The following is a 57671-nucleotide window of genomic DNA, read 5'->3' on the forward strand; positions in this document are numbered from 1 at the left end:
CCGGCAGCGGATGCGTACTTTACGCACGAACCGGCGTGAGCACAAGGGCTTTTTCAAGAGATTGTCATCACGCTGTCACGGAGCGTCACACTCCCTCTTCTCCCTATCCTTGCCCTCTATCCTTGCCTTGATGCCGAGGCACGCTCCACCAGGCCAAGAATCGACTGATAACTGAGCCCTGAGTGCTCACTCAGCCCTATCTCACAGGTGCGCGAGTTGGAGACACCATAGTCACAGTCGGCGACCACGTCCTTCAGCCCTTTCAGCGCCGAAGCATTGAGCTCCGGTGTCGCGAAGCCCTTGTCTCCCGCGAAACCACAGCAGGTGATCTCTTCCGGCACGACGATCTCGGTCGCACACTGGCGCGCCAGTGCCACGAAACGCTCCGCCAAGCCCATGCGAACACTGGAGCAGGTGACATGCACCGCGACTCTTGCCTTGAGCGGTGTGATCGAGAGGTGTGGCAATAGATAGTCGAGCACCAGCTGCACCGGCTCGACCAGCGTCAGCGATACCTCGAGATGTTCACGTGCGTAGGCCTGTGCCTGGGCGAGACACGGGCTGGTATCACAGAAGATCGGCAGACGCCCGCCATCGCTCGCTTCCACCAGCGCGGCTGCCAACTCGGCGGCCTTGGTATCCCCAGCCTCGAACTGGCCCTTGGACTGGAAGGCCATGCCGCAGCACAGAGCATCCACTCCCTTGGGCAGAACGACTTCGAATCCCGCCTTGTCCATCAGGGCCAGCGCCATCTCGGTGGCGCTGCGCGGATCGATGTCGTCAGTGGCGACCCCGAAGACACGCGTAGCACAGGACGGAAAATAGACGACATGCCCATTGGGCGTCTCGTTGCGCCCCAATGGCTGCGCCAGAAGTTTGAGATAGGGACGCGGAGCGGCGGCCGGCATGCTGGGGGTCCATTGCTGCACCCTGTCGCCGGAGACCTTGCGGGCGGCCTGAGTCAGCCGTCGCATGTTGCGCGTACCGACCACACCATGCAGCCCATCTGCCAAGCGCAAGACACCGCGCATGCCACTGGTGACATGGGTGAAGTGCTCGCCGGCCCAGTGCGCCACCTTCATCTTGCCCGGATGATCGGCACCGGCGTTCTCCTCGTGGCGCAGACCGCGGATCAGATCCCCGGTATTGATGCCGACCGGACACTGGGTCGCACACAGACCATCTCCCGCGCAGGTCTCCATGCCTTGATAGGCGTAATTCTTCTTGAGCGCCGCCAGCTGAGCGCGCTGCTCTTCCGTCGGTATATCGAGGGCGGCGAGTCGTGCGATCTCACGCCGGATGACGATGCGCTGACGTGGAGTGAGGCTGAGATTCTTCGACGGACAGACCGACTCGCAGAATCCGCACTCGATGCAGCGATCCACCAGCGGGTCTGCTGCCGGGAGAGGCTTGAGGTTCTCCAGATGCAGACGGGAATTGCGCGTCAGGATGACTTCCGGATTGAGCAGATTGTCCGGGTCGAAAGCCTCCTTGATACGCCACATCAGGGCGTAGGCCTCCTTGCCCCACTCAAGCTCTACATAAGGTGCCATGTTGCGACCGGTGCCATGCTCGGCCTTGAGCGAACCACCGTACTCCTGCCCCACCAGCCGTGCGACGTCATCCATCAATGCCTGATAGCGCTCCACCTCGCCTTCACGCTCGAAGCCCTGCGGGAAGACGAAATGCAGGTTGCCTTCCAGCGCGTGGCCGAACAGGATCGCCTGGGAGTAGCCATGACGCTGGAAGACCTCCGTCAGCGCCCCGACCCCTTCCGCCAGCCGCTCGATGGGGAAGGCGACATCCTCGATGATCACGGTGGTCCCCAGGTCACGCACCGCACCGACCGCCGGAAACAGCCCCTTGCGGATCTTCCAGTACAACGCATAGCGCTGCGCATCCTGGGTGAAGGCCCACGCTTCACAGGTCTCGATGCCTTCCAGCACGCGGGCGACCTCCGCCATGCGTGCCTCCAGCTCCTGCTGATGCGCGCCGCGCACATCCACCAGCAGCGCGACCGCCGCTTCCGGCAGGGTGCGCAGCACCTCCGGCATGCCCGGCGCGTCCTCGACGGAGCGCAGCGCCGCGCGATCCATCAGCTCCACCGCCGCCACCGGCGCCGTCTTGAGCAGCATGGTGGCGCGACAGGCCGCATCGATGTTCGGGTAGTAGACCAGCGCCGCCGCCTTGTGTGACTCCTCGATCACCGTGCGATAGGTGATCGAGGCGATGAAGCCCAGCGTGCCTTCCGAGCCGATCATCAGATGCTTGAGGATCTCGAGACCATCGGCATAGTCGACCAGCGCATTGAGGCTGTAGCCGGTCGTGTTCTTGAGGCGGTACTTGTGGCGGATGCGCTCCGCCAGTTCAGGGTCCGCCCGCACATCGCAGGCCATCCTTTCCAACGCTGCCAGCAGGCCAGCGTGGCTTGCACGGAAGGCCTGTACGCTCTTCGGCACCGCCGTATCCAGGCAGGTGCCATCGGCGAGAATGACGCGAATGTCCTCCACGGTGCGATAACTGTTGTGTGCCGTGCCGCAGCACATGCCGGAGGCGTTGTTGGCCGCGATGCCACCGATCATGCAGCTGTTGATGGAGGCCGGGTCCGGGCCGATCTTGCGCCCGAAGGGGGCCAGCAATTGATTGGCACGCGCGCCGATCACCCCCGGCTGCAGGCGGATACGACTGCCCTGTTCCAGCACCTGCGCCCCACGCCACTCACCGCCCAGCTGGATGAGCACCGAATCCGTCAGCGCCTGACCGGACAGCGACGTCCCGGCCGCCCGGAAGGTTACCGGCAGCTTGCGCGCTCGGCACTCGCGCAGCACATGCCCCAGCTCCTGCTCGTCATGCACGCGCACCACCAGCTGCGGCACCAGGCGATAGAAGCTGGCATCCGTGCCGTAGGCCAGCGTCCGCAACGCGTCATGAATCAAGCGCTCAGCGGGAAGGTGCAATGCCAGCGCCTCGCGCAATGCCAGATAGGCAGCTGCACGCTCAGTCGCCGATGGGGTCTCGCTCAAGGCATCTCGTGCAATGGCGTCAGGAGCAGTCATGGCCAATCTCTTTTTGAAAAAACGGTGTGGATGTCAGTCAGGGCAGCATCACGAAAAGGCTCTGTCACTTGAGCAATGGGTCACTCAGGCCAAGCAAGTGGAACGCCAGCAAGCCAAGCACGCCAGAAGCCAATAGATAGTAAGCCGTCGGAATCGCCGTCATGCGCAGGGTGCGCCCCTCACGCCCCAGCAGGCCGACGGTCGCCGAGGCCGCCACCACATTGTGGATGGCGATCATGTTGCCGGCCGCCGCCCCGACCGCCTGCAGCGCCACCATCAGCGCTCCCGAGAGCCCGAGCTGGGCAGCGACATTGAACTGGAACTGCGACAGCATCATGTTCGAGACCGTGTTGGAGCCGGCGATGAAGGCCCCCAGCGCGCCAATGCCGGACGCGAACAGCGGATACGCCTGACCGAGACTGTCGGCCACCACGTTCGCCATCACCACCGGCATCGAGGCCAGGTCGTTCAGATTGACGCCGGAGTTGATCAGGATGCGCACCATGGGAATGGTGAACACCAGCACGAATCCGGCCCCGACCAGCGTGCGCCAGGATTCACTGGCCGCCGCCACCAGCTGACGCGTCTGCATGCGATGCAGCATCAGGGTGATCAGTGCCACGAAGACCATGATGCCGCCCGGCAGGTAGAGCGGTTGTATCGACCCCGACACACCGCTGGCCCCCAGCAGGTCCGTGGCACTGAACTGCACGCTGACCAGCCACGCCTTGACGTCGCCCGACACGCGCGAGGCGACCAGCATCAGCGCGATCAGGCCATAGGGCAGCCATGCCAGCCACAGTGGTAGCGGGCGTCTGCCGGCGGCGGCCATCTCGACCTCATCACGCTCCAGCGTCAGGTCGCCCAGCCAATGCCTGGGCCATTCAGCCTCGGGCGGAAAATCCCAGCTGTCCTTCGGCAGCAGAAAACCGACACGCGCCGCCGGCACCACGATGATCAGGCCGACCAGGGCACCGATCAGTGACGGGAATTCCGGGCCGAGGAAGACTCCCGCCGCCACGTAGGGCAGCGTGAAGCACAGCCCGGCGAACAGCGCGAACGGTGCGATCGACAGCCCTTCACTCCAGCGTTTCTTCGCGCCGAAGAAGCGCGTCATCATCACGGTCATGAACAGCGGCATCAGCAGGCCGACGATGCCATGCACGATGGCGACTTCCGAGGTGATCAGCTGCAGGAAGGCCTCCCAGCTGGAATGATTCGCCAGCAGCTGCTCGCTGAGGCTGGCCTTGTCGAGGCCTGCGTTCACGCCGATCACGATCGGCGTGCCCACCGCACCGAACGATACCGGCGTCGACTGGATCATCATGCCCACCATCACCGCCCCCAGCGCCGGGAAGCCGATGGCGACCAGCAGCGGCGCCGCGATGGCCGCAGGCGTCCCGAAGCCGGAAGCGCCCTCGATGAAGCTGCCGAACAGCCAGGCGATGATGATCGCCTGTACGCGACGATCCGGGCTGATGGTGGTGAAGGCACCGCGGATCACCGCGATCGCCCCGGAATGCTTGAGGGTGTTGAGCAGGAAGATGGCGCCGAAGATGATCCACAGCACCGAGACGGTGACCATCAGTCCCTGCAGCGTGGAGGCCAGAATGCGCGTCAGCGACATCTGCCACACGAAATAGCCGATGGCAGCGGTGACGAGGAAGACCAATGGCATGGCGCGGCGCGCGGGCCATTGCAGGCCGACGAGCAGGATGCCCGCCAGCAGAATGGGGGCAAAGGCCAGCAAGGCCAGGAGGGGCTCGGACATGACGGAAACTCCGCAGGCGAATTGTTGTGATTGTTGTCGGGCACAGCAGTGAAGCACTCGGGGTTGGCGCACCCTCTGGTCAGGTCTTCACATGAATTGGTCATACCAATTTACCTTGCTGCACCTCGGCATAATCTAGGCGTCGCCCTCATGGCGGTCAAACATCATGAGCTGCCTGATATCTAGACATTGGTCAAAGCACCATCGCCCTTTAAAATTGGTATTACCAATTGTTGGCAATCCCAATCAGCCACGCGAGGCGTGGTTGTCATACATATTGGTAAGACCAATGTCGGCTGTAGCGCGAAGTCGCCACACGCCACACTGATCCTCGGTCGCGCCTCTTCTGCATGCCGCACATCGGCTTGCAGCACTCGGCGCCACCTTTCACTCCTGCCGCAAGGACACTTCCATGCGTTACGCCCCCGTCCGCCAACCCCGTATCGCCGATGTGCTCACCGAACGCCTCGAGAGCATGATTCTCGAGGGCAGTCTGAAGCCCGGTGAGCGGCTTCCTCCGGAGCGCACCCTCGCCGAGCAGTTCGAGGTCTCGCGACCGTCCGTACGGGAAGCCATCCAGAAGCTGGCGGCGCGCGGGCTTTTGACCTCACGTCAGGGTGGCGGCACCTACGTGTCCGAAGAGTTGGCGCGCGCCTGGTCCGACCCGCTCAGTGCGCTGCTGGGTCGGCACTCCGAGTTCAATCTCGACCTGCTGGAGTTTCGCGACGCCCTGGAAGGCATCAGCGCCTATTACGCTGCCATGCGCTCCACCCCGGCCGACAAGGAGATGCTGCGTCAATGCTTCGAGACGCTGGAGAAGAGTTTCGAGGGACGTGATCCGGAACTGGAAGCCGGCGCGGATGCCGCCTTCCACCTCGCCATCGCCGAGGCCGCACACAACGTGGTGCTGCTGCACTCGATGCGCAGCCTGTTCCAGTTGCTGGAGAAGAGCATCGTGGCCAACCTGCGCCACCTGTTCGAGAAGCCCGAATCGCGTCCGCGCCTGATCCAGCAGCACCGCACCCTGTTCGAGGCGATCATGGAAGGACGCGCCGAGGACGCCCGCAACGCGGCCCACGAGCACCTGGTGTTCGTCGAGGATTCACTGCTGGAGCTGGAGCGCGCCGAAACCCGTGCACAGCGTGCCCTGCGCCGTGCCCAGGCCATGCCGGAGCGCTGAGGGTGCAACGCTGATGGATCAGTGAGGGTGGCCGTTCCCCCCCTTCCCCTTGAGCCCTTGCCCAGGAAGGCCTGCCGATGAAGGACACGCGTCTGCCTCACCACTGGCGTCTGCTGCTGGCGATCGTGCTACCGATCGGTCTGATGCTGTGCGTCTGGCAGGCGGTGGCCGTCGCGCGCAGCCAGTCACTCGAGCGCCTGACCCATGAAGCAGACAACGAGTTGCGCCTGACCGCCGCCAGCCTGCGTGGTCAACTGAGCCAGCATGCCTACCTGCCACGGCTGGTCGCCGAGAACGATCAGCTGCGCGCTTTCCTTGATGCCCCCGATGACCCCAGCGCCGAGATGGCACTCAATCAACGGCTGGATCGCATGCGCGCGCTCGCGAAGGTGTCCGACCTCTACCTGGTCAACGACGTCGGCACCACCATCGCCGCCAGCAACTGGCGCTCGGCATCCACCTTCATCGGCCAGAACTATCGCTTCCGCCCCTACTGGAAGGACGCCATCGATGGCGGCGAAGCACGCTTCTACGGGCTGGGGACCAGTTCCGGCGAGCGTGGCTACTTCTTCAGCGCCAGCGTGGTGAGTCCCCGCGGGCGGCGCGGCGTGGTGGTGGCCAAGGTGCAGATCGCCGCGCTGGAAGCGGCATGGCTGGATCAGAATGCCGACATCATGGTCACCGACCCGCACGGCGTGATCTTCATCGCCAGTCAGCCCGACCGGGTACTGCGCACGCTGGACCCCCTCAGTGACGAGACCCGCAACCGGCTGCTCGACACCCAGCGCTATGCCAATCAACGCCTGCGCCCCCTGCGGCTCTATCACCGTGAAGCCTTGTCCGATCTGTCGACGCCCGAGCCGCCCTTGCGTCTCGACGCCGTCACCACGGTCGAGCTGCTGCAACTGACGCCGGGCGATCTCTGGCAGCACGCCTGGTTGAGCCTGTCACGCCCGCTGCCGGACATCGGCTGGCGCCTGCATGTGCTCAAGCCACTGGCCCCGCTGCGCGGCAGCATCTGGCAAGCCGCCGGACTGGCCGCCGGTGGCTACGTACTGCTGTGCCTGCTGGCGGGGCTGGGCTGGCAACGGCTGCGCATCCTGCGCGAGCGGCGTCTGTTCGCCGAACGTGAACGACAGTCGCTCGCCGCCAGTCAGCAACGGGTGCGGGGCATCATCGACCGCACTCAGGCGGGGCTGTGCATCCTCGATGAACGTGCTCACCTGGTGTACCTCAATCCTACCGCCGTGGCGCTGTTCGGTTCGCCCTTGAGCGCCGATGCCTCACGGGACGACAGCCCCTGGCAGCCCAGCGCACGCGAAGGGCGTGACCTGCGCGAACTGTTCCTGCCGGCCGAGCGTGCGCTGCTGGACCACCTGACCCGCCCCCGCCCGATCGGGCCGCTGGAAGTGCATGGCCTGCGCAGCGGAGTGGCCGTGCCGCTGGAGCTGTCCTGCGCTCCGCTACCGAGCCCCAATGGCCCGCGCTGGCTGGTGACGGTCTTCGATGTCAGCGAGCGGCGCGCCCAGGCCGAGGCTCTCGCCCAGGCACGCGATGCCTTCGAGCAACGCGTGGTCGAGCGCACCCGTGACCTCGCTGCCAGCAATGCGCGCCTGAGCGCGGAAGTCGAGGAGCGTACCCGCGCCGAGCGTGAGCTGCGCGCGACCCGCGATGAACTGATCCAGACCGCCAAGCTGGCAGTGCTTGGCGAGCTGGCCGCCGGCATCAACCACGAGCTCAACCAGCCACTGGCCGCCATCCGCGCCTATGCCGAGAATGCCAGCGCCTTCCTCGCCCGTGCCCAGACACCTCAGGTCGAGAGCAACCTGCGCCAGATCACCGAGCTGACCCAGCGCATGGGCGAGATCAGCGCCCAGCTGCGCCAGTTCTCGCGCAAGAGTGGTGACCGCCTGGAAGCGGTCGACCTCGCCACCAGTCTCGACTATGCCCTGCGCCTGCTGCAGCCACGCCGTGATGCCCAGGCAGTCGACATCACGCGTGAGCAGAGCACCGCCCTGCCCAGGGTGCGCGCCGAACCGGTACGCCTCGAGCAGGTACTGGTCAATCTGCTCAGTAATGCACTGGATGCGCTGGCCGACAGGCCGTCAGCGCCAGCCTGCCTCCAGCTGAACCTGCATGAACGAGCCGGCAGTGAAGGCACGCAAGTGGTGCTGGAAGTGCATGACAACGGCCCGGGGCTTGCGCCAGCCCAGCTGACGCGGGTCTTCGAACCCTTCTATACCCAGCGCGCCGATGGCAAGGGACTGGGACTGGGGCTGTCGATCAGCGCGCGTATCGTGGCGGATCTCGGCGGCACCCTCGAGGCGCATCCCTCACCGCTGGGGGGCGCACTGTTCCGGCTGACGCTGCCGGCGTCGGGCACGCCATCACAGCCCCTTTCCCCATCCGCCGCCGCCAATTCACAGGAGCCGTCATGAGTGATGTCACGAATGCTGACATGCAGGTGCTGGTCGTGGATGACGAACCACATCTACGCGACAGCCTGAGCCAGAGCCTGATGCTGGCCGATTACCTCACCCGGCCGCTGGCCAGTGCCGAGGAAGCGCTTGAGATCCTGAACACCGAAGCCCCCTTCGAAGGCGTGGTGATCACCGACATCCGCATGCCGGGCATGGATGGTCTGAGCCTGCTGCGCGCTGCCCGTGAGCTGGATGACGAGCTGCCGGTGATCGTGATGACAGGGCATGGCGATGTCGATACCGCCGTCTCCGCCATGCAGGGCGGCGCCTGGGACTTCATCGAGAAACCCTTCGATCGTGAGCGGCTGCTGGACGGGGTGCGGCGTGCGGTGGCCGCCAGACGTCTGGCGCTGGAGAACCGCTCACTGCGCGAGCAGCTGGATACCCAGCGCAACAGCGCCGGGCCGCGCCTGGTCGGCAGCAGCGAGGTGATTCAGCGCCTGGATGCCCAGGTCTCACGGCTGGCGGCGGTGGATGCCGATACCCTGCTGTACGGCGAGACCGGAGCCGGCAAGGATCGCGTGGCCCGCTGTCTGCACGAGCGCAGTCTCCGTGCCAGCAAGCCCTTCGTGGCACTCAATTGTGGCGGCATGCCGGAAACGTTGATCGAGTCGGAGCTGTTCGGCCACGAAAAGGGGGCCTTTACCGGCGCCAGCGAGCGCCGGATCGGCAAGCTGGAACACGCCGACGGCGGCACCCTGTTTCTCGATGAGATCGAGTCCATGCCGATGTCGTTGCAGATCAAGCTGTTGCGTGTCCTTCAGGAGCGCAGTATCGAGCGACTGGGCAGCAATACACCGCGCCCCATCGACATCCGCGTCATCGCGGCCACCAAGCGTGACCTGCGTGAAGCGGCCAGCGCCGGCGACTTCCGTGAAGACCTCTACTACCGCCTGAATGTCGTCACGCTCTATCTGCCGCCACTGCGTGAGCATCGCGAGGATATCCTGCAGCTGTTCCGACACTTCGCCATTCTGGCCAGCGAGCGCACCAGTCTGGAGGTTCCGCCGCTGGATTCGCGTACGCTGCAGGCGCTGCTCGACCATGACTGGCCAGGCAATGTGCGTGAGCTGAGAAACTGTGCGGAGCGTCATGTGCTGCTGGGGGGACTGGAGGGCAATATCGGCGACAGCATGGCGGAGGGGCAGCCGCCGGGAGGGTCCGCCGAACAACGCAGCCTGCAGGCGGAGATGTCACTGGAAGAGAGCGTCAGCCAGGCAACCGAAGGGCAGGCACTGCCGACACGCATGGAGGCCTTCGAGGCCGCGCTCATCCGTGACGCGCTGGCCGCGTGCCGCGGACAGGTCGTGATGGCCTGCGAACGACTGGGACTGCCGCGCAAGACACTTTACGACAAGCTCAAGAAGCATGGCCTGAGTGCCGAACCCTACCGGCGCTGAAGCGCATGGCGGGCTGCGGGAGAGGTAGCCATCGTGTCAGACACCGGCCATCAGGCGAGACAGGCTGGCGCCGAAGACGGACAGCGGTCCCTGCAGGTGCATGATGTCCACCAGCACCGCCAGCGGCGGTAGCCAGGGAGTCATCGCGGCAATCACCGCCACCATCGCCAGCGAGTTGCCCGGCTCGCGGTAATCGAACAGCTTGAAGGCAGTGCCGAAACTCTTCTTGAGACGCGCTCCGACCATGTCGACGCTGTACATCTCATCCAGCAACAGATGGATCATGGCGCCGAACAACAGGGCGGCGCCCTGCCACCAGGCCTGCTCCTCACTCTGACCGAGCAGATGCAGACTGGCGGCCGTCACGCCCAGCGAGCACAGCAATGAGGCCAGCAGGGAATGCCAGATGCCGCGATGGACGGTGAAACGCTTGAAGATGGCGCTGGCCACATAGCGCACGCCCAGATAGGTCGCGCCGCCCGCCATCATCAGCGGCCCCGCCAGCAGGCGGTCCTGCAGCAGCAGCACGCAGGCCATGGTCGCCAGCACCGCAAACAGCGTGAACAGGATACGGATGGCGCGCGAGTTGTCGGAGTCGATGTCCGGCAGGATGCCACCGAAGGTCGTCAGGCTCGCCAGCGGCACACCCTCCGCCAGCGACCACAGGCCGCCTTGCCAGCCGGCCGCCGCCACGATACCGCCGGCAAAGGCTGCCACGGTGATATGGGTACGAAAATTGGCCATGAGATACGGGTCGCGAGCCCTCGACGATGTCACTGGACCAGTCACCACACGCTGGCACTGGATATATGTCCAGATTATGACGCAAGCATTTCATGAAAAACAATGGCTTGTCCGGGTTTGTGAGTGCAGATGCTGCCTCCACCGTCAACGCTCGGGAAATGCAGCCCCCGAAACGCGCACTCCCCCGCCAGCCAGGGCTGACGGGGGAGTGCTCTTTGCTGCGCTCGGGGAACTCCTTGAAGGAGGTTCAGCCGGCGTAATCCTCAGCCAGATGCTGATCCTTCAGCTTGACGTAGTTCACCGCCGAATAGGTGAAGAACTCACGCTCGCTGTCCTTGATGGGACGCAGCGCACGCGCGGGATTGCCCGCATACACATGCCCGCCTTCGAGACGCTTGCCAGGCGGCACCAGTGCGCCCGCCGCGATGATGACCTCATCCTCCACCACCACACCGTCCATCACGATGGCTCCCATGCCGACCAGCACGCGGTCATGGATGGTGCAGCCGTGCAGCACGGCCTTGTGGCCGATGGTGACGTCGTCACCGATTTCCAGCGGATGGCCGCCCGGATTGAAGTCGCTGGCGTGAGTGATGTGCAGCACTGCCCCGTCCTGCACGCTGGTACGCGCGCCGATACGGATACGGTGCATGTCGCCGCGGATCACGGCCAGTGGCCATACCGAGCTGTCATCACCGAGGGCGACATCGCCCAGTACGACACTGCTGGGGTCGATGAAAACCCGTTCGCCCAGCCGCGGCGTCAGGCCCTTGAAGGATCGAATGCTCATGCCTTGCCTCCTGAATTAGGCCACCAGCCTACTGCTCCCATCGTCATGATGCCAATAGCGCGGCAGCCTGAATCGCGTTGCGGTTTGCTCGACGACGCTCATTTCCCCGCCTTGCGGCACCGCCCCTCCCGAGGACTAAACGCCCTGCTCACGTAACCCTTGGCGGCCTACTTGAAGAAGCTCCACCCCAGCACGACCAGCACCAGCGGAATCGAGATCCAGCGCAGCACCCAACGCCAGCGACGGAAGAAACGACGCGACGTCCCCAGCCCCGCCAATGCCAGATTCTGCGGCATGATCCAGCCCGCGAAGATGGCGATCAGCAGGCCGCCGATCGGCAGGAAGAAGTCCGGCGGAATCGTCGTCACCACATCGAAGGCGTTCATCTCGCCCAGCAGGTGCACTTCCTTGAGGCTCGAGAAGGACAGCACCGACAACAGGCCCATCGCCCATACCGCGATGCCCACCGCCAGCGCGGCACGCCGACGTGTCATTCCCCAGCCCTGCAGCACCTCGACGATGGGCTCGGCGATGTTGATCGAGCTGGTCCAGGTCGCCAGCAGCAGCAACAGGAAGAACAGCGCCAGCAGCAGGCTGCCGCCCGGCAGATTGGCAAAGGCGATGGGCAGGCTGACGAACATCAGGCCGGGCCCGGAAGCCGGGTCCAGCCCCTGACTGAACACCGCCGCGAAGATGGCGATCCCCGCCAGCAATGCCACCCCGATGTCCAGCGCCGCCACGGCGATCGCGGCCGTCGGCAGACTCTGGCGCTCCGGCATGTAGGCGCCATAGGCCATCAGCGCACAGGCGCCGACCGCCAGCGTGAAGAAGGCATGCCCCATGGCATTGAGCACCACGTCCAGCGTGATGGCGTCGGGATTGGGCATGAACAGCCAGCTGATGGCGGGACCGAAGCCCGGAGTGCTGATGCTGTAACCGGCCAATGCCAGCAGCAGCACATAGAGCAGCGGCATCATCAGGTTGTTGAGACGCTCGAGCCCCGAGGAGATGCCGGCGGCCACCACGCTCATGGTCATCAGCATGAAGACGGTGTGGTTGAAGGTCATGGTGACCGGGTCTTCCAGAAAGGCACCGAAGGAGGCGCCGATCTCCGGCGGGCTCATGCCGCTGAAGTCACCCTTCAGTGAATCGACCAGATACTCGATCGACCAGCCCGACACCACCGAATAGAACGACAGGATGAAGAACATGGTGATGGCACCGAAGAAGCCCAGCCAGCGCCAGTTCGGCGTACGGCCGGCGCTGGTCGCCAGATGGGCGAGCGCCTGCATCGGCCCGCGCCGACCGGCGCGACCGATCATGATCTCGGCCATCATCACCGGCAGGCCCAGCAGCAGCACGAAGCCGATGTACAGCAGCAGAAAGGCCGAACCGCCGTTCTCGCCCGTCATGTACGGGAAGCGCCAGATGTTGCCCAACCCGACGGCAGCGCCGGTGACGGCCAGGATGAAGGCGCGGCGACTGCCCCAGCGTTCGGTGGTTTCGCTCATGTCTGCTCTCGTGGTGAAGAATCGATAGTCAATGAAGGCTCATCAGGGGCTGCAAGATAGCAGCCGCGTCGTTCAGGGCCAATGCGGGCTCGGCTCGGGCGTCCCACGCGGAGAGGTCCGGGCCGCCTCCTATCGGGTCGATAGATTGAATAACACGCGCCAAGGCCTCACATTCTAGGTATCCCCGCGGCGACGGTGACACCGTTCTCGTGGCGCCTCCGATGCGCCAGTCTTCCTTTACCGTTCACCGCTGCCGCCCATCCGAATGACGCGAGGTACACTATGTCGATCAATCCCCTGCTGGAACGCAACACTCTGCCCCCCTTCGACACCCTCAAGGCCGAGCATGTCGAAGACGCGATCAGCGAACTGCTGGAGCACAACCAGCAGGAGATCGAGCGCCTGATCGAGGCCACCCGCGACGACACGCGCTGGGACAACTTCGCCGCGCCGCTGGAAGCGCTGGGCGACCGCCTGAGTCAGGCCTGGTCACCGGTCTCGCACCTCAACTCGACCATGAATTCCCCCAAGCTGCGCGAGGCCTATCAGGCCTGTCTGGCCAAGCTGTCGGCCTACTCCACCTGGGTGGGTCAGAACAGCGATCTGGCTGCGGCCTATCAGCGCCTTGCGGACAGCGACGAATTCGCAAGCCTCGATGAAGCCCAGCAGAAGGCGATCACCAACAGTCTGCGCGATTTCCGTCTCGCCGGTGTCGATCTGCCCCAGGACAAGAAGCAGCGTTATGGCGAGATCCAGGCGCGCCTGTCCGAACTCTCCAACACCTTCTCCAACCATGTGCTGGATGCCACCCAGGCCTGGCACAAGGATGTCGAGGAAGAGGCGCTGGCGGGCGTGCCGGAAAGCGGCCTCGCGGCGCTCAAGGCCAACGCCGAGGCCAAGGGGCTGGAAGGCTATCGCATCACCCTGGACTTCCCGAGCTTCTTCCCGGTGCTCAGCTACGCCGACAACCGCGAGCTGCGCGAGGAGGTCTACACCGCCTTCGTCACCCGCGCCTCGGAAAAGGGTCCCAACGCCGGTGATTTCGACAACGGTCCGGTGATCGAGGAGATTCTGGCCCTGCGTCAGGAACTGGCCAGGCTGATCGGTTTCGACGATTACGCCTCACTGTCACTGGCGACCAAGATGGCCGACTCGCCGGCACAGGTCATCAGCTTCCTCGAGGACCTCGCGACCCGTGCAGTGCCCCAGGCGCGTGAAGAGTTCAACGAGCTGGCGGCCTACGCCACCGAAAGCCTCGGCATCGATGACCTGCAACCGTGGGATGTCGGCTACGCCAGCGAGAAGCTGCGCGAATCACGCTACGCGATCAATCAGGAACAGCTGCGCCCCTACTTCCCGGCGCCGCAGGCCATCGATGGACTGTTCGAGGTGGTCAATCGCCTCTACGGCATCACCTTCCAGCAGCGTGAAGTGCCGGTGTGGCACGACGACGTCAGCTACTACGAGGTGATCGAGAATGACACGCCGATCGCCGGCTTCTATCTCGATCTCTATGCCCGCGAAGGCAAGCGTGGCGGCGCCTGGATGGATGAGTGCCGCGTGCGTCGTCGCCGCGAGGATGGCAGCCTGCAGTTGCCGGTCGCCTATCTGACCTGCAACTTCACCCGCCCGGTGGGTGGCCGCCCGGCGCTGCTGACCCACGATGAAGTGGTCACGCTGTTCCACGAGTTCGGCCACGGTCTGCATCACATGCTGACCCGTCAGGAAGTCGCCGAAGTCTCCGGCATCAATGGCGTGGCGTGGGACGCCGTCGAGCTGCCCAGCCAGTTCATGGAGAACTTCTGCTACGAGCGTGAAGGGCTGGATCTGATCGCGCGTCACGTGGATACCGGCGAGCGCCTGCCCGACGACATGCTCGAGCGCCTGCAGGCGGCACGCAACTTCCAGGCGGCGATGACCATGGTCCGCCAGCTGGAATTCTCGCTGTTCGACTTCCGCCTGCATCACGAGCTCGACACGCCGTCCGCCGGCGATGTCCAGACGCTGCTCGACGAGGTACGCAGCAAGGTCGCCGTGGTCCCGGCGGTCGAGTTCAACCGCTTCCAGAATGGCTTCAGCCACATCTTCGCCGGCGGTTACGCCGCGGGTTATTACAGCTACAAGTGGGCCGAAGTGCTGTCGGCGGATGCCTTCAGCGCCTTCGAGGAAAGCGCGGTCTTCGACACCGCCACCGGTCAGCGCTTCCGGGAAGAGGTACTGGCCAAGGGTGGCTCGCGTGATGCCGCCGAGCTGTTCCGCGCCTTCCGGGGCCGTGACCCGCAGGTCGATGCCCTGCTGCGTCACTCCGGTATCGGTGCCCAGGCGGCCTGAGCCTCGCCCAGACGCCGGTCTTGATGACGGCGCAAGCCTGATCACACACCGCTGTCCCTGCGCCCCTGACCTTTGCCGGTCGGGGGCGTATCATATGGCGCATCGTCCGCCTGACGCTCGCATTGCCCGATGCCGAGCGGCCTGACACAACCAGATCCTGACTGGAGGCACCATGTCTACCATCAAGCGCTTCATCGCGGGTGCCGTCTGCCCACGCTGCGGAGCAATGGACCGCCTGCGCACCTGGGAGCAGAACGAGACACGCTACCGTGACTGCGTGTCCTGTGACTTCTTCGAGCAACAGGCCATCGAGGAACCGCCCACCCTCGAGGAGCTGTCCACGCGCGTGAACGCGCCACGCGACGAGCCCGCGAGTGATGAGGTCCAGCCGGTGCGTATCCTGGACCCCGGCAAGCGGCATTGACCGCATGTGATATCGCGAGCCCCCCGTGGAATCCGTGCTTGCTGCATGAAAAAGCCCCGCCAGATGGCGGGGCTTTTGCGTATCAGCTCGACGGACTGTCAGCTCGACTGGCCCACGGCTTTCATTTGACCACGCCGCAGGCAACGCGCGAGCCGCCACCGCCCAGCTTGGGCGTATCGGTGTAGTTGTCACCGCCGGAGTGGATCATCAGCGCATGACCGCCGAGATCGCTCTCCTTGAGGCGCGGAGCCAACACCGGCAGCGAGATCTTGCCATCGGCATCGACGCTCAGCGCCGGAAGATCGCCCAGGTGGCCATCGCCATACGGGCCCTGGTGGGTGCCGGTCTCCTCTGGGTCGAAGTGGCCACCTGCCGCGGCACCGGCCACGGCCTCACCGTCCTTCTCGGCGGGTTCGCAGCTGGCATTGGCATGCAGGTGGAAGCCATGGATGCCGCTTTCGAGCCCTTCGATCTTCGGCGTCAGCAGCAGACCATCAGCAGTGTCCTCGGCCATGATGCTACCGACGGTCTCGCCGACCCCGTCACTGCTGACACGATGCATTTCCACCTCGGTGGCCGCCTGGGCGACACCCCCGAACAACCAGGCACCCAGCGCCACCGCAGCGGCGCTCTTGAAGGGCTTTCTGGTAGATGACGCAAAGGATGCCGTGTGCTGTGTCTCGTGATTCATGAGCAATCTCTCCTTCACTGAGGCCGGCTCCACTGCCGACGCCTTGAGTGGCTTGCGGGCCGCTGTCGCAAGCGGCTACCCCTCAGACCTCAGGGCGAGAGACGTCACATTCAATGCAATTCTGCCAATGACTTGCCGCGCACGCCGGGCGAGCACACCTCAGCGAGAAGAGATCCCCAGGTTTTCCAGCACCTTGAGACACGGCCCGGCCTGGTTGAGGGTATAGAAATGCAGACCCGGCGCGCCGCCATCCAGCAGACGCTGACTCATCCGCGAGATCACCTCGGTACCGAAGGCCTGGAGGCTCTCGCTGTCATCGGCGTAGCTCTCGAGCTGCCTGCGAATCCAGCGCGGAATCTCGGCACCGCAGGAGTCGGAGAAACGCGCCAGCTTGGTGTAATTGGTGATCGGCATGATGCCCGGGATGATCGGCTGCTGGATGCCCAGATCACGTGCTCGCTCCACGAAGTGGAAGTAGGCATCGGCATTGAAGAAGTACTGGGTGATGGCGATGTCGGCCCCGGCATTCATCTTGCGTGCGAAGTTCTCCAGATCCATACGGTAGTTGTCAGCCTGCGGGTGACACTCCGGGTAGGCCGCCACCGCGATCTCGAAATGATCGCCGGTCTCCTCGCGCACGAACTCGACCAGCTCATTGGCGTAACGCAGCTCGCTGCGCGAGCCCATCCCGGACGGCAGATCCCCGCGCAACGCCACCAGACGCTTGACGCCCTGCTCGCGATATTGCGCCAGGATCTCGCGCAGCTCGCCGCGGTCACTGCCGACACACGACAGGTGCGGCGCGGTACAGATGCCGCTGGCGCTGACCGACTGCACGGTGTTGAAGGTGCGCTCACGCGTGGAGCCACCCGCGCCATAGGTGACCGAGAAGAATGCCGGCTCCAGCGCGGCCAGGCGGTCACGGACACCCATCAGCTTTTCATGTCCCACCTCGGTATTCGGTGGAAAGAACTCGAAACTGATGCCTGAGGGGTGTTCGCTGACGCTCATGGGGCGGCCTCCTGGTCGGTCGTGTCCGGCATTGATGTTCTTGTGCCGCACACGTCGCGGTGTGCGTGCTGCCGTGTGACGCTGCGCTGATGACACAAGCACGCGCACGGTGCATGTCATGCATCATGACCTGCGCCTCGATCCACGGCCAATGAAAGGTTTTCGCCTCAACATCAATATCATTCATATAAGAATCTGCTTTCTTATAACCACAACGCCTTACCCGACTCACCTGCTGCGCGACATCTTCCCTGCGGCCTGAGCAGGCGCCGTTTTCGAGATGACGTCGGCACATGACTCACGGCATGATGGCTCGCACGCCCCCGCCCCGCTTCACAAGGAACCGTGATGGATCACCTGGATCTGCAGCAACCGCTCTGGATGCTGATCACCTTCGTTGCCATCGGCGCACTGTGCGCCCGCAAGCTGGCCATCGACCCACGCCCCATCGCCACCTTGCTGATCTACGTGATCGCGCCGCTGACCTTCTTCCGCGGACTGGTGCTGGGCGAGCCCTCCTTGAGCGATCTGGGTCTGACATTGGGCCTGTTCACGCTGTCGAGCCTCATCTGTCTGCTGGTGCGTCCACTGGCCGCGAAGTTCTTCCCGCCGCAGGAGGCCGCCTTGCTCGCCTTCTCTTCCGGCACCGGCAACACCGGCTACTTCGGCCTGCCGGTCGCGATGCTGTTGCTGCCGCCGGAAGGCGTGACCCAGTACCTGTTCTGCCTGCTTGGCATCACCCTGTATGAGTTCACGCTGGGCTTCTACGTCAGTGCGCGCGGGCAGTTCTCGATGCAGCAAAGTCTGGTGAAGATCGCGCGGCTGCCGCTGATCTACGCCTTCATGGCCGCACTGCTGGTCGGCACGCTGGGGCTTCAGGTGCCGGGGGCGGTCATGGAGGGGCTCGACTACTTCAAGTACAGCTACACGGTGCTGGGCATGATGATCATCGGCATGACGCTGGGGGGCATCAGCCTGCGCGAGGTCGACCCGCGCTTCATCCTGGCCGCGACTGCCCTGCGTTTCGTGATGTGGCCGCTGCTGAGTCTGGGCAGCGTGATGCTGCTGGGCAGCCTGTTCGCACTCGACCCGGTACTGGCGCAGGTCCTGCTGCTGCTGGGGGTGGTGCCGATGGCCGCCAATGTGGTCGTGCTGGCCATCGAGCTGAACATCCAGCCGGCCAAGGGCGCGATCGCGGTGATGCTGACTACCCTGGCGGCCCCGCTGATCATCCCACTCTACCTGTCATGGATGCTGACGATCAGCGGGCTGGGGTGAGGCTCAGGCCCCGGCCATCTCGGGGGTGACGGCCTCGGTGGCGGGTGGCACGGCCTGACGCGGCATCACATGACGCGGGGCGCTTTCGAGAATCTGCCCCTGCCAGTCGATCAGATGCAGTGCGCCGTCGCCATCTTCCGCCAGCGCAGTGCAGTGCTCTACCCAGTCGCCGTCGTTGCAGTAGAGCACGCCATCCTCGACCCGAAAGCCCGCCTGGTGGATATGCCCACCGACATAGCCATCCAGGCCTTCGAGACGGGCCTGGCGCATGGCCGCCTCCTCGAACTGGGCCACGTAGCGCTGGGCGACGCCACTGCGGCGCTTGAGCGCGCTGGCCAGCGACCAGTAAGGCAGACCGAACATGCCACGCGCGCGGTTGCACCAGCGATTGAGCGACAGGATGAAGCCGTGCATGCCATCCCCCAGCGTGAGCAGCCACGGCGCGATGCGCACATGGGTATCGAATTCATCGCCGTGGGAGACCAGCAGGCGGCGCCCGCTGCCGGTGGTGTGGATCGCGCGCCGCTCGATGCTCACGTTGTGGAGCTTCAGACCGCACAGACGACGGAAGGCGGCATCGTGATTGCCGGGAATGTAGATGACCTCGCAGCCACTGCGTGCCAGGCGCAGTACCCGCGCCACCAGCGCCTGCTGGTCCTTGTCGAGCACCGCACGCTTGCGCATCGCCAGCAGATCCACGATATCGCCGACCAGATACAGACGCTCAGGGCGCACGCGCCGCAGCAGCTTCGCGAGCAGCGCCGCCTGACAGTCCGGCGTGCCCAGATGCACGTCCGAGATGAACAATGTCCGCACCTGGCCGAGTGACGCATGCCGTGGCGCCGCCTCTGCAGAAGACGCCGGAGAAGACGGGGGAGCGAAGTGCGGCACGGGCATGTCAGTTACCTCTGATCAATCACCTCGGGATCGGCGAGCGCAGACAGACATGGCTACGCCCCGGATTGCCGGACCAGAGTGACCGCGTGCGATGACGCCTCCATAACAGGACCATGACCGGGCGATGACAACCCGCCGCTCACGCCTGCTGATTGCTCCCCTTTACCACCGCATGCCGGCCGGCGCGCTTCTGGCGGTACATGCGATCATCCGCGATGTGGATGAGATCCTGCACGCTGATCTCGCCCTGCAGTACCGAGTCATGCGTGACCCGCCCGATGCTCACCTCGACCGGAAAGGCGATCTGCTCCTCGAGACGTTGCGCCTCCAGGTGATGCATCAGCTGATTCGCCGCCTGCTGACTGGCCATGTCGCAGGCCCCGGGCAGCACGACCAGAAACTCGTCTCCGCCCAGACGGCAGGCCATCCCTTCCTCTCCCGCGGCCTGTGCCGCGCCTGCGGCGACCAGCTGGATCAGCCGGTCCCCCTGGGGATGGCCAAAGGTGTCGTTGACGTACTTCAAGCGATCGACATCCACGAACAGGATGGATAGACACCGGCGTTCTCGCAGGCTGGCGGCCAACGTCCTGTCGAGAAACTCGAGACCACAGCGGCGGTTGGGCAGGCTGGTCAGCAGGTCATGGTTGGCACGGTATTCCAGCTCATGCTGCTGCGTGAGCAGCTGCTGATTCATGTGGCTGAGCTCGGCGTTGCGCACCTCCAGTGCCCGGCGCAGCTTGACGGTACGCAGGAAAGTGGAGCTGCGGGCGTGCGCCAGCGCCGGCGCCATGATCATCGTCGCGATCATGTAGGCACCTCCCGCGCCGGCAAGGTCCTTGAGCGAGAGCGGGCTCAGCCATAGAAAGAGCGGCAGATAGCCCAGTATCAACGGCAGACTGCTGACCAGCTGGTACCGCCAGCCCCACACCAGCCACGCCGGCATGGCGATCAGCATGGAGGTCGAGAAGCTCAGGTTCCACAGCGATAGCGTGATGGCATCCTGGATCATCGTCGCGCCGAAGCAGAAATACAGATTGGCGCAGACGGCGCCGAGCAATGCGATATCGTCGGGCCGACGTGGCTGGCGACGCAGTAGCGTCACACACAGCACACAGACACCGAGAAGCAGAAAGCGCCCGAGCCACAGAGTCGGCCAGGCGTCAGGGACCTGGAAGTAATCGAACAGCAGAAAGCACGCCAGACCCGCCATCGCGAACAGCACGAAGGTATGATTGAGTCGCGCCCGATAATGGCGAGACTCCTCATCCTCCATCTCACTGCATGGCATGAGGTGATCATGGAACGACACGGCACGTCCTCTCGGAAAGCTGGGGCATGGCCTCATGCTACACCTGCCGCCAGCCTCCCCCTATCCCGACGGCTCGCGTCCCGCCAACGCTACTGCCACGTGTCCTGCCGGCGAGATGCACTCAGGGCCCGATACCGGGAAGGTACGGGCCCTGAGCGTCTCGACGTGACTCGCGCCTTTCGCCTGCGGTCAGACGACCTTGCCGCGTGAACCAGCAGGCACATAGATGCGCGCGGAGGCGGCATCTCCCAGCCAATATCCCGAGAAGATGCCATACAGCCCTGCCGCCATCAGGCCGCCGATGAACAGCGTGAAGTGGGTGATGTCACCCAGCGGCAGGAAGCTGATGACCAGCGTCACCGCCGAGGAGGCCAGCAACGCCTTGACCGCCGCGACATTGACGCCCTTCTCGAAGAAATACTCTCCCTGCGCGCTGTCGGTAAACAATGCCCGGGTGTTGATGCCGCCCTTGTGGATCAAGTAGTGATCGAACAGGATCACGCCATACACCGGACCGATGGCCGCGGCGAGAATGCCCACGGTGTACTGGATGATTTCCGGATTGTTGAACAGATTCCACGGCGTGATGAAGATGGAGCCGACGGCGGCGAGCATGCCGCCCATGCGCCAGCTGATGCGCGACGGCGCCACATTCGAGAAATCGAACGCCGGTGACACGAAGTTGGCCACGATGTTGATGCCGATGGTCGCCAGCACCAGGGTCAGGATACCCAGCGCCGCCGCGACACCGTTGTCGATGCGCGCGACAGTCTCCATCGGGTCATGCAGCATCTCGCCGAAGATGGGCTGGGTGCCGGACACCACTACCACGGTGATGACGGCAAACAGCAGGAAGTTGACCGGCAGGCCCCAGAAGTTGCCACGCTTCACGTCACCAGGCGTGGCGCAGTAACGCGAGAAGTCACCGAAGTTGAGCGTCGGACCCGCGAAGTAGCCCGCCACCAGGGCCGCGGCGATCACCATCTGCCACAGGGCATCACTGCCGGAGAGTGTCTTGCTGCCCAGCGTGAAGCTGATGTTGTCCCAGCCGGCCTGCCAGACGATCCAGCCCGCCAGCGCGAACATCACCACATAGACCGCCGGCCCGGCGAAATCGATGAAACGGCGCACCGCGTTCATGCCCCACCAGAACACCAGCGCCTGCAGCACCCACATGAACAGGAAGCAGTACCAGCCAAGCTGCGAGAGGCCGAGGTACTGGACCTCGGTCAGCCCCTCCAGCGACGGCACGTAACGCAGCAGCACCAGCATCAAGGCATGTGCCGCCAGATACGTCTGGATGCCGTACCACACCACCGCGATCAGCCCGCGGATGATCGCCGGGATATTGGCGCCATAGATGCCGAAGGACTGGCGGCAGACCACCGGAAACGGTACCCCCGTCTGCTGGCTGGGCCGCGAGACCAGATTGGCGAACACCTGCACCACCAGAATCCCCACCAGCATCGAGACCAGAATCTGCCAGCTGGCCAGGCCCAGGGTGAACAGACTGGCGGCGAAGACATAGCCACCGACACTGTGCACGTCGGACATCCAGAACGAGAAGATGTTGTACCAGTTCCAGTTCTGCTCGCAGGGCGCGAGGTCGTCGTTGATGAGCCGCTTGCTGGCGTTGCTCAGGTCAGGGGGAGTCTGGGGTGTCATTGTTGTCTCCAGAGGGGGCTTGGTGCCCGAGTGGACGTTCCGTCCGTGGGCCGGTCACGAGGCATCACGCCTCGCCATGCCTATCCCCCTATCAACAAGCATGCCAATGAAACACATGTTGCGGCTTTTCAATCTCCCAGCGTTTCCCCCAACCCCCGCTCTGCCTGCACCTCCTGCCAGTAGTGCCTCTCAAGCCGAAATCGCTGCCCCCTCAAGCACCATCGATTCCCCCTGAATTCGCCATATGCACCACCAGGGCGCACCAACGATGAAACGAACGTTGCTGAAGCGGTGATTGCCCGTCTGGCACGAATGCTGCTCACGTATTGACCATCCTGCTCGAACGTCTCACCCATCCCCGCGAGCCGAACCTCATCACAGGAGACACGCGCCATGTTGCGTCTCAAGGTCATCAATCCCAACACCAGCCAGGCGATGAGCCAGCAGATGGCGCACTCGCTGCAACGACAGCTCGCGGACGACGTCCGACTCGAGGTACTGACCGCCGAGCATGGCGCCCCCAGCATCGAGACAGCCGTCGAGGAAGCCATGGCGGTGGTCGCGCTGCTGAGTCTGATCGCCCGGGACAGGGAAGGCCTGCTGGACACGCCCCCCGCCGATGGCTATCTGCTGGCCTGCTTCGGTGACCCCGGCCTTGAGGCCTCCCGCGAACTGAGCCCCGTGCCGGTGATCGGCATCGCCCAGGCCGCCATGCACATGGCCACGCTGGCGGCACCCTCCTTTGCCATCGTCACCAGCATGACCAGCACGCTGCCGATGTCCGAGCAGCTGCTGGAGCGCTATGCGATGCGTCCGCTGTGCAAGGCGCTGCTGGCCTGTGACGTCCCGGTACTGGCGCTGTCCGAGGCACGCACTCCCCCGCAGGCGCTGCTTGAGAGCTGTGAGCAGGCCAGGGCGAGCGGTGCCGGCAGCATCGTGCTGGGCTGCGCCGCGATGGGCCCGCTGCGCGACGCCATCGCTCGGGATATCGGTCTGCCGGTGGTCGACCCGCTGCTGGCGGGACGGGATCTGCTGCTGACATTGATGCGCCAGCCCGCCGTCACCCGCGCGGCACCGGGCGGCGAGGCCAAGCCGCTCAGCGGCGTCTTTGCCCGGGGGCTGGCCGCCCTCTGACCCGCCATTGCGATGCCCTTGGCTTGCCTCTCTCGACAGCAACGAAAACGCCCCCTCACTGCTGTCAGTGAGGGGGCGTTTCTCTTGGCAGGCTCTGACTCAATGCTGGTCGTGCGGCGCCTCCGAGCGAGAGCGATCCCCGACGACTGCGGTCACCAGCTTGCCGATGCTCAGGCCCTGCACGAGGATCGAGAACAGCACGATGATGTAGGTGGTAACCACCAGCGGCTCGCGGAAATCACCTTCGGGAATCGCCAGGGCCAGTGCCACCGAGATGCCGCCACGCAGTCCCCCCCAGGTGAGCACGCGCGTGGTGCCGGCCCGGAAGGTATACCAGCGCCGCAAGATGCTCAGCGGAATGCCGATCAGCGCCAGACGCGAGAGCAGGATGACCGCCACCAGCGCCAGGGCGATGCCGATCGAGGTCAGGGTGATCGGCATCAGCACCAGCTCGAGACCGATCAGCACGAACAGCACCGCGTTGAGGATCTCGTCGACCAGCTCCCAGAAACCGTCCAGATAGCGGCGGGTGTTGTCGGACATGGCGCCATCACGCGCCATGTTGCCGATGATCAGCCCCGCCACCACCATCGCGATGGGGCCGGAGACGTGCAGCGCCGAGGCCAGCGCGTAGCCGCCCAACACCAGCGCCAGGCTCAGCATCACCTCGACCTGATACTGGTCGATGCTGCGCATCAGCTGATAGACCAGCGCCCCCAGTGCCAGACCGAGCAGAATCCCGCCGCCGGCTTCCTCGAGGAACAGGAGCCCCATGTGGCCGAGCTCGACCTCACCGCTGCCCGCCGAGGCCGCGCTCAACAGCGCGGTGAACAGCACCACCGCCACGCCATCATTGAACAGTGACTCGCCGACGATGCGGATCTCCATGTCGGCAGGCGCCCCGGCGCTGCGCATGATGCCGAGCACGGCGATCGGGTCGGTGGGCGAGATCAACGCGCCGAACACCAGGCAATACAGGTACGGCACCTCGATGCCGGCCCACTGGAACAGCCACCAGGCGGCGGAGCCGATCACCAGGGTCGAGACCAGCACGCCCAGCGTGGCCAGCAGGCCGATGGAGCGGCGATAGGCCTTCAGACGCGAGAGATCCACGTGCAGCGCACCGGCGAACAGCAGGAAGGACAGCATGCCGTCCATCAGCAGGCTGTTGAAGTTGATGCGCCCCAGCCAGTCTTCCGCGATGTCGGCCACGACGGTGGTCACTGCGAAGTGATCCAGCCCGATCACGCCGAGTGACAGCACCAGACCGATGGCCATCACGCCGATGGTCGGGGGCAGGCGCAGGACCCGGTGGTTGAACCACATGCACACGGCAGTGATGGTAATGAACAGTGCAGCGAGATTGAGCATCCGAAAACGATCCTTTGCAGTGGCGCCGATACCCTGGCGGGCATGACGTCCTTGTCATTCGTCTTTCATACGAGCTGGTGTGGTGAGCCACTCGCGTGGCCAGCAGCGCTGATCGTGACTGCCAGCACTGGCCGTGACTACCAGAGATCGCCGTGACGTTCACGGTGACAGAGATAGAGACGCAGCTCGAACTCACGTTGATGATACTCCGGCTGCATGTGACAGCAGAGTCGATAGAACGCCTTGTCGTGGGCCTTCTCGCGCAGATGCGCCAGCTCATGGACCACGATCATGTTCAGCAGCGGCTCCGGCAGGCGCCGAAACAACGACGAGATGCGGATCTCGTGCTTGGCCTTGAGCTTGTTGCCCTGCACCCGCGACACGAAGGTGTGCAGCCCCAGGGCGTTGTCGATGACGTGAATCCGGTCGTCATAGATCACCTTGCTGATCGGCGCCGAGCTGCGCAGGTACTGATTCTTCAGCGCCATGGTGTAGTCATGCAGCGCACGGGCCCCCTGCAACTGATGAGGCTCGGAATATCTAGCGAGAAAGAAGGCTGCCGTCTTGCCCGACGCCAGCAGTTCACTCGCCTGCTGTTGGATCTCGGGGCCGTAGCCCTTGAGATAGCGTAGATCAGCCACTGGGCCTCTCTCCTGTTGCTGTCCCACAAAGGGTCAGACCTGCGTGTCAGTCGTGCAGAGACAGGAAAACCCGCCGAAGCGGGTTTTCCTGTCATGACACTGAGCCGGTGGGGGCGAGATGCTCCTCCCCTGCCAGGCCTGTCGAGCTGACGACCTTACAGGCCGGCAGCAGCCTTGAGGCCAGCGGCACGGTCGGTCTTTTCCCACGGGAAGGCGGTGAAGGTTTCGGTCTTCTTCTCGCCGGTCACGTCGGTCCAGCTGTAGCTGTGCTCGAACGGCTCACGACCGAAGTGGCCGTAGGCAGCGGTCAGCTGATACATCGGGTGCGCCAGATCCAGCATGGTGGTGATGGCATACGGACGCAGGTCGAAGTGCTCGCGCACCAGCTCGACGATCTTGGCATCGCTGATCTTGCCGGTGCCGAAGGTGTTGATCGAGACGGAGGTCGGCTCGGCGACACCGATGGCGTAGGAGACCTGGATCTCGCACTTGTCGGCCAGACCGCTGGCGACGACGTTCTTGGCCACGTAACGACCGGCATAGGCGGCGCTGCGATCGACCTTGGACGGGTCCTTGCCGGAGAAGGCACCACCACCGTGACGGGCCATGCCGCCGTAGGTGTCGACGATGATCTTGCGGCCCGTCAGACCACAGTCACCCACCGGGCCACCGATGACGAAGTTGCCGGTCGGGTTGATGTGGTATTCGGTGGTCTCGGATAGCCACTCGGCCGGCAGGACCTGCTCGATGATCTCGCGCTTGACCATCGCGCGCAGGTCTTCCTGGGAGACTTCCGGGTCATGCTGGGTGGACAGCACGACGGCTTCGACGGCGACCGGCTTGCCGGCTTCGTCGTAGCGGAAGGTGACCTGACTCTTCGCATCCGGACGCAGCCACGGCAGCATGCCGTTCTTGCGCAGTTCCGCCTGACGCTCCACCAGACGGTGAGCGTAGTGGATCGGCGCCGGCATGAAGGAGTCGGTCTCGTTGGTGGCATAGCCGAACATCAGGCCCTGGTCGCCCGCGCCCTGATCTTCCGGCTTGGTGCGATCGACGCCCTGGGCGATATCGACGCTCTGCTTGCCGATCAGGTTCAGGACACCACAGGTCTCGCCGTCGAAACCGACATCGGAAGAGGTGTAGCCGATGTCCGTGATGACACGACGTACCAGCTCCTCGAGATCGACCCACGCGCTGGTGGAGATCTCACCGGCCACGATGGCCACGCCTGTCTTGACGAGCGTTTCGCACGCCACGCGTGCCTGCTTGTCGCGCGCGATGATGGCATCGAGCACGGCATCGGAAATCTGGTCGGCAATCTTGTCCGGGTGCCCTTCGGACACGGACTCGGATGTGAAGAGTGAGTATTCGCTCATTGGTCCTCGACCCTCTTTTCGGATGCGGGGATGATTCGGCCACTGACGGCAGATGGCTGCTTGAGACCGAGTAGAAACACGCTTGCGGCGCACGTTGAGGACTGACACAGACGGCCCGGCCTCGGGGGGGCGAGTTTACACGCCACTTATGTGAGTGCCTAGCGCCATGCGGACTGCACGACGGCCGTTTCGAGACCTTTTTGCCACAAGAAGGACACCAACCGGCATAAGTCAGCAAGACGCATGGACGGCTGCGGGGCCCGGATGCGATTTGCCGCGCCCCGTCATCTCGGTGACAATACTGGCCCGGAGATCGCGTACGGGCGAAGCTTCGTACGCACAAGGTTCACGCGACGCACTGTCCTTTCCGGCGCGCTGCGCACCACAGGCAGAACGCCGTGATTCATTGCCACACTCTTGACGCCCCGCAGGCGAGGAGCTATTGCATGCCTTCCCGTTTTGACCTGGCCAACGCCATCCGTGCACTTTCCATGGACGCCGTTCAGAAGGCCAAGTCTGGCCACCCCGGCGCCCCCATGGGCATGGCCGACATCGCTGAAGTGCTCTGGAACGACCACCTCAAGCACAACCCGGCCAACCCGAACTGGGCCGACCGTGACCGCTTCGTGCTGTCCAACGGCCACGGCTCCATGCTGCTCTACTCCCTGCTGCACCTCACGGGCTACCAGCTGAGCCTTGAAGATCTGCAGAACTTCCGCCAACTGCATTCCAAGACCGCCGGTCACCCGGAATACGGTTATGCGCCGGGTATCGAGACCACCACCGGCCCGCTGGGCCAGGGGCTGGCCAATGCCGTGGGCATGGCGATCGCCGAGAAGACACTGGCGGCGCAGTTCAACCGTCCCGGCCACACCGTCGTCGACCACACCACCTGGTGCTTCTTGGGCGATGGCTGCCTGATGGAAGGCATCTCCCACGAGGTCGGCTCGCTGGCCGGCACCCTGGGTCTGGGCAAGCTGATCGCCCTGTATGACGACAACGGCATCTCCATCGATGGGGAAGTCGAAGGCTGGTTCACCGATGACACCGCCAAGCGCTTCGAAGCCTATGGCTGGCACGTCGTGGCCAACGTCGACGGCCACAAGCCGGAAGAGATCAACGCCGCCATCGCCCTGGCCAAGAGCCACGACGACAAGCCGAGCCTGATCATCTGCAAGACCGTCATCGGCTTCGGCTCCCCGAACAAGGAAGGCACCGAGTCCTGCCACGGCGCTCCGCTGGGTGACGACGAAGTCGCGGCGACCCGCGAGAAGCTGGGCTGGACCCACGCACCCTTCCACATCCCGGAAGACATCTATCAGGGCTGGGATGCCAGCGAGCGCGGCGCCAAGCTCGAGAGTGACTGGGATGCGCGCTTCGCCCGTTACGCCGACGCGCACCCGGAACTGGCCGCCGAGTTCACCCGTCGTCTGGAAGGCAAGCTGCCGCACGCCCTGAGCAGCGAGAAGATGATCGAGGACGCTCAGGCCGCCGGCGACAGCCCGGCATCGCGCAAGGCCTCCTTCGAGTGCCTGAACCAGCTCGGCCCGCAGCTGCCGGAACTGCTCGGTGGCAGTGCCGACCTCGCCCCGTCCAACCTGACCTTCTGGAAGGGCGCCCAGGCGATCACCCGCGAAGACTTCAGCGGCAACTACCTGCACTACGGTGTGCGTGAGTTCGGCATGGGCGCGATCATGAACGGCGCCGGTCTGCACGGCGGCTTCATCCCGTACGGCGCGACCTTCCTGATCTTCATGGAATACATGCGCAACGCCGTTCGCATGGCCGCCCTGATGGGTCAGCAGGCCGTCTACGTCTTCACCCACGACTCCATCGGTCTGGGCGAAGATGGCCCGACGCACCAGCCGATCGAGCAGCTGACCAGCCTGCGCACCACGCCGAACCTGTCCACCTGGCGTCCGGCGGATGCCGTGGAGACCGCAGCCGCCTGGGATGCGGCCATCAAGCGTCACTCCGGCCCGACCGCGCTGATCCTGTCGCGTCAGAACCTGCCGCACCAGAACCGCGACAAGGCCCAGCTGGCCAACATCAGCCGTGGCGGTTACGTGCTGAAGGACGCCGCCAACGGCCAGCCGGAACTGATCCTGATCGCCACCGGCTCCGAAGTCGGTCTGGCGATGGATGCCGCCGCCGAGCTGGAAGCCGCCGGTCGCGCCGTGCGTGTCGTGTCCATGCCGGCCACCGACCTGTTCGATGCCCAGGACGCGGAATACCGCGAATCCGTGCTGCCGTCCTCCGTCACCGCGCGCGTGGCGATCGAAGCCGGGCATCGTGACTACTGGTTCAAGTATGTCGGCCTGAACGGCGACATCATCGGCATGGAGACCTTCGGGGAATCCGCGCCGGCTGGCGACCTGTTCAAGCACTTCGGCTTCACGGTCGAGAACGTGGTCGAACGCGCCAACACGCTGCTGGGCTGATCACCGCCTGACTCACCCCGTCCATGACGGAGTGGGATGCAGATCGACGCCGCCGCCTCCCGATGGGAGCGGCGGCGTTTTCGTCTGTGCGACACTCGAGAAGCCCTCCACCGTCACCGGCTGTCGCCTGTAGTCGACGCGCTCCATGTCAGTCACAGCTTGATGACACGATTCATCCTGCATGAACGGTCATTCTCCGGCGATCCAGCCCTCGACAGACAGCGTGGATGGCGACTACACAACCCCTCCAGTTGGGTAGTGTGACTACGTGTTCTTAGACGAAAAAAACCAGAAATCAGGCGCTTGCGCGCCTTTCGCTCCCTCCGCCCAGCAAAGCGATGCGCTACCATGGACCCCCTGAAAAACACTCGGAACGAGACCTCATTGAGCCATCAGTCCCCTCTGCCCACCTCCGACGCCTCCCAGGAGGCCAGCATGCGCCTTCGCCAGGGGAACTCCCCCTTGCGAGTGGCCATCAATGGCTACGGACGCATCGGTCAGTGTGTGCTGAGAGCGCTGGTGGAACGTGAAGCACGTGGCGAGACGCTGCCACTGGAAGTGGTGGCGATCAACGAGCTGTCAGACCTGGACACCATCACCTATCTGACACGCTACGACACCACCCATGGCCGCTTCCCCGGCACGGTGGAGCAGCGCGACGGCCAGCTGGTCGTCAACGGCCATGCGATCAGCATCCTGTCCGAGGCCAATCCAGACTGCCTGCCCTGGCGGGCACTGGGGATTGACCTGGTCCTGGAGTGCTCCGGCAGCTTCAAGGACCGGGCCACCGCCGAGCGCCATCTGTCGGCAGGCGCGGGACGGCTGCTGTTCTCCCAGCCCGGCGATACCGACGCCGATGTCGATGCCACCATCGTGTGCGGCATCAACCAGTCGGCGCTGGCCCCCGCCGGGACAGGGCAGGACGCTGGCGGCATGCGCATCGTCTCGGCGGCGTCGTGTACGACCAATTGCCTGATCCCGATCCTCACGGTGCTGGAGCAGGCCTTCGGGCTGGAGCGTGGCGTCACCACCACGGTGCATTCGGCGATGAACGACCAGCCGGTGATCGACGCCTACCACCAGACGGACCTGCGCCTGACGCGCTCCGCGATGAGTTCGATCGTGCCGGTGGATACGGGGCTGGCCAAAGGCATCAACCGCCTGATGCCGCATCTGGAAGGACGCTTCGAGTGTCTGCACCTGCGGGTGCCGACCATCAACGTGTCCTGCATGGACATGTCCATCGAGGTGAAGCGCGACGTGAGCGCGGACGAGGTCAATGACCTGCTGCGCGAGGCCTGCGCACGACGCCTGCAGGGCCTGATGGGGTTGAGCGAGGAGCCGACGGCGTCCATCGACTTCAACCACGATCCGCGCTCGGGTATCGTGGATGCGACCCAGACCCGTGTTGCCGGCGGCCGGCTGATCAAGATGCTGTGCTGGTTCGACAACGAATGGGGCTTTGCCAATCGCATGCTGGACGTCGCCACCCATTGGCACGCCTGCGAGATGACAACGCCTCTGGCGACGGGAGCTCTCTCCACCGATTCACGACCAAGGAACCCGTCATGAACGTGCAAACGATGACCGCCCTCGACCTGTCAGGCAAACGCGTGCTGATCCGCGAAGATCTCAACGTGCCGGTTCGCAATGGTCAGGTGACCAGCGACGCGCGTATCCGCGCCAGCCTGCCGACCATCACGGCGGCCCGCGATGCGGGAGCGCGCGTCATGCTGATGAGCCATCTGGGCCGTCCCACCGAAGGGCAGCCGGAAGAGCAGTTCTCTCTGGCACCGGTCGCGGCACACCTGGGCGAGCTGCTGGGCAGCCCGGTGCGTCTGATCACCGACTATCTCGACACGGCACCGGACGTCGCCGAGGGCGAGGTCGTGCTGCTGGAAAACGTGCGCTTCAATGCCGGCGAGAAGAAGGACGATGAAGCGCTGTCTCGCGCCTACGCCGCCCTGTGCGACATCTACGTGATGGACGCCTTCGGCACTGCGCACCGCGCCCAGGCCTCCACCCATGGCGTGGCACGCTTCGCCCCGGACGCCTGCGCCGGCCCGCTGCTGGCTGCCGAACTGGAAGCCCTCGAGAAGGCACTCGCCGCGCCGCGCGCGCCGATGGTCGCCATCGTCGGCGGCTCCAAGGTCTCCACCAAGCTGGACGTGCTCAAGGCGCTGTCCGACAAGTGCCATCAGCTGATCGTCGGTGGCGGCATCGCCAACACCTTCATCGCCGCCGCCGGTTACAACGTCGGCAAGTCGCTCTACGAGGCTGACCTGCTCGATACCGCTCGCGCGCTGATGGACAAGGTCGAGATCCCGCTGCCCACCGACGTCGTCGTGGCCACCGAGTTCTCCGACAAGGCCGAGGCCATCGTGCGTGACGTTGCCGACGTGCGTGATGACGAGATGATTCTGGATATCGGCCCGGACACCGCCTCCCGCTTCGGGGCGCTGCTCAAGGATGCCGGCACCATTCTGTGGAACGGCCCGGTGGGCGTGTTCGAGATCGACCAGTTCGCCAACGGTACCGAGAAGCTGGCCATGGCCATCGCCGAGAGCGACGCCTTCTCCATCGCTGGTGGTGGGGACACCCTGGCGGCCATCGACAAATACGCTGTCGAGTCCCGCGTGTCCTACATTTCTACCGGTGGCGGTGCCTTCCTCGAGTACGTGGAAGGCAAGACGCTACCGGCCGTGGCGGCATTGGAAGCCGCTGCAAGCTGACCCGGGCTGCGCTCGAATGGCGCAGCGACAAGGTCCTCATCGACTGTCCCGGTACCCTGAGCCAGCCACATGCCCGGGGTACCCGGTAACTGGGTCACGGTAACAGGGCCATCCTCTGCCTGCGGCACAGGGTGGCCAGACGCTACTCCCTTTTCCATTCCCCAAGAAGACAGGTGATGTCATGGCATTGATCAGCATGCGCCAGATGTTGGACCACGCAGCCGAGTACGGATACGGCATTCCCGCGTTCAACGTCAACAACCTCGAGCAGATGCGCGCCATCATGGAAGCCGCCGACCACACCGACTCTCCGGTGATCGTCCAAGCCTCTGCAGGCGCTCGCAAATACGCCGGCGCGCCGTTCCTTCGCCACCTGATTCTGGCCGCGATCGAGGAATTCCCGCATATCCCGGTGGTCATGCACCAGGATCACGGCACCTCGCCAGCCGTCTGCCAGCGCTCCATCCAGCTGGGCTTCAGCTCGGTGATGATGGACGGTTCGCTGGGGGAAGATGGCAAGACCCCGACAAGCTACGAATACAATGTCGATGTGACCCGTCGCACCGTCGAGATGGCCCACGCCTGTGGCGTGTCCGTCGAAGGCGAGCTGGGTTGCCTCGGCTCGCTGGAAACCGGCATGGCCGGTGAAGAAGACGGCATCGGTGCCGAAGGCAAGCTGGATCACGACCAGATGCTGACCGACCCCGAAGAAGCCGCCGACTTCGTCAAGAAGACCCACGTCGATGCCCTGGCCATCGCCATCGGCACCTCCCACGGCGCCTACAAGTTCACCAAGCCGCCGACGGGTGACACCCTGTCCATCCAGCGCATCAAGGAAATCCACGCCCGCATCCCCGAGACTCACCTGGTGATGCACGGCTCTTCCTCCGTGCCGCAGGACTGGCTGGAAATCATCAACGAATACGGTGGCAAGATTCCGGAAACCTACGGGGTTCCGGTCGACGAGATCGTCGAAGGCATCAAGCACGGTGTGCGCAAGATCAACGTCGATACCGATCTGCGCCTCGCCTCCACCGGCTCCATCCGTCGTTTCATGGCCCAGAACCCGTCTGAATTCGACCCGCGCAAGTACCTGAAGGAATCCGTGAAGGCGATGCGCGACATCTGCATCGCACGCTACGAAGCCTTCGGTGCTGCCGGCCACGGCAGCAAGATCGACCCGATCAACCTCGAAGCGATGTTCGAGCGTTACCACCGTGGCGAGCTGGACCCGAAGATCAACTGATCTGACGGCCATGCGCACGACGGCATGAACGAAAGGCGGCCCGCAGGGGCCGCCTTTTTTTGACGCATCAGGGTGCCGCTGCCGACGCGCACGGGTATCCTTTCCTCAGACACCGCCGACAACGCATCATTTTTCTGGTACCGCAGGAGACATCATGGCCTCGCTCAAGGATCAACTTTCCGGGCTTGTCTATTCCACTGAACACGGCGCCACCTGCCCCGAATGCCGCCGCGCCGAAGCCGACTGCGAGTGCGCGGACCTCGCCGAGCGCGAACGGCTCGACAGCCTCGATGGCGTGGTGCGTATCCGCCGCGAGACCAGCGGCCGCAAGGGCAAGGGCGTGACCACCGTGAGCGGGATTCCGCTGGCGGAGAAGGAACTCAAGGCGCTTGCCAAGACTCTCAAGCAGCGGTGTGGCACCGGCGGCAGCCTCAAGGACGGTATCGTGGAGATCCAGGGCGATCACCGCGAGACGCTCAAGACCGAGCTGACGCGACGCGGCTATACCGTCAAGCTGGCCGGCGGCTGAACCTGCACGCCCCGGCATCCGTCTCATCAGACATCTCGGTTGGCGGCGTATCGCCGACCGCACAAGGGACCTCCATGCTGAAACTCTCCATGCCTCATCCTTCCCGCTCTCTGGCCATCGGCGCACTGCTGCTCGGCACGCTGGGGCTGGCGGGCTGCATGACCGGCCCTGACTTCGCTCAGCTGGAGGCACGCGTAGTGCCACAGCAGGCCTTCCAGGCACCGGGTGATGCGCTGCTGGAGGTCCGCCTGGTGGATATCTCCAGAGCCGATGCACCGGCCAACCTGATCGCCAGCACCCGCTTCGGCGGTCTGCGCCAGGGGCCTTTCCCGGTCAGCCTGCAATATGATCGCAATGCCATCGAGGATGGCCATCGCTATGCACTGCAGGCCGACGTGCGCAGTGACGGCAAGCTGTACTGGATCAATGACAGCGTGGTGCCAGTACTGGACACTACCCACAACGCAGCGCAGGGTGAGGTCGAGGTGCCGATCGTGCCGCTGCCACGTGCGCTGGGCCACTGAATACGCTCCCCTCTCCTGTAGATAGGACATCCCGATGGATTGGCTGGAATACCTGTTACCTGTCTTCTTTCTCACCCCGCTGGGCGCCATCGCGCTGGTGGTGCTGGGCATGCGCGGCCTGCATGAGCGCCGCATCCAGTCACCCCTGACCCGCCGCCAGCTGCGCGAGCCGGGCCAGAGCCTGCGAGACCGCCTCGATGACGCCTTCCAGTCATTGTTTCTCGATGGCGCACTGGGACCGCTCATCACCCTGAGCCCGCTGATCTATGGCATGGGACGCATGGTGTTCGGCGAAGAGCAGAACTGGCTGGAGTGGGCGGGCTATGGACTGGCCTGCGCGCTGTTCGTGTTGATCTTCGCGCTGCGCCTCACCCGCCACTTCCAGCGTATTCGCAAGTTGAAGCTGGGGCTGGCCTGCGAGCTGTCCATCGGCCAGGAGCTGGATCAGCTCATTCGCCCGGAGCAGTTGAGCAGCGTGGTCTATCATGACGTCCCCGCCGACGGCTTCCATATCGACCATCTGGTGCTCACGCCGCTCGGTGCCTATGCCATCCGCACCAAGGCGCGCTCGCGTCCGCTGGATGCTCTGGGAGCGATCAAGAACGAGGTCAAGCTGGAGGATGGGCGTCTGCACTTCCCCGGCGGGCGCGAGCGCAAGCCGCTGCGCGAGACACGCGTCGCGCGTGACTGGACTGCCGCCTGGCTCAAGCGCGAGTGTGGTGTCGAGGTACCGGTACACGGCATTCTGGCGCTGCCGGGCTGGCAGATCATCCGGCGTGGTGAACAGCGCAAGGGAGACCCGGACGTCGTCAATGGCGAAGGGCTGGCCGAGTGGCTCAGTACCCATTGCATGACCCCGGAGGATGGCTGCCCGGCGCTGGATGAGGCACTCAAGCAGCGCATCAACGAGGCGATTCTGCTGCGGGTACAGGCCGAACGCATGGCAACGCCCTAGGCCAGCGACTGGCGGTCTCCCATCCGCCCGTCACAAGGACTTGCCAAGCGGGCCGGCGCGACGTTAAATACGCGCCGGTCCAGCCCTGGCTCCTTGATCGCGCCATCGCAATGATGGCGCTTCTGGCGACATACCCCCCATGAAACTCATCACCTTCGACGCATTTCGCACCCTCGGTATTGCCGGCGTTCGCTACATCAAGCCGGAACGCATGCTGGATCACCTCGACGAGATCCGCGCCGCCGACATCCTGCTGTTTCCCGAATACTGGCAGATCACCACCCTGGTCTACGGCCTGGGAAAACGCATCTTCCCGAGCCTGCCCAGCTACGCCATCGGCCACGACAAGGTTGAGCAGACGCGCGTCTTTCAGGCCATCTGCCCGGACAATGTGCCGCCCACCGAGATTCGGGGTGCCAGCCGTCAGGCAATCGACGACATCGAGGCACGCTTCGGCTATCCGCTGATCGTCAAGGAAGTGAAGAGCTCCATGGGGGCCGGGGTGAAGCTGATCCAGTCACGTGGCGAGCTGGAAGCCCACGCAGCTGAGCACCCGGTGCTGTATGCCCAGCCGCGGCTGGATATCGATCGCGACCTGCGTATCGTGGTGGTCGGTGGCGAAGTCATCACTGCCTACTGGCGCGTCACGCCGCTGGGCGGCTATCGCTCCAACGTCAGTCAGGGCGGCGAGACGGCCTATGACAACATCCCGGCGCCCGCCATCGAGCTGGCGCTGCAGCTGGCCGAGGCGCTGAGTGTCGATCACGCCGGCTTCGATATCGCGATGGTCGATGGCCATCCGATGGTCTTCGAGTTCAATCGTCTGTTCGGCAACCAGGGCATTCAGGACAGTTCACGGCGTATCGGTGCCGCCATCAGTCGCTATCTGGCCCTCGACAATGACGACAAGGACCCGACGCCGCCGGTGCTGACACCGCGCCGCTCCCGCAGCGAGACACTGCAGGAAACCGCCTGAGTCATCGCCCCTGAGACTCACCAGCCCATCCAGACGACAGAAAGCCGCCCCGAGGGGCGGCTTTCTGTCGTCGGCGGCCTGATCCTTCAGGCCGGCCGGATCACAGTCGGGATGGACGGCTGTGCGGGTCGCCTTCGACATGATCCTTGGGCGTGTCCTGCTGCGGCTTGCCCGCCGCAGGCACGTCCTCGTCCGGAATCTCCCAGGTGCCCTCTTCCGTCCAGGGGTCGTCTTCCGGGAATTCCTCGATATTGATCTCCTTGACCGTGTAATCCGGCTGATAGCGCAGGTCATAGTGCGCGGCGCGCACGATGGAGATGCACAGCAGCAACGCCACCGCCAGCAACGGCACGCCACCGATGATCGAGGCCGTCTGCAGGGTTTCCAGCCCGCCGACGAACATCAGCACGATCGGCATGAACGACAGCGCGAAGGCCCAGAAGAGACGGTTCCAGCGCATCGGCTCCTCATCCACTTCCTTCTGGACCACGGCCGCCAGGATGTAGGAGATGGAGTCGAAGGTGGTGGCCGTGAAGATCAGTGCCAGCAGCGTGAAGGCAAAGATCACCACATAGTCCAGCGGCAGGGTATGCAGCATGGCGAAGATGGCAGCGGTCGGGCTCTGCTCGTTGAGTATGGTCACCACGTCCAGCTCACCTGACAGCTGCAGGTACAGGCCGTAGTTGCCCATTACCATGAAGAACAGGAAGCAGCCCATGGTGCCGAAGAACATCGAGCCCGCCACCATCGCGCGAATGGTGCGACCCCGCGAGATGCGCGCGATGAACAGCCCCACGCTGGGCGCGAACACCAGCCACCAGGCCCAGTAGAAGATGGTCCAGTCCTGCGGGAAGTGGGTGTTCTCGAAGCCCTTGAACTCGGCGAACGGCTCAAGCCAGGTCGCCATGTGGATCAGATTGCTCATCACGCGCCCCAGCGCGTCCAGACCGGTATTGGCCATGAACAGGGTCGGACCTGCGATGAAGATGAACAGCAGCAACCCGACCGCCAGCCAGAAGTTGATGTCCGACAGCAGCTTGATGCCCTTCTTGAGCCCCACGTAGGCGCTGTAGCCGAACAGCGCGGTACACACCAGCAGCACGACGACCTGGGTCATCAGCGACTTGGGTACGCCGAACAGCTCATGCACCCCCTCGTTGATCATCGGAGCTGCCAGACCGAGCGTGGTCGCCCCGCCACCCAGCATGCCGAAGACGAAGCTGATGTCGACCAGCTTGCCCAGCCAGCCACGCGCCAGCTTTTCGCCGAGCACCGGCATCAACGCCTCGGAAATCTTCAGGACACTGTGGTGACGCACGTAGTAGAAGTAGGCGATCGGCACGGCGGGAATCAGATAGATCGCCCACGCCAGCGGCCCCCAGTGGAAGATACCGTAGGCGGCGGCCCATTCCGCGGCCTCCGGTGTCTGGCCTTCCACATGGAACGGCGGCGACTGGTAGTAGTAGACCCACTCGATCATCGACCAGTAGAGGATGGAGGCCCCGATACCAGCGCAGAACAGCATGGCCGCCCACGACACGATCGAGAACTCAGGCTTCTCTTCGGCGTCGCCCAGCTTGATCTGCCCGATATCACTGAAGATGATGTAGATCATGAAGCCACCGGCTCCGACACCCAGCATCAGGTAGAGCACACCCAGCTTGCTGGTGACGAAATTCTTGGCCGCCGATACCCACATCGCACCCTGCTCGGGGAAGATGACCAATGGCAACGTCACTGCCAGCAGCAGAAAGATCGAGCCGAAGAAGGTCGGCTTGTCGATCATGTCGAAGGCCTTCTCTGGCTTGTTCTCCGCGTTGGCAGCGGTTCCTCCGGGGGGTTTCTTGCTCATAAATAAGCCTCGTTTATCGTTATTGCCCTGCATGATAATAGCTTATCATGAATGAAAAGTGACCTGCGCGTTCACACTTCGTACAAAGCTAGTACAACAACTCGATAGGCTACGTAAAGAAAATTTACCGCTTGTCAGCGCAAGGACGTCACGCGAGACAGCAGCCGGCCAGGATCACGTCGACGGAGACATCGAGGAAAAAAGGAAAAGAGGGACGGAGGGAAAGCGGGAAAGAGGAGTTGCCTGAACAGATGGGGCGCGTGACCGGCAGGAGGCCGGCAAGGCAACGCGGAAATGACACGGCAGACCACGACTGCCCGGCACGGCTTGCCGGACAGTCGTCATGCTCGAGCGGATGGCTCAGTCGCCGCGCAGGCGGCCACCCATCTCCTGAGCGAGGTCCACGGCGAAGTGATCGGTCATGCCGCCGATGAAATCGAGCATGCGCCGGTAACTGCGGTAGAGATCCCAGTCACGCGTCGGGGTGTTCTCGCCGATCAGCGCCAGCACGCGCTGATGCTTGAAGCTGGAGCGCCCCGTGGTGTGCAGCTCATGGGCAGCCCCGATGAAGGCTTCAAGCAGGATGCCCAGCGTGGTGTAGGCGCCGATTTCCAGCTTGGCCTTGCGCTCGTTGCGAAAGATCTTCTGGCGCGCCAGATTCTTGGCTTCCCGCACGCCCCAGCCGAGATCGGGATGACACAGATCCAGCAGGTCCTCACTGAGGGTGCCCGCCAGCAATTCCGCCTCATGCTGCACGAAGGCCTGGGCCACGTCATTGACCGCCCGCTCCATCGCCGCGCCCCTGAGGGCCGCCACCTTGCGCCGCTGTGACGTGCCACGCGCGACCATGTCGTCATACTCCCGCGGCGCGCCACCACTGATGCCGGTCAGAATCTCGTAGACCTCCTCGAACTGCAGTATGCCCATCTCGAGGCCATCCTCGAGATCGAGCAGCGCATAGCAGATGTCATCGGCGGCCTCGACCAGCCATGCCAACGGGTGGCGACACCAGCGGCCATCGTCACGCGCCAGCAGCCCGCAGCGCTCGGCCACCTGATCCAGCAGTTCACGCTCACTCTGGTAGCAACCGAACTTGCCGCCTGCCGTGGCGTGCTTCACCGTCCAGGGATACTTGAGCAGGGTGCCCAGCGTCGCCGCCGTCAGGCGCATGCCGCCATGAAACTGGTTGTATTCGATCTGGGTGACGATACGAAAGCCCTGGGCGTTGCCTTCATAGGTGAGCAGGTCTTCGCGCTCGGCCTCGCTCAGGCCTGACAGACGCCCGTGGTCACTGGCGGCCTCTGCGGCAAACCAGTCACGGATGGCATATTCTCCGGCATGCCCGAAGGGTGGGTTGCCGATGTCATGTCCCAGACAGCCGGTCTGGACGATGACGCCGAGGTCGGCGGGCGTGACCCACTCGGGCAGATGGTCCTTCAACTTCTCGCCGACCATCATGCCTAGCGAACGCCCGACGCAGCCGACCTCCAGGGAGTGGGTCAGACGCGTGTGGATGTGGTCGTTGTCGGTCAGCGGATGCACCTGGGTCTTGCGACCCAGCCGTCGGAAGGAGCCCGCGAACACGATCCGGTCGTGATCCTTGTGGAAGGGCGTACGGCCCATCTCACGCGATACGGTGCCCGGTGCGTCATGCAGGCGACTCGGCTCCAGCAGTCGTTCCCAGTTCATTGATGACATCAGGCAACTCCTTGGCAGGCGCCCGAGAAATGACGCCGGCGAGCAGACAACGGTGAATGACGGGCAGAAAAAAAGAGAACAGGGATTGTGGCACCCTGCTCTCTTTCTCTCCAGACCGCTGGGCGGTTCTCCTGTCCGCCCAGACGGTTTCTCGACCCGCTCAGGCGGTTCATCTCCCGCTCAGCCTGATGATAAGGGCGCTCGAGACTGTCTGGCGCCGGGGCGGCTCAATCCTCGGCCAGTGCCGGCAACAGCACCTTGAGCTTGCGCGTCAGCGTGTTGCGTCCCCAGCCCAGCAACTCGGCGGCTTCGCCCTTGCGACCGCCGGTATGCTTGAGCGCCGTCTCGATCAGGATGCGCTCGAAGTCGGGCACCGCCTCTTCCAGCAGATGGGTGTGGCCGGCGGCGAGCGCGCGGTCCGCCCACTCACGGAAGGCACCACGCCAGTCCCCGGACGCGGCCTCGGTGCCACTGACGTCACGCAGTTCCGGCGGCAGATCCTCGACCATCACCTCGCGGCCCGAGGCCATCACCGTCAGCCAGCGACAGGTGTTCTCCAGCTGGCGCACGTTGCCCGGCCAGTCGAAACGCGTGAGGTGCTTCTCGGCCGCCTCGGTGAGCACCTTGGGGTCCGTGGCCAGCTCGCGTGCGGCTTCGGCGAGGAAGTGCTGCATCAGGCGCGGGATGTCCTCACGGCGCTCTGACAGCCGCGGCAGGTGGACGCGGATCACGTTGAGGCGGTGGAAGAGATCCTCGCGGAAACGACCATCCTCCACCAACGCCTCCAGGTGCTGGTGGGTCGCGGCGATGATACGCACATCCACCTTGACCGGCGTGATGCCCCCCACGCGGTAGAACTCGCCATCCGCCAGCACCCGCAACAGACGTGTCTGGGTTTCCGCCGGCATGTCGCCGATCTCGTCTAGGAACAGAGTGCCACCATCGGCCTGCTCGAAGCGTCCGCGACGCAGAGCGGTGGCACCGGTGAAGGCACCCTTCTCGTGGCCGAAGAGCTCTGACTCCATCAGGTCCTTGGGGATCGCCGCCATGTTCAACGCGATGAACGGCTTGGCCTTGCGGGGCGAATGCTGATGCAGCGCCTGGGCGACACGCTCCTTGCCGGTCCCGGATTCGCCGTTGATCAGTACGGTGATGTGCGACTGGGACAGGCGACCGATGGCCCGAAAGACCTCCTGCATCGCTGGCGCTTCCCCGATGATCTCCTTGGTCAATCCTTCCGGCACCACCGCGGGGGCCATGGATTCCCGCGCGTGCGCCACGGCGCGCCGCACCAGCGCCAGCGCCTCATCCACATCGAAGGGCTTGGGCAGATACTCGAAGGCACCGCCCTGATAGGAGGCCACGGCACTGTCGAGGTCGGAATGGGCCGTCATCACGATCACCGGCAGGTCCGGATAACGCTCGCGGACTCGTGCCATCAGATCGAGGCCATCGATACCGGGCATGCGGATGTCGGTGATCAGCACATCCGGGCACTGTCGCATGATGCTGGCTTCTGCCTGATCCGGGCGCTCGAAGCTTTCCACCTCGAGGTCAGGCTGGGCCAGAGCGCGCTCCAGTACCCAGCGGATGGCGCGGTCATCATCGACGATACAGACGCGTGCAGTCTCGCTCATGAGGGATCTCCAGAAGTGCCGGCAAGTGGGATTAATAGTCGGAATTCGGTATGGCCGGGGCGCGAGTCACACTCGATCAACCCCTGATGCTGGTGCAGGATGCCCTGGGCGATGGAAAGCCCGAGCCCTGAGCCTTCGGCGCGCCCCGAGACCATCGGGTAGAACAGCGTCTCGCGCAGCGCCTCGGGAATGCCCGGGCCGTTGTCGCTGATCGCCAGCTCGCAGACCAGACGATGGCGCTCATGACCCAGCGTGAACTGCCGCCGGGCCCGCGTGCGCAGGGTGATCTCCCACGGCGCCTCATTGCCATCGGCTGATTCGGGCTGCGGCTGCTCATTGAGGGCCTGGGTCGCGTTGCGCGCGATGTTGAGCACCGCCTGGATCAACTGGCCTTCATCGCCGATGACTTCAGGAAGGCTCGGGTCATAGTCGGCCGTCAGCTTGATGTGATGCCCTTCCGCCGCCAGCAGGGAGCGCACCCGCTCGGTCACCGAGTGGATATTGACCGGCGACTGCAGCGGTGGCCGATTCGGCCCCAGCATGCGATCGACCAGATCGCGCAGGCGATCCACCTCCTCGATGATGATGCGCGTGAACTCCACCATCTGCGGCTCCGGCAGATCGCGCTCCAGCAACTGGGCCGCGCCCCGGATACCGCCAAGCGGGTTCTTCACTTCATGCGCCAGCCCGCGTGTCAGCACCTTGACGGCTTCCTGCCGAGCGATCAGCGCCTCCTCGCGGGAGATCTGCATCAGACGATCACGCGGCTCGATTTCCACCAGCAGCTCATTGGCGCTGACCGGGGTCGCGGTGAAGTCCACCGTCAGCGGCTCGTTGGCCGCATTGACGATCTCGGCCTCACGCTGGGTATAGGGATGCTGTTCTTCCAGCGCCTTGCGCAGCACCTTGATGGGCTCTTCATCCAGCCCGGTCAGATGTTCAGGGGAGCTGCCCTTGACGCGCACCAGGCTGACCGCCAATAGCGTCTCGGCCGCCGGGTTCAGCCATACCACGCGCAGCTGTGCATCCAGCACCACCACGGCAGTATTCAGGTGTTCGAGCAGTCGTTGATGCATGCCTTTATCCGCCATTCGCAGTACGTCTCCCTGTTCTGCAATAACCGCGCCAGTCTGGTGCAAATGCCGCGTGCATGGCACCCGCGCCGATGCACCTCTTTCGGGCGTCGATTTGAAGCACCATTATGGTGCACCAAAGGATCGCACTGCCAACCCGATGCAGCAGACCTGCTCATCAGCGGGCGTGCTGCTGCATCGCGGGCGATACCGTTGCCAGACCTGGCGACAAAAAAGGCCACCCGAAGGTGGCCTGATGACCTGGCGCGCGAGTCACGTGTCGTTCGCAAGCCAGGAGGGCTGTCACCCCCGTCTCTCAGCCACCCCCGGCATTGGCCGGGTTGTTGGGATTGCGCGGGAGATTGACGCTGGCGCGTTGCACGTAGACCACTCGGGGCTCGGTGGTCTGGCGCACTCGTCCGGAGGCATCCAGCAGCTCCGCCTGGATGACGTGCTTGCCACGCTCGAGCCCCGGCACCATGAAGACACTGCTGTTCATGGCCGATTGCGACGGCGCGCCATCCACGGTCACGCGTACCTTGTGCTCGGGACGCAGCTGCGGCTCGATGGCCAGGCGCACCGCCAGGTTGCCGGCCTGCCCCGTGGGCAGCGTCTCTTCATTGCTCGGGCTCTGGATGAAGAAGCGGGTATAGCCACGGAAGCTGACATCCACGGCAGGCGCGGAGGGTCGGCTACGGGAAGCGGTCTCGGATGGGGAAGATGACACGCCACGCGAAGCAGGCGCGCGCGAGGGAGCAGACTCGGTGGAAGGCACCACACTCAGCGGCGTCAGCTTGACCTTGCTGCCGCCCGCCGGCTGATCACTGAACACCACGTTGCCGTTGGCATCCACGTGCCGGTAGACCTGAGCCGCCTCGAGCTCCGCCGAGACGCTGCTCAGGGCCAGCACCGCTGACAGGCAGAGACCGAGCGTCGTCATGCCCGGCAGGCGAGCCATCCGCCGCATTCCCTTGACCGGCAAGGACCTGCTGTCACCCACTGAACCAATGCCACGCGAAGAAGAAGTGAAGGGCCACATCCGGGAATTCCTGAAGAAGTCATGGGAAGCCAGAAGCGCGCATCCGCTCCTGCCAGTCGTGTCACTCACTCGAACGCTACCAGCCAGCGTGCCAGAAGTGACATATCCTGCTGCCAAGTTACAAAGCTTCCCGCGTTGATACCAGCCCTGCTTGTTGCGACGCGACTTTCCGCGACGGGTCGCGGGTCCTGGACAGCCGGGAGTCAGCTCTTGGAGCACATGTCTCAGAAACGAGAACAGGGCCATACCTGTCGGTATGACCCTGTGTGTCTCGCCTCACGCATGCCCCGCGCTCAGACTGCTCCGGGCGGGGCCGTGAGCGACATGCGCCGTCGGTAGATCAGACGCTGTAGTACATGTCGAATTCGAGCGGGTGAGTCGCCATGCGCAGGCGCTGGATGTCTTCGCCCTTCAGCTCGAGGTAGGCATCGATCATGTCGTCAGTGAAGACGCCACCCTGGGTCAGGAACTCACGATCGCCGTCCAGCGCGGTCAGTGCCTGTTCGAGGCTCTCGGCCACGGTCGGGATGGACTTGGCTTCTTCGGCCGGCAGGTCGTAGAGGTTCTTGTCCATGGCATCGCCCGGGTGGATCTTGTTCTTGATGCCGTCGATACCGGCCATCAGCATCGCGGAGAACGCCAGGTACGGGTTGGCCGTCGGATCCGGGAAGCGAGCCTCGACACGCTTGCCTTTCGGGCTGGCGGTGTACGGGATACGGATGGAAGCGGAACGGTTGCGGGCAGAGTAGGCCAGCATGACCGGGGCTTCGAAGCCCGGCACCAGACGCTTGTAGGAGTTGGTGGACGCATTGGTGAAGGCGTTCAGCGCACGAGCGTGCTTGATGATGCCGCCAATGTAGTAGAGGGCCATTTCGGACAGACCCGCGTACTCGTCACCGGCGAACTGGTTGTCGCCATCCTTCCAGAAGGACTGGTGAACGTGCATGCCGGAACCGTTGTCACCGACCAGCGGCTTGGGCATGAAGGTCGCGGACTTGCCGTAAGCGTGCGCCACGTTGTGGATCACGTACTTGAGTTCCTGAACCTCATCGGCCTTCTTGACCAGGGTGTTGAACTTGACACCGATCTCGTTCTGGCCGGCGTTCGCCACTTCGTGGTGGTGAACTTCGACTTCCTGACCGATGGCTTCCAGGGTGTTGCACATGGCAGCACGGATATCGTGGAAGCTATCGATCGGCGGGACCGGGAAGTAGCCGCCCTTCAGACGCGGACGGTGACCCAGGTTGCCGCCTTCCGGCGTGGAATCGGTCGCCCATGCACCTTCTTCGGAAGAGATCTTGAACATCGCGCCGTTCATCTCGTTCTTCCAGTGCACTTCATCGAAGATGAAGAATTCCGGCTCCGGACCAAAGAAGGCAGTATCGCCCAGACCGGTGGACTTCAGATATTCCTCGGCACGCTTGGCGACGGAACGCGGGTCGCGCTCATAGCCCTGCATGGTGGCCGGCTCGATGACGTCACAGCGCAGCACCAGAGTGGTGTCTTCGGTGAACGGGTCAAGGAAGGCAGTGCCGTCATCCGGCATCAGGATCATGTCGGACTCGTTGATGCCCTTCCAACCTTCGATAGAAGAACCATCGAACATCTGACCATTCTCGAAGAATTCTTCGTCAACCGTGCGCGCCGGGATGGAGACGTGCTGCTCCTTGCCCTTGGTGTCGGTGAAGCGCAGATCAACCCACTTGACTTCGTGTTCTTCAATCAGGGCAAGTGTCTTCTCAGCCATGGTAATTCTCCGATGGAGCCGGCGGCTCGGTTGCAGTTGGTGTCAGCGTTGTCTGTTCAGGTCTTTCGTTGTCTGTCTTTTTTCTCATGGTCAGCCAATGGATGCCAGCCATGAAGAGGATGACCTGATAATGCATCGAGCGTGCCAGAATGAAGCACACCAGAACATCAACAACAATAACTAACTGAAAACAATGAAGAAATACATGCACCCAAAGATGACATGCTGGATTTTGCAGCGAGAAACATGACCCCACAAGGTGCAGAAAAGAGGATTGCGCAGGCACGAATTATCATATTGGTGCATCAAAAAATGCCTTGGCACCAATATGGTGCACAGCGAGCCATCAGGCCGATCTGACCGGTCACATCAGCCTCACGCTGGCCGCGTCAATTCGAGAGAACTCGCTGTCGATGACGGTCTTTTTCGCTCGTGATCGTCATGGCAGCCCCTGGCCACAAGTTTTTTTTCATCTGTCACAAGCGCGCGGAAAAGACTTGAGAGACAATCATTTGGGCACTTCAGGCCAATCCATGGCCCTCACTGACCCGCCTCGTGAATGCACGATGCTGGCAGGAGGCATGCCATGCCCCCTATAATGCGCCCCAAATCACAAGCGCCCGGTACGCGAGCGCCCATTTTCCGCACAGGTTCCCGTCGTGATCGAGAAACTTCGCAACATAGCCATCATCGCCCACGTTGACCACGGTAAAACTACCCTGGTCGACAAGCTCCTGAGTCAGTCTGGCACCCTGGACCGCAAGGCCGAGGGTCAGGAACGCATCATGGATTCCAACGACCAGGAAAAAGAGCGCGGCATCACCATTCTCGCGAAGAACACCGCGATCCAGTGGAACGATTACCACATCAACATCGTGGATACCCCTGGGCACGCTGACTTCGGTGGCGAAGTCGAGCGCGTGATGTCCATGGTCGATTCCGTGCTGCTGCTGGTCGATGCTGTCGATGGCCCGATGCCGCAGACTCGCTTCGTGACCCAGAAGGCATTCGCCCAGGGTCTGAAGCCGATCGTCGTCGTCAACAAGATCGACCGTCCGGGCTCTCGTCCTGACTGGGTCGTCGACCAGATCTTCGATCTGTTCGACAACCTGGGCGCGACCGACGAGCAGCTCGACTTCCCGATCATCTACTGCTCTGCCCTCAACGGCATTGCCGGCATGGATCCGGAAGACCTGCAAGACACCATGGACCCGATGTTCCAGTCCATCGTCGACATCGTCGAGCCGCCTAAGGTCGAGCTGGACGGTCCGTTCCAGATGCAGATCTCCGCACTGGACTACAACAGCTACGTCGGCGTCATCGGTCTGGGCCGCATCAAGCGCGGTTCCGTCAGCCCGGGCCAGCAGGTTTCCATCGTCACCAAGGAAGGCGCTGTCCGCAAGGGCAAGATCGGCCAGGTCATGACCCACATGGGTCTGGACCGCGTGCAGACCGACAAGGCGACCGCCGGCGACATCGTCTGCATCACCGGTATCGAGAACCTCGCGATCTCCGACACCATCTGCGACACCGCGACCGTCGAAGCGCTGCCGCCGCTGACCGTCGATGAGCCGACCGTCTCCATGACCTTCCAGGTCAATGACTCTCCGTTCGCCGGTCAGGACGGCAAGTTCGTCACCAGCCGCAACATCCGTGAGCGTCTGGATCAGGAACTGATCCACAACGTCGCCCTGCGCGTCGAACAGGGTGAGACGCCGGAGAAATTCGTCGTTTCCGGCCGTGGTGAGCTGCACCTCTCCGTGCTGATCGAATCCATGCGTCGTGAAGGCTTCGAGCTGGCCGTGGGCCGCCCGGAAGTCATCATCAAGGAAATCGACGGCAAGAAGCAGGAGCCGTACGAAGAAGTCATCATCGACTGTGAAGAGCAGCACCAGGGCTCCATCATGGAAGAGCTGGGCTACCGCAAGGGTGAGCTGACCAACATGAACCCGGATGGCAAGGGTCGTGTGCGTCTGGACTTCATCATCCCGTCACGTGGTTTGATCGGCTTCCGTGGCCAGTTCCTGACCCTGACCTCCGGTACCGGCATCCTGACCAGCCGCTTCGATCACTACGGTGACCTGAAGGAAGGCGCAGGCGTCGAGCGTCGCAACGGTGTCATGATCTCCATGGTGCCGGGCAAGGCACTGTCCTACGCCCTGTACACTCTGCAGGAGCGCGGCAAGCTGATCATCGGTCACGGTACCGAAGTCTATGAAGGCATGCTGGTGGGTATCCACAACCGTGCCAACGACCTGGTCGTCAACCCGACCAAGGCCAAGAAGCTGGATAACATGCGCTCCACCGGCAACGACGAGAACATCGTGCTGACGCCGCCGATCCGCTTCACTCTGGAACAGGCGATCGAGTTCCTGGATTCCGATGAGCTGGTGGAAGTCACTCCGCTGCACATCCGTATCCGCAAGAAGTACCTGAAAGAGAACGAGCGCAAGCGCGCCAGCAAGTAAGACGCTGCCCGTGCAGCCCTCCACCCCATGTGGAGGGCAAGCCTGAAACGCAAAAGACCCGCCTCCCGGCGGGTCTTTTGCGTTTCAGGCGTTAACAACGCCACTTCCCTAATACTCGAGCATGTCATTGCAGATAGTGCGTCGCCATTAGGGCCGGCAGTTTCCCCCCTCAAACGTCCGTTCCTTGGCCTAACGCGTTCTAACCTCTTAAATGTGAGTCATATCAAGCTTCTGTTGTTGCGCATATCGCAGTGCTGCTCTCTTCCACCCGGCGATAGTGGTTTTCGGATGCGCCAACTTGTTGCCCGCAACGGCCAGAAGCCGCAATAGAAAACTGGAACCTGTTTATATGGCAACAGATTATTTCAATGCGTCACTTTCATGCGACGCAATGAAGTCGCGCCTTTCGCGGACACTGGGGTCAACGCATCCGAACAGGTATCTTCTGCCGGAGCTTTTTTCATGCCTACCCAGCATTTAAGAAGTCCTCAGCCATCACAGGAAGCCCGGAACCGGGTCATCTTCCCGATCATCAATGACGCCTGCCACGCGTTGCCATTGCCAGGGCCCTCTCCAGCAATCTCGCATTTCGGCGCCATAGAAGACCCGTATGAAAGGATTCATCAATGAGCATCAAGGAACGCCTGGAAACCCTGCCCTGGGACACGCTGGCACGCTACCGTCTGATCGAGATCATCGCCCTGTGGGAAGGCCGCGTCACGTCACGTCATCTGGGCAACGCCTTCGGGATAGCACGCCAGCAGGCGTCACGCGTCATGAAGACCTATCGCGAGACCGTCGCCGAACACAATCTTGAATATGATCCCGTGATCAAGGGCTACCGCCCCTCCGCCAATTTTCACCCGATGCTGACGCGGGGTGAGGTGGATGAATATCTGCAGCTGCTCGGCAATCATGACAATCTGAATCCCCACTTCACCGGACTCGGACTCGGTCAGGCCAACACCGAGGCGCTCCGCTTGCCGTCCCGCAGCGCCAGCCCGCCCGTGGTCCGGACATTGATTGAAGCGGCCAGCCAGGGAGCACGCCTGGAGGTCACCTACGCCTCTTTGAACTCCCCTCAGGGGGAAGAGCGTATCCTGTGTCCACATACGCTGGTCTATGCCGCAGGTCGCTGGCATGTGCGGGCCTTCTGTGAGAAGAACCGGGCTTTTCGCGACTTCGTGCTGTCTCGATTCCGCGATGTCCCTGAGCTGTTCGGCGAGGCACTTGAAGGCAGTCAACGTGAATTCGATGACGGCTGGGAAACCCGGGTCACCCTGCGCCTGGGGGCAGACCCTCGCCTGACGCCAGATGAGCGTGGCCTGATCGAACAGGACCACGGCATGGTCGACGGCGAGCTTCACCTGCCGACTCGCGGCGCCCTCGTCCAGTATGTGCTGCGTGAGCTGGGCATCAATCCGGATTATCTGGATGAGTCGCCCCGTGCGCAGCAATTGGTGGTGTTGAATCATGCCGAGATCAGCGACTGGTTGTTCGTCAGCTCCAGCGCCTGAAACGATGGCTTGCAGGACTATCCAGCGCTGAGTGAAGTTTATATGATGACTTCTGCACACAGTCCTTCGCCTACCCGGCGGAGGGCTGTTTTTTTGGTAACTCGCCAGGCCTTGTCAGCAAGGCGCGGATACCACACCTGACAGGAGGTCACATGGCCACACTTCCCTCGATCATCATCAATCGTCTGGATGCCGAACGCCTCGAGCGCCTGATTGATCGCGTCTCGGCTGCCGACCGCCAGGTGGCGGAACAGCTTGAGGACGAACTGGAGCGCGGCGATATCGTCGAGCCTCACGAGGTGCCCGCCGATATCGTCAGCATGAACAGCCGCGTGGAGTTCACGGATCTGACCCGCCAGCAGACCCTGATACGCACGTTGGTCTATCCGCACGCCCTGTCAGACCAGCAGGATGGCCTGTCAGTACTGGCGCCTCTGGGAGCCGCTCTGCTGGGGCTGCGGGTCGGTAGCCTCATCGAGTGGCGGCTGCCGGATGGCAGCCTGCACGAGGTACGCATCGAGGCGCTCCACTACCAGCCGGAAAGCGCGGGCGATCTGCACCGCTGATACCGCCTAGCGCATCAGCAGGCGGCGGATCAGACCATGGATGGCGCGTGCTGCCGGCCCGTCGGCATAGGGCGGATACATCAGCTTCGCGCCATTCATGCGCCCCTTGGCAAAGACGCCCTTGGCCTTGCTCAGCGTCTGGAATCCTTCCCGCCCGTGGTAATGCCCCATGCCGGATGGCCCGATGCCGCCGAACGGCATGTCATCCTGCGCCACATGCAGCAGGGTGTCGTTCAGACACATTCCGCCTGCATGCGTGCCCTCGGTGACCCGCTGCTGTTCGTGCTTGTCGTGGCCGAAGTAGTAAAGCGCCAGCGGGCGTGGGCGCGCATTCACGTAGGCCATCGCAGCGGACAGCTCATCCACCGCCGCGTCCGGCAGCGCGACAATCGGCAGCAGCGGCCCGAAGATCTCCTCCTGCATCACCCGCATCTCATCCGTCACCTCAAGCAGTGCCAGCGGCGGCATCAGACGCTTCTCGACCAGCGCCGGGTCATCCCAGTCAGGGCTGTCGAGCAGTGGCCTGAGCGTCGCACCCTTGGCCAGTGCATCCTCGAGCACTTCCCTCACGCGCTGGTATTGACGCTGATTGATGATGCGCGAGTAATCCTGCGTCTCGGCGAAGCGCGGATAGAAGCGCTGGAAGCACTCCCCCAACGCCTGAACCAGCGACTCGATCTGATCTTCCGCACACAGCACGTAATCCGGAGCGACACAGGTCTGGCCGGCATTCATGCCCTTGCCGAAGGCAAGACGTGAGGCCGCCTCGCGGCGCTGCGCATCGTCCGCCATCAACTGGCGCGACATGATCACCGGCGACTTGCCGCCCAGCTCCAGCGTGACGGGGGTCAGATTCTCCGCCGCGGCGCGCATCACATGCCGGCCCACCGCCGTGCTGCCGGTGAACAGCAGATGGTCGAAGGGCAGTGCCGAGAAGGCCGCCGCGACCTCGGCCTCGCCGGTCACCACCGCGACCTGCGCTTCCTCGAAGGCATCCGCGAGCATGCCGCGCAGCGCCTCGGCGGTTTCCGGCGTGAACTCGCTCATCTTGATCATCACCCGATTGCCGGCGCTCAGCGCGCTGATCAAGGGGCCGATCGCCAGATACAGCGGATAGTTCCACGGCACGATGATGCCGGCCACACCAAGTGGCTGGTAGACGACACTTGCACTGGCTGGCTGGAAGGCGGCGCTGACGTGGCGCTTCGAGGGCTTCATCCAGCCCTTCAGGTGACGGCGTGCATGGCGAATGCCCTCGTAGCTCGGTACCAGTTCCGCCAGGCGTGTCTCGTGAGCACTGCGATGACCGAAATCTCGGCTGATGGCCGCGACCAAGGCCTCCTCGTGCGCCTTGAGCGCATCACGCAGCGCTGCCAGCCAGCCACGCCGCTCCTCGGCACTCGGCATCGGCGCGTGGGCGAAGGCTGCTCGCTGAGCGTCCAGCAACTCACGCATGCGAGCCATCTCGGCCTCTCCCTCGTGGTCTGATGAGGCAGTCGCAGCGTCGGAGGTGGCAGGCAGGTCGTCAACAGCACGGGGGTCTTCAGGGGAAGCAGGCGTCATGAGCGTATCCGGTGGGAGCTGTCGAGAATGACAGACGTCGTCGTGGCTCACTCCGTTTTAGAACACTCGTTTGATGGCGTCAAAGAAAGTCTGCACGACAGTCCACGCAAGCCAGAATGCAAGAAGCCCCCGCACCGTGAGGTGCGAGGGCTTCTCGGATGTCATCCTGCCGATCGGCCGATGACGGAATTCGTTGGCGCGCCCAGCAGGATTTGAACCTGCGACCCCTGCCTTCGGAGGGCAGTACTCTATCCAGCTGAGCTATGGGCGCGCATGCCATGGTTGCGGAGAACCAAGGCGCGCTTATGGTAACGTCTTGATTCTACGTTGTCGAGATATCACGCCCGTCACACGGTTGCCGCCCCCTCGGCCAGCGCTATACTGGCTCGATACACAGCCTTCAAAAGGTGCACCTCATGCAAGCTCGCCAGCCATCCGCGTCATTCCTCACGCGCTCATCCCTGCCGGTTTCCCTGAGCGCGATGCTGTTCAGCGTGCTTGTCAGTTCACAGGCGCTAGCCGCGGACAATTCGCATGACGCCATCGCCGAGCGCCTCAAGCCGGTGGGTGAGCTATGCCTGAAAGGTGAGAATTGCGCAGGTGACATGGCCGGAGCGGGCCAACAGCCGTCTGCGGCGGCAGAGAGTGACTCCGCCAGTGCTGCCAGCGCGATCGACGGCGAGAAGGTCTACGGCGGTATCTGCATGGCCTGCCATACCACGGGCGCGGCCGGCGCACCGCGTCTGGGAGAGGCCGGCGACTGGGAAGCGCGTCTCGCCAAGGGCGACGAGACGCTCTACACCCATGCCATCGAAGGCTTCAATGCCATGCCGGCCAAGGGCGGCAACCCGGCGCTGTCCGATGAGGAAGTGAAGGCCGCCGTGGACTATCTGCTCGACTCCGTGCGCTGACCCTCGAGCGCGACTAACCGAGCAGGGAACGCAGGCCCGCGATGGCATCCCGTCCGCGGGCCACCTTCTTCTCCTGATCCTGCGGCTTGTCGGCACGCCCTTCCCACTCGAGATCCTCGGGGGGCAGCTCGTCCAGGAAGCGACTCGGCACACAGTCCATCATCTCGCCATAGGTCTTGCGCTGCCGGGCCAGTGTCAGCACCAGCGTGCGCCGTGCCCGCGTGATGCCGACATAGGCGAGGCGACGCTCCTCCTCCACCGTCTCCATCTCGATGGAGTTGCGGTGCGGCAACAGGTCTTCCTCCAGCCCCATCACGTAGACGTGCGGGAATTCCAGGCCCTTGGAGGCATGCAGCGTCAAAAGCTGCACACGGTCCGAATCGTCCTCCTCGGCCTGCTGCTCGAGAATGTCGCGCAGCACCAGACGTGAGATGGCCGCCGCGACATCACCGGTCTCGGTGTCACCGACCATCGCCTCGCTGCCCTCAAGCTCTTCCACCTCCTCCTGGGGATTGCCGCTGATCGACTTCTCCAGCTGGTCGATCAGGATCCAGACGTTGGCCATGCGCCGCTCGGCGATCTTGGGGGCACTGGCGTTCTGATACAGCCAGCCCTCGTAATCCACTTCATGAAACAGCTCGCGGATCGCGCTGATCGACTGACCGGCATCCATCTCGCGGCGCACGCGGTCCAGCGTGTGGGTGAAGCGGCCGAGGCGGTCCAGCGCCCGCTCGCTGAGCTGCTCGCGCAGGCCCATCTCGCTGCAAGCGGCGTAGAGTGACACGCCACGCCCGGTGGCGTAGTTGGCCAGCTTCTCCAGCGTGCCCGGCCCGACTTCGCGTCGCGGCACGTTGACGATGCGCAGGAAGGCATTGTCGTCCGCCGGGTTGATCAGCAGACGCAGATAGGCCATCGCGTCCTTGATCTCGTTGCGCCCGAAGAAGGAGGTGCCGCCGGAGAGCTTGTAGGGAATCTGATAGTGCTGCAGCTTCAGCTCCAGCAGGCGCGCCTGGAAGTTGCCACGATAGAGCACCGCGAAATCACGCCACTCGGCGCCTTCCTTGATGCGCCGCGTCAGGATCTCCCCCGCCACGCGCTCGGCCTCGGCCTCTTCGTTGCGATTCATGATGATGCGGATCGGGTCGCCATCGCCCATCTGCGACCACAGCGTCTTGTCGTAGACGTGCGGGTTGTTGGCGATCAGGGTGTTCGCCGCGCGCAGGATGATGCCGGTGGAGCGATAGTTCTGCTCCAGCTTGATCAGATTGAGGCGCGGGAAATCCTCGCCGAGGGTGACGAGGTTCTCGGGGCGCGCGCCGCGCCAGGCGTAGATGGACTGATCATCGTCCCCCACCACGGTGAAGGTCTGACGCTCCTGCATCAGCATCTTCACCAGCAGGTACTGGCTGATGTTGGTGTCCTGATACTCATCGACCAGCATGTAGTGGATGCGCCGCTGCCAGCGCGCCAGCACCTCGGGATGGTCACGGAACAGCACCACCGGCAGCAGGATCAGGTCATCGAAGTCCACCGCGTTGTAAGCCTTGAGATGCCGGTTGTAGGCCTCGTAGATCACCGCGGCGTACTGGGCGTCTTCATCCTCGGCATGCGACAGCGCCGCCCCGGGCAGGATGAGGTCATTCTTCCAGGTGGAAATCTGACTCTGCACCGCATTGATCTGCTCGGCGTCGGTGTCGGCTTCCTTGTGCATCAGTTCCTTGATCAACACCTTGGCGTCATCGGTGTCGAACAGCGAGAAGCCCGGCTTGTAGCCCAGTGTCTTCAGCTCGCCGCGGATGATGGTCAGGCCGAGGGTGTGGAAGGTCGAGACGATCAGCCCGTGGCCCTCGCGGCCCTTGAGCATCTTGCCGACTCGCTCCTTCATCTCGCGCGCCGCCTTGTTGGTGAAGGTCACGGCGGCGATGTTGCGTGCCTTCATGCCGCATTCCTGCACCAGATAGGCGATCTTGGTCGTGATCACGCTGGTCTTGCCGGAACCGGCCCCTGCCAGTACCAGACAGGGGCCATCGATGGCGCGCACGGCTTCCTGCTGGCGGGGATTGAGCTTGGCGAGGCGATCACGGATCTCGGTCATCACGGTGTCCTGCTGGGCGAGGAAATCAATCGAAGAAACATCTCTGGTGGTGCCGGGCACGACCGGGCAGCGCACTCAATCGAGCTGCACGGCCCCGGCAAAGTCGAGCTGACGCCAGCTCTCGTAGACGACGACGGCGACGGCATTCGACAGATTCATGCTGCGGCTGTCGGCCAGCATCGGCAGGCGCAATACCTGCTCGCGGGGGAGACTGTCGAGCATCGCCTGTGGCAGGCCGCGCGTCTCGGGGCCGAAGACCAGCGCATCCCCGGCCTGGAAGCTGGCCTCATGCGGCGCGGTGCGGCCCCGCGTCGAGAGCGCGAAGATCCGCGCAGGCTTCACGGTTGCGACGAAGTCATCGAGGCAGGCATGGCGCTGGACACGTGCCCACTCATGATAATCGAGTCCGGCACGCCGCAGGCGCTTGTCCTCCAGCTCGAACCCGAGCGGCTCGATCAGATGCAGGCGAAAGCCGGTATTGGCGCACAGGCGGATGATGTTGCCGGTATTGGGCGGAATCTCGGGCTGATAGAGCACGATATCGAGCATGAGCGAACTCGCGGCAGATGACGAAATAGGGCGTTGGCAGGCCAGCATTCCCCTCATGGCAGCACCGCCCGCCAGGACAACGCAAAGCGGGCCCCGAAGGGCCCGCCATCTTACCGCAATGCGCATCCGTCGCGCAGGGCGGGAATCAGAACTGCAGACGCATGCCGACCAGCGGGCCGGAATCCAGCGTGCGCTCGTCACGGTTGTCGAAGTCCGCCTTCACCTTGCGGTAGCCGACATAGCCTTCGACGTTGTCGATGACCTGGTAGCGGGCGCGCAGGCCGTACTCGTAGCTGTGCTCCAGCTCGTCGCTGGTCACGACGTTCGGGGTGACGTAGCCATAGCCACCCAGCGAGACGCGCGGCGCGCCCGGCAGGTAGTAGTAGCCATAGCCGCCCAGGCCCAGACCGCCGCCGTCACCGTGGTCGGTGTCGTACTGGCTCCAGCGTGCGCCGAGGCCCACGTCGTATTCGCTGGTGCGCTCGGTGCCCAGCAGCTGGACGTGACCGGCGGTGACATCATCGTGGTCATCGCTGGACAGGATACCGCCGCCGAGCTGGACGCCGTTGCTGATCTCGCCGTTCAGCTCGCCCTGGACGGCTTCACTGTTGAGGTTGAGATCGGCGTTGCCGGCGAGTGCCGGGGCGGACAGGCTAGCGGCAAGGATAGCTGCCGAAAGGCCGAGAATGTTACGGTAAGCTGTCATGTGCATGTCTCTCTACGTGACTGGGAAATGTGATGTGCGCGGGTCATGAGCGCTCTCAGGCGCTCTGGAGACCGTACTGCGCACGATAGTCGCGGATAGCTGCCGCGTACCCAGACAGTTCCTGCTGTGCGTATTGCTCAAGATACTCCAGCACCTGGTCGAGCGTCACGATACTGACCACGGGCATGGAGAAACGTGCTTCCACTTCCTGGATGGCACTGTTCGCTTTCAAGCCACCCTGTCCATCCGGAGCACGCTCCTGACGGTCCAGAGCGATCACGACCCCCGCCGCCATGGCACGCTCGGCGTGGATGATCTCCATCACTTCGCCGATGGCGGTACCGGCGGTGATGACGTCATCGATGATCATCACGCGGCCTTCCAGGGGCGCGCCGACCAGCGAGCCGCCTTCACCATGCGTCTTGGCTTCCTTGCGATTGAAGGTAAACGGCATGTCGCGCTGATGGTGGTCGGCCAGCGCGACGGCCGTCACGGCACCCAGCGGGATGCCCTTGTAGGCAGGGCCGAACAGCACGTCGGCCTCCAGGCCCGAGTCGACGATGGCGCGGGCGTAGAAACGGCCCAGGCGCGCCAACGCCTGACCGGAGCGGAACAGGCCAGCATTGAAGAAGTAGGGGCTCACCCGCCCGGACTTGAGCGTAAACTCGCCAAACCGCAGCACGTCCTGCTCGATGGCAAACTCAATGAACTCCCGCTGGTAGTCCTGCATCCGATATCACCTTTGAATTCGTTAGCCATTTACCAAATCGTCTAAAGCTCGGGTATCATACAGGCGCGACGAACCAGGGACCACGTATGAAAATCGCTACAGTTAACGTCAATGGTATTCGAGAAGCGGTCAGCCGCGGCTTCCTCGACTGGCTTGCCAGTCAGGACGCTGACGTCGTCTGCATCCAGAACCTCAAGGCCAAGAGCTTCGAGCTCGACGACAGCATCCTCTACCCGGAAGGGTATGAAGGCTACTTCCTTGACGCCGAGAAAGACGGCTTCTCGGGCGTAGGCCTCTACTGCCGCCAGATTCCCAAGGCCATCATGTATGGACTGGGCTTCGAGCAGTGCGACAACGAAGGCCGCTACCTGCAGGCCGATTACGACCGCTTCAGCATCTGCTCCTTCCTGATGCCTGACGGCAGTGATCCGGACGCCAAGGGCGCCTTCATGGAGCAGTATCAGGAATACCTCAGCAAGCTGCGCCGCAAGCGTCGTGATTACATGATCTGCGGCACCTGGCATGTGGCCCACAAGACCGTCGATCTCGCCAACTGGTCCGACAACCAGATGACGCCCGGCTTCAAGCCGGAAGAGCGCGCCTGGATGGATCAGGTCTTCGGCCCGATCGGCTTCATCGATGCCTTCCGTGAGGTCAATCGCGAGGCTCACCAGTACTCCTGGTGGCCGGCGCTGGACAGTGACCAGCCGCGCGCCCGTCAGGAAGGCTGGCGCCTGGACTATCAGGTCATCGACCCGAACCTGCGTCGTCACATCAAGGACGCATGGATCGATACCGACGCGACCTTCAGCGAATTCGCACCGGTGATCGTCGAGTACGACCTCGAACTGTGATCCGTCGCGTCTCGCCTTGAGCGCTCGGCCTCGGGCCACCCTGCCAGTCGCATGATGTGCCATCCGGCACTGACGAAAACGCCCCCACCGCGCAAGCGATGGGGGCGTTTTCCGTCGGGTCCCGAAAAAGGACTCAGGCCTCGGCGGGCATGCCCAGCGCCGCACGCTGCGCGGCGAACAGCTCCGCTCCGGTCCGCTCGGCG

Annotated in this window: 46 protein-coding genes and 1 tRNA gene (1 of these 47 running past the window's edge); 20 read left to right on the forward strand and 27 right to left on the reverse strand. The window is 63.7% G+C overall.

Annotation, left to right across the window (positions count from 1 at the left end; translation table 11 throughout):
* Positions 1-116: 116 nt before the first annotated feature.
* Complete coding sequence (locus QD172_RS10065; protein WP_279855700.1) at positions 117-3056, reverse strand: FAD-binding and (Fe-S)-binding domain-containing protein; 2940 nt, start codon at positions 3054-3056, stop codon at positions 117-119.
* Between the two features lie 64 nt (positions 3057-3120).
* Positions 3121-4827, reverse strand: coding sequence for an L-lactate permease (locus QD172_RS10070; protein ID WP_279855701.1), 1707 nt, complete (start codon positions 4825-4827; stop codon positions 3121-3123).
* Positions 4828-5239: 412 nt separating this feature from the next.
* Between QD172_RS10070 and QD172_RS10075 the strand changes: the two genes are divergently transcribed.
* From QD172_RS10075 to QD172_RS10085, 3 genes are all read left to right on the forward strand, one after another.
* A complete protein-coding gene (locus tag QD172_RS10075; protein WP_077379971.1) occupies positions 5240-6007 on the forward strand; it encodes an FCD domain-containing protein in 768 nt (255 codons plus the stop codon).
* Between the two features lie 77 nt (positions 6008-6084).
* Positions 6085-8445, forward strand: a complete 2361-nt coding sequence (locus tag QD172_RS10080) for an ATP-binding protein (RefSeq protein WP_279855702.1) — start codon at positions 6085-6087, stop codon at positions 8443-8445.
* On the forward strand, positions 8442-9887 hold the full coding sequence (locus tag QD172_RS10085; protein ID WP_084207741.1) for a sigma-54 dependent transcriptional regulator: 1446 nt from the start codon (positions 8442-8444) through the stop codon (positions 9885-9887). Before QD172_RS10080 ends, QD172_RS10085 begins: the two co-directional genes overlap by 4 nt.
* 36 nt (positions 9888-9923) lie before the next feature.
* On the opposite strand, the gene QD172_RS10090 is transcribed toward QD172_RS10085, so the two are convergent.
* From QD172_RS10090 to QD172_RS10100, 3 genes are all read right to left on the reverse strand, one after another.
* Entirely contained in the window at positions 9924-10631 is a 708-nt protein-coding gene (locus QD172_RS10090; RefSeq protein WP_077379967.1) for a metal-dependent hydrolase, read from the reverse strand.
* Positions 10632-10878: 247 nt separating this feature from the next.
* Positions 10879-11421, reverse strand: a complete 543-nt coding sequence (locus QD172_RS10095; protein ID WP_077379965.1) for a gamma carbonic anhydrase family protein — start codon at positions 11419-11421, stop codon at positions 10879-10881.
* 167 nt (positions 11422-11588) lie between these two features.
* Positions 11589-12932, reverse strand: coding sequence for a sodium-dependent transporter (locus QD172_RS10100; protein WP_176493858.1), 1344 nt, complete (start codon positions 12930-12932; stop codon positions 11589-11591).
* Positions 12933-13214: 282 nt separating this feature from the next.
* On the opposite strand from QD172_RS10100, the gene prlC reads away from it, so the two are divergent.
* Together prlC and QD172_RS10110 are read left to right on the forward strand one after the other, a co-directional pair.
* On the forward strand, positions 13215-15263 hold the full coding sequence (gene prlC / locus QD172_RS10105) for an oligopeptidase A (protein ID WP_084207739.1): 2049 nt from the start codon (positions 13215-13217) through the stop codon (positions 15261-15263).
* A gap of 172 nt (positions 15264-15435) precedes the next feature.
* Positions 15436-15687, forward strand: coding sequence for a YheV family putative zinc ribbon protein (locus QD172_RS10110; RefSeq protein WP_077379959.1), 252 nt, complete (start codon positions 15436-15438; stop codon positions 15685-15687).
* Between the two features lie 121 nt (positions 15688-15808).
* Here QD172_RS10110 and sodC read toward each other — a convergent pair whose 3' ends face one another.
* Positions 15809-16378 (reverse strand): superoxide dismutase family protein, encoded by a 570-nt coding sequence (sodC, locus tag QD172_RS10115; protein ID WP_084207737.1) that lies wholly within the window; start codon positions 16376-16378, stop codon positions 15809-15811.
* A gap of 159 nt (positions 16379-16537) precedes the next feature.
* Complete coding sequence (gene metF / locus QD172_RS10120; protein WP_279855703.1) at positions 16538-17389, reverse strand: methylenetetrahydrofolate reductase [NAD(P)H]; 852 nt, start codon at positions 17387-17389, stop codon at positions 16538-16540.
* A 348-nt stretch (positions 17390-17737) separates the two neighbouring features.
* On the opposite strand from metF, the gene QD172_RS10125 reads away from it, so the two are divergent.
* A complete protein-coding gene (locus tag QD172_RS10125; RefSeq protein ID WP_077379953.1) occupies positions 17738-18667 on the forward strand; it encodes an AEC family transporter in 930 nt (309 codons plus the stop codon).
* A 3-nt stretch (positions 18668-18670) separates the two neighbouring features.
* Here QD172_RS10125 and QD172_RS10130 read toward each other — a convergent pair whose 3' ends face one another.
* The 3 genes from QD172_RS10130 to QD172_RS10140 form a co-directional block, all read right to left on the reverse strand.
* Positions 18671-19564 carry a UDP-2,3-diacylglucosamine diphosphatase gene (locus QD172_RS10130; protein ID WP_176493856.1) on the reverse strand — a complete coding sequence of 298 codons (894 nt, stop codon included), beginning with the start codon at positions 19562-19564 and terminating at the stop codon, positions 18671-18673.
* 139 nt (positions 19565-19703) lie between these two features.
* Positions 19704-20852, reverse strand: a complete 1149-nt coding sequence (locus tag QD172_RS10135; protein ID WP_167592949.1) for a diguanylate cyclase — start codon at positions 20850-20852, stop codon at positions 19704-19706.
* A 210-nt stretch (positions 20853-21062) separates the two neighbouring features.
* Positions 21063-22538, reverse strand: a complete 1476-nt coding sequence (locus QD172_RS10140; RefSeq protein ID WP_136939542.1) for an NCS1 family nucleobase:cation symporter-1 — start codon at positions 22536-22538, stop codon at positions 21063-21065.
* Positions 22539-22931: 393 nt separating this feature from the next.
* Here QD172_RS10140 and QD172_RS10145 point away from each other — a divergent pair, with 393 nt between their 5' ends.
* Positions 22932-23672, forward strand: a complete 741-nt coding sequence (locus QD172_RS10145) for an aspartate/glutamate racemase family protein (protein WP_279855705.1) — start codon at positions 22932-22934, stop codon at positions 23670-23672.
* A 99-nt stretch (positions 23673-23771) separates the two neighbouring features.
* Here QD172_RS10145 and QD172_RS10150 read toward each other — a convergent pair whose 3' ends face one another.
* The 3 genes from QD172_RS10150 to metK all read right to left on the reverse strand — a co-directional run bounded on the left by QD172_RS10150 (position 23772) and on the right by metK (position 27060).
* Positions 23772-25043, reverse strand: a complete 1272-nt coding sequence (locus tag QD172_RS10150) for a sodium:proton antiporter (RefSeq protein WP_077379943.1) — start codon at positions 25041-25043, stop codon at positions 23772-23774.
* A 137-nt stretch (positions 25044-25180) separates the two neighbouring features.
* Entirely contained in the window at positions 25181-25684 is a 504-nt protein-coding gene (locus QD172_RS10155) for a YgjP-like metallopeptidase domain-containing protein (RefSeq protein WP_279855706.1), read from the reverse strand.
* A gap of 155 nt (positions 25685-25839) precedes the next feature.
* Entirely contained in the window at positions 25840-27060 is a 1221-nt protein-coding gene (metK, locus tag QD172_RS10160; RefSeq protein WP_077379939.1) for a methionine adenosyltransferase, read from the reverse strand.
* Positions 27061-27506: 446 nt separating this feature from the next.
* Between metK and tkt the strand changes: the two genes are divergently transcribed.
* The 8 genes from tkt (at position 27507) to QD172_RS10200 (ending at position 36463) form a co-directional block, all read left to right on the forward strand.
* Positions 27507-29501, forward strand: coding sequence for a transketolase (gene tkt / locus QD172_RS10165; RefSeq protein ID WP_077379937.1), 1995 nt, complete (start codon positions 27507-27509; stop codon positions 29499-29501).
* 435 nt (positions 29502-29936) lie between these two features.
* On the forward strand, positions 29937-31073 hold the full coding sequence (locus QD172_RS10170) for a glyceraldehyde 3-phosphate dehydrogenase NAD-binding domain-containing protein (protein WP_279855707.1): 1137 nt from the start codon (positions 29937-29939) through the stop codon (positions 31071-31073).
* The gene (locus QD172_RS10175; protein WP_279855708.1) at positions 31070-32233 is read left to right on the forward strand and encodes a phosphoglycerate kinase; all 1164 of its coding nucleotides are present in this window, start codon (positions 31070-31072) and stop codon (positions 32231-32233) included. Before QD172_RS10170 ends, QD172_RS10175 begins: the two co-directional genes overlap by 4 nt.
* A gap of 181 nt (positions 32234-32414) precedes the next feature.
* Entirely contained in the window at positions 32415-33479 is a 1065-nt protein-coding gene (gene fba, locus QD172_RS10180; protein WP_077379931.1) for a class II fructose-bisphosphate aldolase, read from the forward strand.
* Between the two features lie 154 nt (positions 33480-33633).
* Positions 33634-34008 carry a translation initiation factor Sui1 gene (locus tag QD172_RS10185; RefSeq protein WP_084207732.1) on the forward strand — a complete coding sequence of 125 codons (375 nt, stop codon included), beginning with the start codon at positions 33634-33636 and terminating at the stop codon, positions 34006-34008.
* A gap of 74 nt (positions 34009-34082) precedes the next feature.
* Positions 34083-34532 (forward strand): YbaY family lipoprotein, encoded by a 450-nt coding sequence (locus QD172_RS10190; protein WP_136939537.1) that lies wholly within the window; start codon positions 34083-34085, stop codon positions 34530-34532.
* 34 nt (positions 34533-34566) lie between these two features.
* Positions 34567-35487, forward strand: coding sequence for a nuclease-related domain-containing protein (locus tag QD172_RS10195; RefSeq protein ID WP_176503472.1), 921 nt, complete (start codon positions 34567-34569; stop codon positions 35485-35487).
* A 139-nt stretch (positions 35488-35626) separates the two neighbouring features.
* Positions 35627-36463: an alpha-L-glutamate ligase gene (locus QD172_RS10200; RefSeq protein WP_084207730.1), complete on the forward strand. Its 837-nt coding sequence runs from the start codon at positions 35627-35629 to the stop codon at positions 36461-36463.
* A gap of 100 nt (positions 36464-36563) precedes the next feature.
* Here the strand turns inward: QD172_RS10200 and QD172_RS10205 are convergent, their stop codons facing one another.
* The 7 genes from QD172_RS10205 to QD172_RS10235 all read right to left on the reverse strand — a co-directional run bounded on the left by QD172_RS10205 (position 36564) and on the right by QD172_RS10235 (position 45795).
* Entirely contained in the window at positions 36564-38315 is a 1752-nt protein-coding gene (locus QD172_RS10205) for a BCCT family transporter (RefSeq protein ID WP_279855709.1), read from the reverse strand.
* 360 nt (positions 38316-38675) lie between these two features.
* Entirely contained in the window at positions 38676-40013 is a 1338-nt protein-coding gene (locus QD172_RS10210) for a deoxyguanosinetriphosphate triphosphohydrolase (RefSeq protein WP_084207729.1), read from the reverse strand.
* A gap of 227 nt (positions 40014-40240) precedes the next feature.
* Positions 40241-41650: a nitrogen regulation protein NR(I) gene (gene ntrC, locus QD172_RS10215; RefSeq protein ID WP_279855710.1), complete on the reverse strand. Its 1410-nt coding sequence runs from the start codon at positions 41648-41650 to the stop codon at positions 40241-40243.
* Positions 41647-42726, reverse strand: a complete 1080-nt coding sequence (gene glnL / locus QD172_RS10220) for a nitrogen regulation protein NR(II) (RefSeq protein ID WP_077380022.1) — start codon at positions 42724-42726, stop codon at positions 41647-41649. The genes ntrC and glnL overlap by 4 nt, the downstream gene beginning before the upstream one ends.
* A gap of 313 nt (positions 42727-43039) precedes the next feature.
* A complete protein-coding gene (locus QD172_RS10225; protein ID WP_255304486.1) occupies positions 43040-43681 on the reverse strand; it encodes a DUF4124 domain-containing protein in 642 nt (213 codons plus the stop codon).
* A gap of 421 nt (positions 43682-44102) precedes the next feature.
* Positions 44103-45509: a glutamate--ammonia ligase gene (gene glnA, locus QD172_RS10230; protein WP_065392424.1), complete on the reverse strand. Its 1407-nt coding sequence runs from the start codon at positions 45507-45509 to the stop codon at positions 44103-44105.
* On the reverse strand, positions 45502-45795 hold the full coding sequence (locus tag QD172_RS10235) for a hypothetical protein (protein ID WP_136939534.1): 294 nt from the start codon (positions 45793-45795) through the stop codon (positions 45502-45504). The genes glnA and QD172_RS10235 overlap by 8 nt, the downstream gene beginning before the upstream one ends.
* Before the next feature lie 373 nt (positions 45796-46168).
* Here QD172_RS10235 and typA point away from each other — a divergent pair, with 373 nt between their 5' ends.
* The 3 genes from typA (at position 46169) to rnk (ending at position 50060) form a co-directional block, all read left to right on the forward strand.
* Complete coding sequence (typA, locus tag QD172_RS10240; RefSeq protein ID WP_077379915.1) at positions 46169-47977, forward strand: translational GTPase TypA; 1809 nt, start codon at positions 46169-46171, stop codon at positions 47975-47977.
* A gap of 626 nt (positions 47978-48603) precedes the next feature.
* Positions 48604-49494 (forward strand): WYL domain-containing protein, encoded by an 891-nt coding sequence (locus QD172_RS10245; RefSeq protein ID WP_077379913.1) that lies wholly within the window; start codon positions 48604-48606, stop codon positions 49492-49494.
* A 152-nt stretch (positions 49495-49646) separates the two neighbouring features.
* Positions 49647-50060, forward strand: a complete 414-nt coding sequence (gene rnk, locus QD172_RS10250) for a nucleoside diphosphate kinase regulator (RefSeq protein WP_176493851.1) — start codon at positions 49647-49649, stop codon at positions 50058-50060.
* Between the two features lie 6 nt (positions 50061-50066).
* Here the strand turns inward: rnk and QD172_RS10255 are convergent, their stop codons facing one another.
* Together QD172_RS10255 and QD172_RS10260 are read right to left on the reverse strand one after the other, a co-directional pair.
* Positions 50067-51623 carry a coniferyl aldehyde dehydrogenase gene (locus QD172_RS10255; protein WP_218015074.1) on the reverse strand — a complete coding sequence of 519 codons (1557 nt, stop codon included), beginning with the start codon at positions 51621-51623 and terminating at the stop codon, positions 50067-50069.
* Positions 51624-51817: 194 nt separating this feature from the next.
* Positions 51818-51894: transfer RNA gene (locus tag QD172_RS10260), tRNA-Arg, on the reverse strand.
* Positions 51895-52039: 145 nt separating this feature from the next.
* Here QD172_RS10260 and QD172_RS10265 point away from each other — a divergent pair.
* Positions 52040-52534: a c-type cytochrome gene (locus QD172_RS10265; protein WP_279855712.1), complete on the forward strand. Its 495-nt coding sequence runs from the start codon at positions 52040-52042 to the stop codon at positions 52532-52534.
* Between the two features lie 13 nt (positions 52535-52547).
* On the opposite strand, the gene rep is transcribed toward QD172_RS10265, so the two are convergent.
* The 4 genes from rep to pyrE all read right to left on the reverse strand — a co-directional run bounded on the left by rep (position 52548) and on the right by pyrE (position 56614).
* Positions 52548-54629: a DNA helicase Rep gene (gene rep, locus QD172_RS10270; protein WP_077379907.1), complete on the reverse strand. Its 2082-nt coding sequence runs from the start codon at positions 54627-54629 to the stop codon at positions 52548-52550.
* Between the two features lie 75 nt (positions 54630-54704).
* Positions 54705-55178, reverse strand: coding sequence for a tRNA (uridine(34)/cytosine(34)/5-carboxymethylaminomethyluridine(34)-2'-O)-methyltransferase TrmL (gene trmL, locus QD172_RS10275; RefSeq protein WP_279855713.1), 474 nt, complete (start codon positions 55176-55178; stop codon positions 54705-54707).
* 145 nt (positions 55179-55323) lie between these two features.
* Positions 55324-55884 (reverse strand): YfaZ family outer membrane protein, encoded by a 561-nt coding sequence (locus tag QD172_RS10280; protein ID WP_077379903.1) that lies wholly within the window; start codon positions 55882-55884, stop codon positions 55324-55326.
* Positions 55885-55939: 55 nt separating this feature from the next.
* Positions 55940-56614: an orotate phosphoribosyltransferase gene (gene pyrE / locus QD172_RS10285; protein ID WP_279855714.1), complete on the reverse strand. Its 675-nt coding sequence runs from the start codon at positions 56612-56614 to the stop codon at positions 55940-55942.
* A gap of 86 nt (positions 56615-56700) precedes the next feature.
* On the opposite strand from pyrE, the gene QD172_RS10290 reads away from it, so the two are divergent.
* Positions 56701-57468, forward strand: coding sequence for an exodeoxyribonuclease III (locus QD172_RS10290; protein WP_077379899.1), 768 nt, complete (start codon positions 56701-56703; stop codon positions 57466-57468).
* A gap of 133 nt (positions 57469-57601) precedes the next feature.
* Here QD172_RS10290 and rph read toward each other — a convergent pair whose 3' ends face one another.
* Positions 57602-57671 carry the end of a ribonuclease PH gene (gene rph, locus QD172_RS10295; protein WP_077379897.1) on the reverse strand. The gene runs 677 nt beyond the window's last position, so 70 of the gene's 747 nt are visible here — the last part of the coding sequence; the start codon falls outside the window, past its right edge — the gene reads right to left on this strand; its stop codon occupies positions 57602-57604.

This window comes from Cobetia sp. 10Alg 146, assembly GCF_029846385.1.
In the GTDB taxonomy this organism is placed as follows: Bacteria; Pseudomonadota; Gammaproteobacteria; order Pseudomonadales; family Halomonadaceae; genus Cobetia; species Cobetia marina.

Excerpts from the sequence above, each read along its gene's own strand:
- rnk (WP_176493851.1), top strand. The coding sequence starts at position 49,647 with ATGGCCACACTTCCCTCGATCATCATCAATCGTCTGGATGCCGAACGC.
- glnA (WP_065392424.1), bottom strand. The coding sequence starts at position 45,509 with ATGGCTGAGAAGACACTTGCCCTGATTGAAGAACACGAAGTCAAGTGG.
- QD172_RS10070 (WP_279855701.1), bottom strand. The coding sequence starts at position 4,827 with ATGTCCGAGCCCCTCCTGGCCTTGCTGGCCTTTGCCCCCATTCTGCTG.
- QD172_RS10290 (WP_077379899.1), top strand. The coding sequence starts at position 56,701 with ATGAAAATCGCTACAGTTAACGTCAATGGTATTCGAGAAGCGGTCAGC.
- fba (WP_077379931.1), top strand. The coding sequence starts at position 32,415 with ATGGCATTGATCAGCATGCGCCAGATGTTGGACCACGCAGCCGAGTAC.
- QD172_RS10125 (WP_077379953.1), top strand. The coding sequence starts at position 17,738 with ATGGATCACCTGGATCTGCAGCAACCGCTCTGGATGCTGATCACCTTC.
- rep (WP_077379907.1), bottom strand. The coding sequence starts at position 54,629 with ATGACCGAGATCCGTGATCGCCTCGCCAAGCTCAATCCCCGCCAGCAG.
- QD172_RS10150 (WP_077379943.1), bottom strand. The coding sequence starts at position 25,043 with ATGCTCAATCTCGCTGCACTGTTCATTACCATCACTGCCGTGTGCATG.
- metK (WP_077379939.1), bottom strand. The coding sequence starts at position 27,060 with ATGAGCGAATACTCACTCTTCACATCCGAGTCCGTGTCCGAAGGGCAC.
- QD172_RS10135 (WP_167592949.1), bottom strand. The coding sequence starts at position 20,852 with ATGCCATGCAGTGAGATGGAGGATGAGGAGTCTCGCCATTATCGGGCG.
- metF (WP_279855703.1), bottom strand. The coding sequence starts at position 17,389 with ATGAGCGTCAGCGAACACCCCTCAGGCATCAGTTTCGAGTTCTTTCCA.
- QD172_RS10075 (WP_077379971.1), top strand. The coding sequence starts at position 5,240 with ATGCGTTACGCCCCCGTCCGCCAACCCCGTATCGCCGATGTGCTCACC.
- QD172_RS10145 (WP_279855705.1), top strand. The coding sequence starts at position 22,932 with ATGTTGCGTCTCAAGGTCATCAATCCCAACACCAGCCAGGCGATGAGC.
- QD172_RS10095 (WP_077379965.1), bottom strand. The coding sequence starts at position 11,421 with ATGAGCATTCGATCCTTCAAGGGCCTGACGCCGCGGCTGGGCGAACGG.
- QD172_RS10085 (WP_084207741.1), top strand. The coding sequence starts at position 8,442 with ATGAGTGATGTCACGAATGCTGACATGCAGGTGCTGGTCGTGGATGAC.
- tkt (WP_077379937.1), top strand. The coding sequence starts at position 27,507 with ATGCCTTCCCGTTTTGACCTGGCCAACGCCATCCGTGCACTTTCCATG.
- glnL (WP_077380022.1), bottom strand. The coding sequence starts at position 42,726 with ATGCATCAACGACTGCTCGAACACCTGAATACTGCCGTGGTGGTGCTG.
- QD172_RS10110 (WP_077379959.1), top strand. The coding sequence starts at position 15,436 with ATGTCTACCATCAAGCGCTTCATCGCGGGTGCCGTCTGCCCACGCTGC.
- QD172_RS10100 (WP_176493858.1), bottom strand. The coding sequence starts at position 12,932 with ATGAGCGAAACCACCGAACGCTGGGGCAGTCGCCGCGCCTTCATCCTG.
- QD172_RS10185 (WP_084207732.1), top strand. The coding sequence starts at position 33,634 with ATGGCCTCGCTCAAGGATCAACTTTCCGGGCTTGTCTATTCCACTGAA.
- prlC (WP_084207739.1), top strand. The coding sequence starts at position 13,215 with ATGTCGATCAATCCCCTGCTGGAACGCAACACTCTGCCCCCCTTCGAC.
- QD172_RS10130 (WP_176493856.1), bottom strand. The coding sequence starts at position 19,564 with ATGCCCGTGCCGCACTTCGCTCCCCCGTCTTCTCCGGCGTCTTCTGCA.
- QD172_RS10195 (WP_176503472.1), top strand. The coding sequence starts at position 34,567 with ATGGATTGGCTGGAATACCTGTTACCTGTCTTCTTTCTCACCCCGCTG.
- QD172_RS10210 (WP_084207729.1), bottom strand. The coding sequence starts at position 40,013 with ATGTCATCAATGAACTGGGAACGACTGCTGGAGCCGAGTCGCCTGCAT.
- QD172_RS10170 (WP_279855707.1), top strand. The coding sequence starts at position 29,937 with ATGCGCCTTCGCCAGGGGAACTCCCCCTTGCGAGTGGCCATCAATGGC.
- QD172_RS10090 (WP_077379967.1), bottom strand. The coding sequence starts at position 10,631 with ATGGCCAATTTTCGTACCCATATCACCGTGGCAGCCTTTGCCGGCGGT.
- QD172_RS10200 (WP_084207730.1), top strand. The coding sequence starts at position 35,627 with ATGAAACTCATCACCTTCGACGCATTTCGCACCCTCGGTATTGCCGGC.
- pyrE (WP_279855714.1), bottom strand. The coding sequence starts at position 56,614 with ATGCAGGACTACCAGCGGGAGTTCATTGAGTTTGCCATCGAGCAGGAC.
- QD172_RS10175 (WP_279855708.1), top strand. The coding sequence starts at position 31,070 with ATGAACGTGCAAACGATGACCGCCCTCGACCTGTCAGGCAAACGCGTG.
- QD172_RS10065 (WP_279855700.1), bottom strand. The coding sequence starts at position 3,056 with ATGACTGCTCCTGACGCCATTGCACGAGATGCCTTGAGCGAGACCCCA.
- QD172_RS10255 (WP_218015074.1), bottom strand. The coding sequence starts at position 51,623 with ATGACGCCTGCTTCCCCTGAAGACCCCCGTGCTGTTGACGACCTGCCT.
- QD172_RS10080 (WP_279855702.1), top strand. The coding sequence starts at position 6,085 with ATGAAGGACACGCGTCTGCCTCACCACTGGCGTCTGCTGCTGGCGATC.
- QD172_RS10205 (WP_279855709.1), bottom strand. The coding sequence starts at position 38,315 with ATGAGCAAGAAACCCCCCGGAGGAACCGCTGCCAACGCGGAGAACAAG.
- sodC (WP_084207737.1), bottom strand. The coding sequence starts at position 16,378 with ATGAATCACGAGACACAGCACACGGCATCCTTTGCGTCATCTACCAGA.
- trmL (WP_279855713.1), bottom strand. The coding sequence starts at position 55,178 with ATGCTCGATATCGTGCTCTATCAGCCCGAGATTCCGCCCAATACCGGC.
- QD172_RS10225 (WP_255304486.1), bottom strand. The coding sequence starts at position 43,681 with ATGGCTCGCCTGCCGGGCATGACGACGCTCGGTCTCTGCCTGTCAGCG.
- QD172_RS10245 (WP_077379913.1), top strand. The coding sequence starts at position 48,604 with ATGAGCATCAAGGAACGCCTGGAAACCCTGCCCTGGGACACGCTGGCA.
- QD172_RS10280 (WP_077379903.1), bottom strand. The coding sequence starts at position 55,884 with ATGACAGCTTACCGTAACATTCTCGGCCTTTCGGCAGCTATCCTTGCC.
- QD172_RS10190 (WP_136939537.1), top strand. The coding sequence starts at position 34,083 with ATGCTGAAACTCTCCATGCCTCATCCTTCCCGCTCTCTGGCCATCGGC.
- ntrC (WP_279855710.1), bottom strand. The coding sequence starts at position 41,650 with ATGAGCGAGACTGCACGCGTCTGTATCGTCGATGATGACCGCGCCATC.
- QD172_RS10265 (WP_279855712.1), top strand. The coding sequence starts at position 52,040 with ATGCAAGCTCGCCAGCCATCCGCGTCATTCCTCACGCGCTCATCCCTG.
- QD172_RS10140 (WP_136939542.1), bottom strand. The coding sequence starts at position 22,538 with ATGACACCCCAGACTCCCCCTGACCTGAGCAACGCCAGCAAGCGGCTC.